Raw genomic sequence first — 55,974 nt, forward strand, 5'->3', positions numbered from 1 at the left:
AAGACGACGGCACCCTCGCCGTCCACGAGCTCGTGCAGACCAAGCAGTACTCGGTCAGCGACCGCTCCGCTGCGAAGTCGCGGATCGAGCGCGCGGTGCAACAGCACCTCGCGATGGGTATGTTCCTGCAAACCGCGCTCGACGCGATGTGACCTCACACACTGACCAACCCCCCTAGACGCTATCTCCCCCTTTCGACCCCCCTTATCGAAAGACCCCCCTTTCGACCCCCCTTATCGAAAGACCCCCCTTTCGACCCCCCTTATCGAAAGACCCCCCTTTCGACCCTATCTTTTCGACTGGCACGGAGTGGCTACTCGACGGTAACTGCCAGCGGCGACGCTGCGCCTCGTTCCGGAGCCGATCACGCGGTCGCGTCGCTATCGACGCGGTATCGAGAAAAGTGACGACGGGCGTCGTTCAGTTGCCTGGTGCCCAGCCGCAGACCGAGCATTCGGTGGCCGCCCCTTCGTGGAGACCACCGCAGTCCGGACACTGCTTCTTGTTGTAGCTCTCCTGCCAGCCGACCGACTCGGTTTCGTGCCCGCGCTGTGAGAGGAACTCGTCTATCATGTCGTCAGTGCTCGGGGCGGTCGCCATACATGCTATGGTATAGCACACCAGCATATAGGTTTACTGGTCGTGTCAATTGACACCGGGCAGCAGTCCCGTGAGGGACTGGCGAGTACTGGCACGTACCTGGCGCTACTCGTGATAGAGCCAGATCCAGGCCGGGATCGCGGCGTGGCGACCGCACGCGTCACGGTACGGTGTTCGCACGCCTCTATGGAGTAATCGCCCCTCTCGCGTCGCCGGGGGGCGTCGCCACTATCAGGAGTAGTACCAAAAAGGAATGGTGGGTGGTGGGTGGTGGGAAGGTGGATAATGGCACCGGTGGGGCGCCATTATAGGAGCGAATGCGAGGGACGGTAATAAGAATTGGGGGTCTGAGTATCAGTGCTGATACCAGGGCCGCTGGTCGAGCGCCTGGCACCCGACCGAGCCGACGCTCGCGATTCCCTGGCGATGCGACTGCCGAGACACCGGACGCCTGTGGCGCGAACGCTGGCGGAGCGACGCCGTCTACGCGTGTTTTTCGGTGTACTGTTCCAGCGCGAGTTCGATCGCTGCCGGACGCTTGCTGACGCGGCCGTCGGCCACGCGCATCAGGCCGCCCGGGTTGTAACCGTCCGCGTAGTCGAAGATGCGGTTCACGGCCGCCCGGGGGACGGAGACCGGCGTGAACTCGTCGACGGTGAAGATGCGCGAGGCGGGGGTGTCGTGCCAGACGGTGGTGGCCGCCCACGACTCGTCGTCGGTGAACGTGGTTCCGATGCGGCCGGTCCCGACGTACGTGTCGTCCTGGTAGAACAGCACGAGGTCGCCGGCGTCCATCTTCTCGAAGTAAGTCTGGTTGCTGTCGCCGTCCTGGACGCCCCAGAACCGGACCTCGTCTCCCTCCGGGAGGGCGTCGGGGTGGTCGGGGTAGTCGGCGAGCGAGACAGCGGACCGGACCGTCCGGTCGAAGTCGTCCGGGTCGCAGGGGACAACGAAGACGTTCGAACTCATACCGGTGGTTCGGACAGTCTCGTGATAAAACACCGGTTTGCGGCCGTCCGTGGGCGGCCAACCACGTGTGGCACGCGGCCGCACGCGACCGGTCACCCAGATCCCGTTCACACTGGCCCCGGATTACACTGGGACCACGACGGCGTCACTCGATCCCCTGATCTTCCTCCAACACCTAGAGGGGCATTAGTGGTCACAGTTATACGCTGCTCCTCGTAATCAGTTGATATGACCGAACAGGGCGTCACCTACGTCGAGAAGGCCTGCGCCTACGTCACCAGGAACGGGTCGGAGTTGCTGGTGTTCGACGGGCCGGAACACGACGGGCTCCAGGTACCGAAGGGGACGATCGAACCGGGCGAGGGCCCGCGCGAAGCGCTGTGTCGCGAAGTCATCGAGGAGAGCGGCCTCGCCACTTTCGAGGGGATACAGCACCTGGTCACCGACGTCTGGAACCGCCGGGCGTTCCCGCCGAAGCGGTACGTCCGCAACTTCTTCCACGTCCCCGTGCTGGGTGCGAAGGACGCGTGGACCCACACCGTCACCGGAGCGGGCGCGGAACGCGGGAATCGCTTCGAGTTCTTCTGGGTCGACCTCCCGACGGACGCCGCGTTCGCGCTGGACCTCGACGACTACCTCCACGCGCTCGACGCCGGTGACGTCGGGGGTCCGGGCGGCGGCGTCACTGCCGACTGAGCGCCCGCTCGGCGTCGTTTCTGCCCGAATGCGGTCTCCGTCTTCCGGCTGTGAGTTGCCTGGACGATGCCAGTGTTTTTTGCCGAAGACGACCGACTTCTCGGTAATGACTCCGGACCGGCCACGCTCCGAGGCGCGCGCGTGGGAGAACTACCTGCTGGTCTTCAGCGTGATGGTCGTGGCGATCTGCCTGGGCCTGCTCCCGTCGACGCCCGGCCCGCGCCACCTCGAAACGCCCGAGGCCATCGTCCCGATGGCCATCGCCGCCGGACTCGGTGTGTTCGCGATCCGGCTCCGCCGCGGGTCGTACGCGCACGACCAGCGCAGGCGGATCGCCCGGCACGGCTGGGTCGGGGCGCTGGTCGCCGCGAGTATCAGCGGCTGGTGGGTCGTCCTCCACCTCCACACCGGGGTGCCGGTTACCGGATTGACCGACCAGATACTCACCGTCGTGAGCGGCGGCCTCGGCGCCGGCGTGCTCGCGGGTCGGTCGGCTATCGCCGGGCAGACACCGGAGACGACCGCGGGCCGGGACCGCGTCCTCGCGGAGACGACGTGGGCCGACCGCTCGGGGCCGACGCCGGTCGTCGACGCGACCATCGCGTTGCTCGCCGAACTGAACGGCGTCGACCGGACCGAACTCGACCCGCTCTACACGCACGTCGACCCGGAACTGCTCACCGACCTGCGCCAGCAGGACGACTCCCAGTGGCGATACCTGTTCCGCACGGATTCCTACGAGATCGGTATCACCAGCTCGGGGACCGTCACCGCGTACGAACCGCTCGGGGACGCGGACGTGTCGACGTCGCTCGCGTCGGGGTGAGGCGGCCGAGATGTTTTTCGACGCCTCCCGTCTTCTGGATCCGGCGACACACAGTCGATCGACGGCTCGATGCCGCGACCTGCCGGTCCCGGTACTCGTCGGGCTCGTGCTTACAGCTGCCCGGTGGTCTCGCCGACGAAGGACGTTCCCGCATCCGCGAGCCACGAGTGGGCCGTCAGAAGTGGCGCTCGCAGACCCGGATGAACTCCTCGACGTCGATGCCCTCGCCGCGGTCGTACGTGACGAAGACGCCTTCGAACCCGTTTTTCACGAAGTGTAGCATCATCGCCTCGTCGAAGCCGTAGACGCTACACTCCAGTTCGCCGGCGTTGAACAGGTCCTGGAGGCGGTCCCGGCCCCAGCCTTCGAGGCGAAGGTCGTCGAAGATGGCGTCACGCTCCTGGTGCGAGTAGACGACGTCGACGTTCTCTCGCATGTACAGCATCTCGTAGTCCGTCTCGTAGTAGACCGCGACCGACCGGAGGGCTCCGTCCGCCGCCGTCAGGAGGTCGTCGACGAGGTCTTGCTCGTCCGGGGAGCTGCTGGTCGTCATGCCTCGGGGCTTTCGACACGACTCACTTAGTATCGCAGCCTAACTGATTACCGTCCGTCCGCCGCCGGCGGTACCCTTAGTGTCGCCGACAGCGTACCAGACGACATGTGCGGACGTACCTCGCTGTTCCTCGAACGGGCGGACCTGGAGGACCGTTTCGCCGCCGAACTCGTCACCGACGGCGGGGTGGACTACCGGCCGCGGTACAACGTCGCCCCCGGGAGCGACCTCGAGGTCGTCACGAACGAGGCACCGGCGACCATCGACCAGTTCCAGTGGGGGCTCGTCCCGTCGTGGGCCGAGGAGCCGACCCGTGGGCTGATCAACGCTCGCTCGGAGACGGCCGCGGAGAAGCGCTCGTTCCGCGAGGCCTGGGAACGCCGGCCGTGTCTCGTGCCCTCGACGGGCTTCTATGAGTGGCAGGACCGCGACGTCGGCGGGAAGCGGCCCTACCGCATCTACCGCGACGGCGACGACCCGGCGTTCGCGATGGCCGGGCTCTGGGAGCGCTGGGAGGGCGCGGACGAGACGCTGGCGACGGTGACGATACTCACGACCGAACCGAACGACGTCGTCGCGCCCATCCACGACCGGATGCCGGTGATCCTGCCGCCGGAGGCCGAGCGAACCTGGCTCGAGGCCGGGCCCGACGAGCGGCGGGGGCTGTGCCGCCCGTATCCGGGCGACGACCTCGCCGCCTACCCGGTCTCCACCGCGGTCAACGACCCGGCCAACGACCACCCGGGCGTCGTCGAGGCGGACCCGTCTGAACAGGCCGGCCTCGGCGACTTCGGCTGACCGCTCGCTCCGACGGCCTCGACCGCCGGTCGCCGGGGAGACGACGTGTTGACGCCGGCCCTCATCAGTTTGGCTCGTTACTTATTCCGCTCCCCCACCGAGTACAACTGCCGGTTGACCATGCGATACCACCGGCACTTCCACCCACCCCCACACGAGTCCAGCCGTCGAGCCCCCCGCTCACGGCTGGCACTTCTCTCTTCACGACGACCGATAGCGTCGTCTCCAGTGGCGTCGGTGTCAGGAATTGCCGTCGGTGCCCGGAATGCCGGCGGTGCCCGGAATTGCCGTCGGTGTCAGGAATGCCGGCGGGGCCCGGAATGCCGGCGGAGCCCGGGCTACTTCGGTGGGAGATGCGCGACGCCGAGCCAGAAATCCTCGATGGCGCGGGCCATCGTCACGAACGCTTCCGACGACGTCGGCTTCTCGAGATAGGCGTTTGCGTTGAGTTCGTACGATCGCGTGACGTCCGCCGCCTCGTCCGAGGCGGTGAGAACGAGCACGGGGATCCGGCGCAACTCGGGCCGACTATCGAGTTCGGCGAGGATCTCGTTTCCGCTCGTTCCCGGAACGTGGAGGTCGAGCAGGATGATGTCGGGACGCGGGGCGTCCGCGTAGCCGTCGCGCTGGTGGAGGAAATCGAGCGCGTCGGCGCCGTCCCCGACGACCGAGACGGTCTCCGTGGCGTCGGTCGCCTCGAAGGACTCGACGAACCGCGAGGCCGCTTCTGGATCGCTTTCGACGAGCAGGACGTCGAACGGACCGCTGTTTCCGCGTGAATTACTTCGTTCCACGATCGCTGTCTCAGTACGTGAGAGAGGCTATCGACCGAGGTAACTCGTTTCCCAATTATGTTAGGTCGGTGTCCGGCGGAGGGCGACTCACTCGCCGGCGAATCCGACGAACACCATATCGTCCGTCTTCAGTTCGTAGTCGACGCCGGCGGACAGCCGGGTGTAGTCGAACGGTTCGGTGACGACGTGGAACCCGTTGGGCGTCTCCCGGCGGAGCAGGACTGTCGTGGAATCGGCGAGCGAGTCGGCGAACGCGTCGGCCGCCGCCGCCGAGACGTCGTCGAGGTCGAAGAGGAAGTTCGTCTCGTCGGCACAGGCGTCCGACTGGAGCACCGACAGGAACTCGCTGTCGACCCGCTTGAACTTCCGGAGGACGTCCGTGTCGCCGTGGAAGCGCATCTCCAGCCAGTCGTCGGTCCGCTCGCGGAGCCGGAAGAGCGCCGACGTGGTGTCCCGCGCGTTGACGGTGAGGTAGAGTCGGTAGCGCTCCTCGAATCGCGAGACCGCGTGGTCGAGTCGCGCGACCGTCTCGGGGAGTTCCTCGGCCTCCGCGACGATTTCACGGATCACCCGCTCCGAACTCGCGGTGAGACCCTCGTTGTCCTTGGCCCGGGCGATGGCCAGCAAGAGGTACACCCGTTCCGGGCCGAACTCGCAGTACTCCTGGAAGTCGTCGATATCGATGGGCATGGCGGGTCGACGAGTAGACGGGATAAAGGACTCACGGGGGCGTGAGAGACGGTTTCACTGACGACCGAGCCACCGCCGTCGGCCCATCTCTCAGCACGTTTCTCACCCCGTCGCCTCCTCGGACTCGAGCGCGCTGGACTGGTCCGGCTCCCGGCCCAGGCGCGTCTTCAGCTCGGATAGCTCCCGGTCGATCCGCTGTTCGGACGACCGGCGGTTCAGTTCGCGGTCGATGTCGTCGCCCTCGGCGAGGACGTCGTCGAGTGCGCCGCTCTCCTCCAGTTCTTCCAGGGCGGCCGCGCGGGCCTCCATCTGCTCGGTCCGCTCGGCGGCGCGTTCGACGGCACGGTTCACGTCGGTCATCCGGCCCCCGACGCCGGAGAACGCCTCCGCGACCCGCGCCGACGCCTGGGCCGCCTCGTGACGGGCTTTCAGCGACTCTTTGTGCGTTCGGAACCCCTCGATCCGACCCCGGAGCGCGATCTGGCGCTCGACCAGCCGGTCCTGGGTCGCCTGCAGGCGCTCGATCTGGTCGCCGAGGTCGGCGATCTGTTCGCTGGCGGCGTGTTTCTTCTCCAGTGCGCGCCTGGCCAGGTCGTCACGGTCCTGCCGGACCGCCTCGCGGACCTGCTCGTCGTGTTTCTCGACGGCGCTCTGCAGGCGCTCGCGATGCATCTCTAGGCGCTTCTTCTGGGTCGTGAGGTCGGCGATGCCGCGGTTGATCCCCTGGAGCTCGTCGCGTAACTGCTCGTAGGAGTAGTCGAGTTCCGCGGCGGGGTCCGCTGCCCGGTTCAGCAGGGCGTTCAGCCACGACTGGACGGTGAAGGAGAGTCGCTGAAAGAGGGTCATCGCGATCCCTTCCGGTCGTCCGCGTCGTCTCGCCGGCTGGGGCGGTGTCGGGGCATGCGCACGCTACGGGCGAGACCCGGTTAATTGTGTTGCTGAAACTGAACGTCTGCGTCGGCGCGGGATCCGACGTCCGGCGGTCCCTCGCGCCGTGGTACACCCCCGCAAGAGTAATACGCGCACAGACCCTCCCGTCAACAGAATGGACGTCCACGTGCAGGGTGGGCCGGCCGAACCCTTTCTCGGTGCCCGCGACGTCTTCGAGACGGAACAGGACCTGGAGCGCCGGGTGACCGTTCGCGTCCGCGAAGACCCCGACGAGCGAACCCGCGTGAGCCACGACGCGGAGAGCCACCTGCTCACCATCTCCCGACAGGCGGCGACGAGCGCGATGGCCCGGGAACTCGCGCTCCACGAGTTCGCGCACATGGCTCGCTACGAGCAGGGCCACCCCTCACACACGCAGTCGACGGAGGAGGCCATCTACCTCGCGCTGGCCGGCCGGAGCGTCGAACGCCGGAAGCTCTCGCACTGTTACCAGATCGCCAACCACATGAAGGACATCTACGCCGACGACGTCTGGCTGGGCGTCGCGCCGGCGGACAAACTGGTCACCTTCCTGGAGTCACAGCTGGCGACCGCTATCGCCGACGTGCCCCACGACCCGCCCGCCGGCCAGCGGCTCACGCCGACGTCGGACCCGGACATCACCGCGGTCAACGCCGCCTTCGCGCTGGCGCTGGTCGAGCGTCACGACCTGGTCGAGGACGACCACCCGATGTACGACCTGGCCCGCGTCGCGGCCGACGACGCGCCCCACGTCGGTCTGTCCACGTTCAAGCGCCACTTCGCCACGCTGGCCCGCGACACCGACGAGAGCACCTACCGCAAGGCGCTCGTCGACGTGACGCGGGAGTACGCGACGGCCCAGCGCGGCGAACAGGCGGCGGACTAGAGGAACAGCGGAACGACAGGCGCCAGTCCCAGGGCGATACCAGCCAGCATCACCGGGTAGTCTGCCCGCTCGAATGCCAACGCGGGCAGTGTCGGGTTCCAGGCGAAACAGCGGGCCTGGAGCGCGACGGCGAGGCGGTCGGCGCGCGCGACGGTCCGGTCGAGTCCCCGGAGGAACAGCCGCCGGGCGCGGTCGTGGAACGGTCGCCGCTGTCCGGCGCGTGCGTGCATCGCAGTTCGGACCGTCCGGAGGTCGTCGACGACCAGGGGGAAAAAGCGGAAGACGAGTCCCACGCCGACGCCCAGTAGTTGCCCCGGCCGGCCGGGAACGACCCGCTGGATGGCTGCGCGCGTGTCTCGCACCGGCGTCGTCCTGACGTAAGCGGCGCTGACGGCGAGCACCGGCGGGACCCGGAGCACCGCGAACAGCGAATCACGTGCGGGACCGACGCGGAACCAGGGCGGGCCCAGCGCGAGGCCGGCAACCACTGGTGCGACGGCGAGTACACCGAGGACGATTCGGTAGTCTCGGGCCACGCGCACGGGCGAGAGCCGGGCGGCGGTCAGGACGACGGCGGTGAGCAGGTACGTCGCGGCGAGCCACGCGACCGAGTCAGCAGCCAGCGCCGCGACGGCGAACCCGGCCTGGAAGCAGAGCTTCGAGCGCGGGTCGAGTCGGTGGGCCGGCGTCGACCCGGGGACGAAGCTCAACATCGCGGGTCACGCACGCCGACGTCGTCGAGGGCGTCCAGCCCATCCGGAGAGTCCACGTCGAACGCGACCGACCCGTCGACCATCCCCACCACGCGGTCGGCCAGTCGGTGCAGGTCACGCAGGTCGTGAGTGACCACGACGACGCTCGTCCTGTCGGCGTGGAGCGCCGCGAGCCGGTCGACGATGGACTCGCGAGCGGCCTGGTCGAGACCGGCCAGCGGTTCGTCGAGGACGAGGTGATCGGGTTCCATCGCGAGCGCGCCGGCGATGGCGACCCGGGCCTGCTCGCCGCCGGACAGCGACGAGATGGTCGCGTCCTCGCGACCGTCGAGGTTGACGGCGTCGAGCGCCGAGTCGACGCGCCGGTCTATCTCGCCACGGTCGAGGCCGAGGTTCTCCGGACCGAAGGCGACGTCTGCACCGACGGTCGCGGCGACGAACTGGTCCCGGGGGTGCTGGAACACCATCCCGACGCTCGTCCGCGCGGCGACGGGGTTCTCGGCCACGTTGCGGCCGTCGACGAGCACTGATCCTTCGTCGGGTTCGAGCAGCGCGTTGCAGTGACGGACGAGCGTGGTCTTGCCGGAACCGTTCGGACCGACCAGGACCAGGAACTCGCCGTCCCCTACCGTCAGGGAGACGCCGTCGACGGCGACGACTCCGCCGTACCGCGACACCAGCCCGCGTATCTCGATCATGTCGGTGTGGTCTCCGCCACGGTCACTCTCGCACGAGATAGCCGCCCCGGACGATACCGACGGCGATGGCGACCTTCATCACGCCGAGGGGGACGTACGGCGCCATGATCGCTGCCGCTCTCGTCAGCGAGAGGCCGAGCACCGACGCCATCCACGGGATACCGACGGCGAAGATGACGAACTGGGCGGCGAGCAGCGCCGCCAGCTGGATCGGGGTCCCTAACTCGTCGACCGGCCTGGGGACGACGCCGCGGTGCGCGATGGCCCCCGCGACCACGGCACCGACGAGGAAACCGACGATGAAGCCACCGGTCCCCTGCCCGACCAGGACGTACCCCAGCCCCGCGTTGCCGTTCGAGAACACCGGTGCGCCGGCGACGCCGACCAGTATGTACAACGCGAGTGCGAGGCCGCCCCAGAGGGGCCCGAGCAACAGGCCCGCGAAGAAAGCCCCGAACGGCTGGAGTGAGAACGGCGGGAGGTTCCCCGGTAGCGGAATCGACACCTGTGCGAGGGCCGCGGTCAGTGCGGCGAGAAGGACGGCCTTCGCGAAGTACTCGACCGTCTCGTCGCCGACGAGGTCGACGGACTCGTGTTCCTGCGACATGGGACTGGCTGGGTCGTAAACCGACAAATAACTGCTGGTTTACGACGGGTGACGAACGGGGGCTCGGCGGCTGGCGAACACGGCTCGTGGCTGGGAACCACGCTTCGAGGGCCGGCAAACCGGATCGAGGGGCGACGACACCGGCTATACGGAGGCGAAGCTGGTCGCTACGGGTGAGGAAAACGAAGATAGAGAGAACGGCAGTTATCGCGCTGCGGCCGCGACGCGTTCCTTCTCTTCTTTCTGGTTGACGGCGTAGGTCTGGACGTCGCCGTCGGCGGCGCCGATGAGCTGCTGGGCGAGCGCATCCTCGGCGTCGGTGTTCGTCTTGAACGAGTCGCCGTAGACGCCCTCGGCGAGGAACTTCAGGCCCTGGTCGACGCGGCGCTGGGGCGCGACGTCGACGGCCTTGGGCACACTGATCCCACCGTACTTCAGGCGGACGGTCTCCTCGCGGGGTGCGCTGTTCTCGACGGCGGTGACGAGCACCTGGACCGGGTTCTCGTCGGTCTGCTCGGCGATGATGTCGAAGGCGTCCTCGACGATGGTGGTCGCGAGCTGCTTCTTGCCCGTGTTCTCGTCGGTCTGCATCAGGCGGTTGATGAGCCGCTCGACGATGGAGATCTCGGACTTCTGGAACTGCTTGTTGGCGTGCCGGCCCATGGTGTGGGCGATAGGCGTAACCGTGATGTAGCGCTCGGTCGAGGGGTCCTGGTAGTCGATGTTGGTGACCTCCCACTCGCCGAACAGCTTGGCGACGGCGGTCTCCTGCTCTTCGTCGGCGCCGGCCTCGTCCTCGGCCGGCTCGGATTCTGATTCGCTCATCTGTTATCGCACCGGCTTCTCCGCGTTCCCGCGGACGAGTTCGAGCATGGCGACGCCGTTGACCTTGTCGACCTTGTAGTTGACGCCGGAGAGGTCCCCCATCGCACGACCCTTCGCCCCGCCGATGCCGGCGATGGTGACTTCGTCGTGTTCGTCGATGAAGGAGATGGCGCCGTCACCGGGACAGAACGCGGTGACCTGCTTGCCGTTCTTGATCAACTGGACCCGGACGCACTTCCGGATCGCGGAGTTGGGCTGTTTCGCTTCGATACCGACCTTCTCGAGCACGATCCCTCGACCCTGGGGGGCGCCCTCGAGCGGGTCCGAGGCCTTGCCCAGACCGCGCTCGCGGCGCGCGTAGTCAGAGTCGGACCACCGGTGGTTCTGGCGGTCCTTCTTGAGTTTGCGTGCGGCATATTTGCCGTTCGCCATAGTAGGCTTCGGTAACCCGCCGAGGTACTTAAGACTCCTCTTTCGACCCCGCCACGGTGCGGTGACACAGCCCACGTCGCGTCCACCATCGCTCGCGGGAGTTTCTTTCCTGATAATCGGGGGCGAGGACTTTTGCTGACCGAATCGAGTCGTAGCCCTACTGAACAGGCTGTCGCAGACTGCCTTCACTTTCACGAATGAGATTACAATCCCATCTCCCGGACGCTATCAGGAAGAGCTACCTGCGGAAGTTCGCCCTCGTCGTACTCGTCGTGCTGGTCGCGGTGTCGAGCCTCGGCGTGTACACCCAGCAGACCGTCTCGGCCGAACTGACCGACCAGCGCGACGTCCAGCTCGAAACGAGTACGGTGCAGCAGGCCGACTCGATCGCATCCTGGACCGCACGCCAGGAGGACACCACCCGGATGCTGTCGAACCACGAAGTGGTGCGAACCGGTAAGGAACCCGCCATCGCAGACGTTCTCGACAGGGAAGTGGAACGGCTCCCGGCCGACATCATCGACATCCACTACATCGACCCCTCGAAGGGAACTATCGAGCGGAGTACTGGTACCTCGATGATGGGTGCGTCCATCGAGAGCACCGGCGCCGAGTGGGCGGGCGGCGAACTGACGTTCGACGGCCCGGACGACGTCGCGACGTCGAGCGCGTACCGCCACTTCGCACTGAACCGTCTGGCCTTCGCGAGCCCGGTCCCCGGCCGTGACACCGCGATCATGCTCGTCGTCGACACGGGCGCGACCGCTGCCGGGTTCCAGAACGCCATCGAGGGTGGGGAGACGCGCGTCCTCGACGGCGACGGAACGGTCACCTTCTCTCGGAACGACAGCCAGGTCCACGAGACGGGGCCCTACGGCGACCACGCCGTGACGACGGACGCCGAGGACGGGAACGCCACCGTCCAGCGGGTCGGTGACTCCCTGGTCGCGGCCGCGGGCGTCCCCGGCACCGACTGGGTCGTCGTCAAGGAGGCGCCGACGTCGTCGGCCTACGCGCTCCGCCAGCAGATCCAGACCGACCTGATCGCGCTCATCGGGGTCGCGATGGGCGGGTTCGTCGTCCTGGGCGTCATCGTCGGTCGCGACCTCACGGGCGCCCTGCCGCGACTCGCGACGCAGGCCCGCTCGCTCGCCGAGGGGGACCTGACGGCGTCGATGGACGAGACCGACCGGATCGACGAGATCGGCGACGTCAACGCCGCCTTCCGGGAGATCCAGCTCTACCTCCAGACGGTCGGCTCCCAGGCGGAGGCGCTGGCCTCCCAGGAGTTCGACGCCCCCGTCCTGGACCAGGACGTCCCCGGCGCGCTGGGTGACTCGCTGGACCGGATGCGCCGGGACCTGGAGGGGTTCGTCGCCGACATCGAGCAGGCCCGCGCCGACTCCGAGGCGGCCCGGAAGGAGGCCGAGCAACTCGCCGCCACACTCGAAACGCAGGCCGAGTCGTTCAGCCGGACGATGGAACGGGCCGCCGACGGCGACCTCACCCAGCGCCTCGATTCGGATCTCGACAACGAGGCCATGGCCGCCATCGCGACGGCGTTCAACGACATGCTCTCCGAACTCCAGCACACGGTCGACCAGATAGACGACTTCGCCGCGGAGGTCGACGCCTCCAGCGAGACCATCTCGGCCAGCGCCGCAGAGGTCGAGGAGGCCAGTTCACAGGTCAGCGACACGGTCCAGGAGATCGCCGCCGACGCCGAGCGCCAGGACCGAAACGTCTCCCAGGCCGCCGGGGAGATGACCGACCTGTCGGCGACCATCGAGGAGGTCGCCTCCTCGGCCACCGAGGTCGCCAACCGGTCCCAGCGGGCCGCCGCCGCCGGCGAAGACGGCAGCGAGGCCGCCACCGCGACCGTCGCGGAGATGAACGCCATCGAGGAGACCGCAGCGGAGACCGCCGAACAGATGGAACGACTCGACGAGGAGATGGCCGACATCGAGGAGGTCGTCGCCTTCATCGACCAGATCGCCGACCAGACGAACATGCTCGCGCTCAACGCATCCATCGAGGCCGCCCGCGCGGGCGAGGCCGGCCAGGGATTCGCCGTCGTCGCCGACGAGATCAAGTCCCTGGCCCAGGAGACCACCGAGGCCACCGACGAGATCGCGGCGATGATCGACGAGGTCCAGGACGCCACGAGCGAGGCCGTCGACGACGTCCGCGAGATGGGCGACCGCGTCGAGTCCGGCGTCGACTCCGTCGAGGAGACCGTCGACACGCTTGAGGAGATCGTCGACCAGGTCGAGGACGCCGACGCCGGCGTCCAGTCCATCGCCGACGCCACGGACGACCAGGCCGCCTCCACCGAGGAGGTCGTCGCCATGGTCGACCAGGTCGGCGACGTCAGCGAACAGACCCTCGCGCGCGCCCAGAACGCCGCCGCCGCGACCGAGCAACAGACTGCCTCCATCACCGAGGTGACCCGGAACATCCGGTCGCTCTCCGGCCGGGCGAGCGACCTGCGCGACCTCGTCGACCAGTTCGAGGTCGAGGGCGAGACCACCGTCGCGTCGGTCGCGGACCCGGAAATCGACGACGACGCGGGACCAGGCCCGGCCGAGGAGGACCAGGCGACCGACGGTCAGGCGGACGAGCGCTCGACGGACGAGGACGCCCTGGTCGACGAGAACGACGCGACCGACGGGACCGACGCGACCCGAGGAGGCGACGAGTTCCCGGAAACCGACGAGGACGAGTGGACGCCCATCGCGGGCGAGGAGGGGCCGCAGTCGGACGACGAGCCGCCTGCAGACGCCGACAGTGACGGCGCCCCGACCGCGCAGGCCGATGCCGCCGTCGACGAGGCCGAACGGGGTGGAGCCGACGCGGGCGACACAGCCCACGCGGACGCCGCCGGGCTCGGTCGAGCGACGGACGGTGCCGACGGCGTCGTGGACGACGTGACTGAGCGAGTTCGGCTGCCCGACCGGGCCGACGTCTCCGAGCGGTTTTCGGGCGCGTCAGACCGGGTGGACGGGCTGAAGCGCCGATTGCGTGGCGCGTCGGACCGCGTGGCCGGGGCGGTCGGCGGACTGACGACCCGGGGGTCCGCCGGCGACGACCCGCTGGACGACGCGCTGGCGACGACGGACGCCGCCCCGGCGACCGAGGACGACGACGTAACCGACGAGGACCCGACCGTTTCTGACTTCGACGACCCCTCGCCCGCCTCGGACGACGACTAGCGTCGCTGCGCCCTCTTTTGCGGTTCGCACTGTCGAGTCGTCACTGGGAGTGCCGTCGAACGCCGAAAAGAGCGACCGCCTACGTTAGCTCGATGCCGTCGACGTCGCAGTGGCGCGCGGCCAGGCGACGCGCGGCGTCGATGTTCTTCCCGCCGGTGCCGATGGCGACGCCGCGGTCCTCACTGGCCACCTCGACGTAGGCGACGGTGTCCTGGTTCCGCGAGATGGTGACGTTGTTCACCGTGGCGGGCGCCAGCGCGTTGGCGACGAACCCCGCGGGGGAGGGGGCGTCCTCGACGAGTTTGACGTCCCGGTCGAGTTCGCGCTCGACGCGCTCGACGTTGCGACCGCCGGGGCCGATGGCGTCGGCCATCTCGCCGGCTTCGACGAGGAAGACGACCAGGTCGTGGTCATCGACGACGACGCAGTCCCGGACGCCGACGCCGGCCTCGTCCTCGAACAGCGCGAGGTGCTGGCGGGCCTCGTCCGAGCGTTCGGCGACCATCAGTCCTGTTTGGCACCCATCCGCAGGTCGACGTCGCCGGTGCCGAGCTTGATCGGCTTGCCGACGATGACGTTCTCCGTGACGCCGTCGAGGGCGTCGATCTCGCCGTGGATCGCGGCGTCGAGCAGGTGGTTGACCGTCACCTCGAAGGCCGCCCGCGCGAGGACGGACTGCTTGTTGCCGGAGATACCGTGACGACCGATGGACTCGATCTCGCCGCGGTTCGTCATGATGTCGGCGACCAGCATCAGGTGGCGGATGTTCACGTCGTCGAGGCCCTGCTCTTCGAGGGTGTGCATCGTCTCGTTGATCAGGGTCTCGCGGGCCGCCTCGATGCCGAGTTCGCTCTTGATCTCGTGGATGTTGTTACACGTCGTCCGCGAGGCGTCGACGCCCTCGATGCCGAGGACGTCGCCGAAGGCCGAACCCTCGGTGTAGAGGACGAACTCCTCGCCGTCGTCGGTCTCCTCCTTGCGGATGACGACGCGATTGATCTCCTCGATCCCCTTGAAGACGATCTCGCGGAGCTCCTCGACCAGCTGGAGCAGGTCGCGGTAGCTGGGTTCCTCGGGGCCGAACTCGATGACCGTCCCCGAGCGCCGCGTCTTCACGCCGAGGTTCGACTCGATGGTCTCGGCGATTTCGTCGGCGACGTCCTCCGTCCGGGAGACCGTCGGCCACCGCTCCATCAGCGTCTCGTCGTTGAGATCGATCTGGACGAGCATGTCGGCGACGTTCGTCGAGATGTCACCCAGCGCGAGGATGCGTGTCGCCTCGATGTTCCAGACGACCTCGTGGGCCTTCTCCCGGTCGGTCGCGTACTCGTCTTCCAGGTGGACTGTCATCATCGGGGTGTCCGGAGTCTTCCGGGCGTCCACCAGCTCGATGAGCCGCGGCAGCCCCTGCGTGACGTCGATCTCGGCGACGCCCGCGTAGTGGAACGTGTTCATCGTCATCTGCGTCCCAGGCTCCCCGATCGACTGGGCCGAGACGGTTCCCACGGGGTCCAGCGGGTCGACCCGGGTGTCGAGGTAGCGGGACTCGACGGCCCTGGCGACGTCGTCGGCCTCGTCGACGGTGAGGCCCCGCTGTTCGACCGTGTCGTACACCTCGTCCTTGAGGCGCCGCGGGAGGTCGGTGTCCTCCACGACGGCCTCGACGTCGTCGGATACGTCTGCTCGTGTCATCAGTCGTCACCCTCCGCCATCCACCAGTCGTCTGCGTGTTCGGACAGGTTCGTCGGCTCGGCGCGTTCGCCGAGGAACTCCTGTTTCTGTTCGGCCGACTGGAACTCCTCGTCGAGGACGCGGTCGGCGATGCCCTCGACGTCGACGCTGTTCTCCTCGTCGGAGGAGACCCGGACCGGCGAGGTGCCGTCCTCGCCGAACTCGAACTGGACGATGGTGTCCGAGGTGTCCCGGACGGTGCCGTCGTACTGGGTCTCCAGTTCGGAGAGCGCGTTGATGAGTCGGCGCTGCAGGTAGCCGGACTTCGACGTCCGGACCGCCGTGTCGACCAGGCCCTCGCGGCCACCCATCGCGTGGAAGAAGAACTCCTTGGGGTCGAGGCCGCTGCGGTAGGAGGCCTCGACGAAGCCGTGGGCGTCCGCGGAGAGGTCGTCCTGCTTGAAGTGGCTCAGCGTGCGGTCCTCGTAGCCGCGGTTGATTCGCTCGCCCCGGACCGCCTGCTGGCCGACGCAGCCGGCCATCTGGGTGAGGTTCAGCAGCGAGCCACGCGCGCCGGACTCGGCCATGACGACGGCCGGGTTGTCGTCCTCGAAGTGGTCCTCCGCGATGTCACCGGCGGAGTCCCTGGCCTTGCCGAGCGTCTGCATAATCTTCATCTCCAGGGTCTCGTCGACGGTGCGGCCCGGGAGCGACTCGAGTTCGCCCCGGTCGTACGTCTCGATGAGTTCCTGGACGCGCTCGTAGGCGTTGTCGATCGCTTCCTGGATGTGCTCTTCTGCCTCCTTCGGGATGGACTCGTCGTCGATCCCGATCGAGAACCCGAAGTGCATGATCGAGCGCATCGCCAGCGAGGCGACCTCGTTGATGAGGATGCGCGCCCGGGTCTTCGAGTACATCTTCGCCGTGGTGTCGACGATCTCGCCGCCGAAGCCGCCGACGGCGCTGTCGTCGATGGTACCAGAGACGAGTTGACCGTCCTCGATGACGACGTCGTCGCCGGCCTCGCTCGTGAACTCCAGGTTCATGTCGTCGGGCAGGAGCTCCGAGAACAGGTCGCGGCCGGTCCAGTAGGGCGTGCCGTCCTCGGTGCCCGAGGGCGCCGGCAGTTCGTCGATCCGGGTCGCCCGGAGCAGGTCCAGCGCCTGGGTCTCGTTGAACTGCGGGTTCTCGTGGGTCAGCAGGTACGTCCCGCTGATGTGGTCCTGGATGGCGCCGATGATGTTCTCACCGAAGCGCGGGCTGAGGATCTGCTCCTGGACGCGCATGAGAACGCGGGCCTCCGCCCGGGCCTCCTCGTTCTGCAGCGCGTGCATGTTCATCTCGTCGCCGTCGAAGTCGGCGTTGTACGGCGGGCAGACGACGGTGTTGAGCCGGAAGGTCTTGTACGGCATCACGACCACTTCGTGGGCCATGATCGACATCCGGTGGAGCGACGGCTGCCGGTTGAAGATGATGATGTCGCCGTCGATGAGGTGGCGGCTGACCTCCCAGCCGGGTTCGACCTTCTCGGCCAGTTCCTCGCAGTTCTTCTCGGTCACCTTCAGCCGGCGGCCGTCGGGCCGCTTGACGTAGTTGGCGCCGGGGTGGGCCTCTGGCCCGTTGGCGACGTAGCGCTGGGCCTCCTCGAGGTTGCGCTCGTTGACGTTCATCGTCTGGGTCATCTCGCTGGCGACCCGGTCCGGTACGCCCACTTCGTTCAGCGAGAGCGTCGGGTCCGGCGAGATGACGGTCCGCGCCGAGAAGTTGACGCGCTTCCCGGACAGGGAGCCACGGAAGCGACCCTCCTTGCCCTTCAGGCGCTGGGAGAGGGTCTTGAGCGGGCGGCCGGAGCGGTGTCGCGCCGGCGGCGTGCCCGAGATCTCGTTGTCCATGAACGTGGTGACGTGGTACTGGAGCAGTTCCCAGAGGTCCTCGATGATCAGCTGTGGGGCACCGGCCTCGCGGTTCTCCATGAACCGCTGGTTGATGCGGATGATGTCGACCAGCTTGTGGGTCAGGTCGTCCTCGGAGCGCTGGCCGTTGTCCAGCGTGATGGAGGGACGGGCGGTGACCGGCGGCACCGGCAGCACCGTCAGGATCATCCACTCGGGCCGGGAGCGCTCGGCGACCATGCCGAGCACCTCGATGTCCTCGTCCGGGATGTCCTCGAACCAGTCCCGGATGTCGCTGGGCATCAGCTTGTTCATGTCCTCCTCGGTCAGGTCGACGTCGAGGACCTTCTCGATGGCCTTGCGGTCCTCCTCGCGGGGACGGAACTCCCCGGAGATGATCTCCTGGACGCGCGAGGCGGCGATGCCGGTCTTGTCGGACAGTTCCTGGGGGGAGACCGGCTGGGAGTCCTCCTCTTCCTCGTCGGCCTCCATGGCGGCGACGATGCGCTGGGAGAACTCCGAGGAGAGCACCTGCTGGACCTCGTAGTACGTCGTCGGCTTCTCGTGTTGAATGTCGTACTGGACCTCGCCGCAGAACGGACAGGTGTCCTTCTTGCGGGCCTGCCGGATGGCGGCCTTGGTGACGTCGTTGAGGTCCTCCTGCAGTTCGCGCGTGCGAGTGAGGCGGTCGCGGAACTCGTCGCGCTCGTGCTCGTCGAGCACCAGGCGCGAGCAGTTCCGACATGTACCCCGGAGCAGGCGGCGGATGAGCTTGTTGAAGCCGACGTGGATGACCGGTGCCGCGAGTTCGATGTGGCCGAAGTGGCCGTTACACGACCCGGAGTGCTTGCCGCAGGTCTTGCACTCCAGTCCCGGGTCGATGACGCCCAGGCGCGGGTCCATCAGCCCCATGTCGATGGGGAAGCCGTCGTCGTCGTACGTGTCGGCCGTGATGACCTTCGTCGCGCTCATCTCCCGGTACTCCTCGGGGTCCATCAGGCCGAAGTTGAGGGACCCGATCGTCTTGGGTGTCTGTTGTGAACTCATCTTAGACTGCGTCCTCCAGTTCGATGCGCGGGGCGATGCCGAGGGCCTTCATCTCGTCGAGCAGGAGCTTGAACGCGTAGGACATCTCCACCTCGTGAACGTCCGTCTCCTCGTCACAGTTCGGACAGTAGATGCGGCGTTGCTCGACGTTCTCGACGGCGGACATGCCACACTGGCCACAGACGTTGATCCACTCGCGGTCGGACTCGTCCAGGAGCCGTTCCTTGAGCGCCATCGCCGCCCCGTGACCGATGAGCACGTCCCGTTCCATCTCGCCCACGCGCAGGCCGCCCTCGCGGGCCCGGCCCTCGGTGGGCTGGCGGGTCAGCACCTGCACCGGCCCGCGCGAGCGGGCGTGCAGCTTGTTCGAGACCATGTGGTAGAGCTTCTGGTAGAAGATGCTCCCCACGAAGATCTCGGCCTCGATCTTCTCGCCGGTGACGCCGGAGTACATGACCTCTTTCCCGGAGGAGTCGAAGCCGTGGTCCACGAGCGCACCGCGCAGTTCCTCCTCGTCCTCGCCGGTGAAGGCCGTGCCGTCGACGCGGCGGCCTTCCAGCGAACCGACCTTGCCGCCCAGCATCTCCAGGACGTGGCCGACCGTCATGCGCGAGGGGAGCGCGTGCGGGTTCAGGACCAGGTCGGGGACGACGCCCTGTTCGGTGAAGGGCATGTCCTCCTGGGGCGCCAGGTGACCGACGACGCCTTTCTGGCCGTGCCGCGATGCGAACTTGTCGCCGAGTTCGGGGATCCGCTCGTCACGGACGCTCACCTTGGAGAGCTTCGAGCCGTCCTCGCCCTCCATCAGCGTGACCGTGTCGACGACCCCGGACTCGCCGGAACGCATCGTCACGGACGTCTCCCGGCGCTTCTGGGGCGAGAGGCCGCCCATGTCGTCGGGCTCTTCGAGGAACCGCGGCGGCGACGTCTTGCCGAGCAGGACGTCGTTCTCGCCGACGCGGGTCTCGGGGTTGACGAGACCGTCCTCGTCGAGGTGGGTGTACGCTTCCTCGCCGCGCGCACCGCGGACCTCGTCGTCGGGCTTCTCGAAGCGGTCCTCCTGGCCGCCGGGGTAGCGCCGTTCCTCGCCCTCGTAGGTCCGGAAGAAGTGCGAGCGGGCGAGCGCGCGCTCGACCGAGCCGCGGTTCATGACGAGCGCGTCCTCGATGTTGAACCCCTCGTAGCTCATGACCGCGACGACGAAGTTCTGTGCCGCCGGGCGGTCGTCGTAGCCGATCTGCTCGGTGGTCTGGGTCTTGACCATCGAGAGCTGCGGGTAGTGCAGGAGGTGCTGGCGCGTGTCCGGGCGAATTCGGTAGTTCGCGGAGGGGAGCCCCAGCGACTGCTTGATCATCCCCGACCCCATCGTGATACGGGGCGAGGCGTTGTGCTCGGGGTAGGGGATCATCCCGGCACCGATGCCGAAGATGAGCTGTGGGTCCACCTCGAGGTGGGTGTGGTCCTCGGTGAGGTCCTCCTCCTCGACGCCGACGAGGATGTCCTCTTCCTCCTCGGCGTCGATGAACTCGACCTTGCCGCGCTCGACCAGTTCCTCGAACTCCAGGTCGCCGTCCTTCAGCGCCGTGACCTCCTCCTCGTCGATGAGGGGCTCGCCGTTCTCGACGACCAGGAGCGGTCGGCGGGCGCGGCCGGCGTCGGCGTTGACGATGACCTCGTCGGTGCGGTCGCGCACGGAGACGTTGACCATCTCCGAGACGTCGCCCCGGCGTCGGGCCTGCCGGATCTGTTCTGCGAGCTGTTCGGGGCTGGGATGGGTCCCAACCAGACTGCCGTTGACGTACACTTTGGCGTCGCGTCCCTGACTCATGATTTAGTCGTCTGCTGGCTGCTGTTCGATGCGGTCGATTCCGGGGATGCCCGAAACGCCCATCTCGGCGAGTTCCTGCTTCAGTTCCTGGTCGTCCTCGATGTTCTGGGAGAGCTCCATCGCCTGTGCGAAGTTCTTCACCAGCCCGCAGTTCGGCCCCTCGGGGGTCTCCGACGGACCGATGCGACCCCACTGGGTCGCGTGCAGGTCACGCGCCTCGAAGTGGGGCTGGCTGCGCGACAGCGGCGAGCGCAGTCGGCGCAGGTGCGAGAGGACGCCCATGTAGTTCGTCCGGTCGACGAGCTGGGAGACGCCTGAGCGCCCGCCGACCCAGTTCCCCGTCGCGATGGGGTGTTCGAGGCGCTCGGTGAGGACGTCGGAGCGAACGACCGTGCTCACGGAGAGCTGCCGGTTTCGCATGTTCGCGCGTTCGAGCTGGTACTTCACGTCCCGGGCCAGCTTGTTCAGTGCCGTCCGGAACAGGTCGCGCATCAGGTCGCCGCTGACCTTGAGGCGCTTGTTGGCGTAGTGGTCCTTGTCGTCGGATTCGCGGCGGTTGAGGGCGAGCTCGAAACACGCCTCGGCCATCCGGCAGAGGTAGAAGGCCTTGTTGATGCGGACGTCCTCCTCGTCGACGCCGTCCTCGTGGAGGTGCGGGAGGAGGTACCGGTCGATGACGTAGTTCGCTCGTTTGAGCTGGTAGTTCTTGCCCTGACCGGAGGCGACGCGCTTCCCGAGGGTCTCGATGGCCTCCTCGGTGGTCTGGACGTCGGCGGCCTCCAGATTCTCCAGCATGAACTTCACGATCTCGGGGTCGTCGCTGACGCGGTGGACGATCTCCTCGTCGGATTCGAGACCGAGCGCGCGGACGAGCGTCACGAAGTTGATCGAACCCGAGACGCTCGGGAACGACACTTCGAGGATGCCGTCGCGGGTCCGCTCACAGAGCACGAGGGCGCGGTAGCCACGGCGCTGGGAGAAGGTCTTGGCGACCTGGACCTCGTCGCCGTACTTGGTGTCGTACTCCGCGAGGATCTTGTTGGGTGCCAGGTCCTCCGAGGTCATCAGGACGCGCTCGGAGCCGTTGACGCAGAAGTAGCCGCCGGGGTCGGCCGGGTCCTCGCCGATGTCGATCAGCTCGTCCTCGGTGAAGCCGGCGATGTTACACTTGTCCGAGCCGACCATGATCGGCATCCGACCGATCTTGGTCTCGGTCTGGTCGACGACGCGTTCCTCTTCCTCCTCGCCGCCCTTGATGATCGCCATCTCCATGAAGACGGGCGCGGAGTACGTGATGTTGCGCAGGCGCGCCTCCTGGGGATAGAGCAGTTCTTCGCTCCCGTCGGCTTCTCGCACGCGCGGGGTGACGACGCGGACGTCGCCGAGTTCGACGTAGACGGGCTCTTGCCCCTCCTTGTCGCCGATGTCCGTGTCGATGGTCTCCTTCTCGTCGACGACCTCCTGCATGCCGCGGTTGAGGAAGGCGTTGAACGAGCGGAAGTGGTGCTCTGCGAGTCGCTCACGGGAGAAGTACTCGCGCGAGATCGCGCGGTGGTCGGCGGTGTCCATCTATTCCACCACCAGTCGATAGACGACTGCCTGGTCGGTCGTCCGCGAGTCCCGGGTCACTCTGACGACGTCGCCCACGCTGGCCTCGTCGGGGGCCGCGGGGTCGAGTCGCTGTAGCTTCGGGAGGTCTGTTTTCTTGATGTCGTACTCCTCGAGCACGTCTTCGATCTCCTCGTCGTCGACGACGGTGTGGTCTGGGACGAGTTCGTGTTGGCTTACATCTACCATGGTTTGTGTGGCCGGTGAGTGGAGAAGGTTGCAGTCACGAGATACTACAGGTCGCTATTGACCACACCCATGTAACGCTTACGAAGTAAGTCTGCCGTGGCTATCCGACCCCGGTGGTCGGCCGAGCGTCTTACCCAGCCATAGGACTATCTCACTCATAGTAGTTTGGGTTACCCGGATTCGTGGAATTTGTGGCTCACGGCGCGTCTCTGGACTGATTTCGGCCGATACCTCCGATCCCACGGGGGTCGCCGGGGTGCCGACTGGACGACAGGAATCCCGATTCGACCGCGCCAGCGGCCACTGTCGATCCGCCAGGACTCCGAACCCGTCTGTGGTTCCGATTCTGCGACCGATCGGCCCACCGGGCGTGTTTTCATTCCCCACGACACCGCCCCACAATGGCGCCGTTTTTGAGAAGCCTTAAGTATAACACCGGGATACCTGTGAGTGAAGCCCGGATGGTGTAGTGGCCCATCATACGACCCTGTCACGGTCGTGACGCGGGTTCAAATCCCGCTCCGGGCGTTTCCTACTGCGAACAATTCCGGCGAGCACCGCGTAGCGTGTGCTCGCCCTCGTGAGCAGTGAAACGACCTCAGAAGGGATTTGAACCCTGCCAGTCGCGCACAGCGAACGGAGTGAGCGAGCACGTCTGGCTCCGGTTCAAATTCCGAAGCGGCGCCGCCGCTTCGACCTTCGCGAACCCTCCGGGTTCGCTCAGTCCCGCTCCGGGCGTCCTTTTGCGACGAACTAATTCGACGAGCACCGCGTAGCGTGTGCTCGACGGCCAGTAGCGTTATTTTGCAGGAGACGACTGGCTACGAAGACGACAGATGGCGGGGAATTCCGACGAGTACGACGTCCCTGAGACGAGCACGGACCTGCTCCCGAAACGACTGTACCTCGCGGAGGTACTGCTGATCCCGTTCTTCTGGTTCGGGCCGCTGCTGGCGCTCGTCCTGGGCGGCGTGATGGCTCTGGACGTGAAGCGTCTCCATCGGCGATACGGCGTCGAGTACGGCGACATCCGGTACGCGTTCTACCTCTGTCCGCTCGCGATCGGGCACGTCGGGTCGCTGGCGTACCGAACGCAGCGCCGCCAGCAGCTACTCGAATCGCGTGGGTTCGAGCCGTCGGTGCTGTCCCGGACGCTGAAGCGTCGCGGGACGAACCAGAACTACGTCCTCGCCGGCTGGTTCTGCCTGCAACTGGCGACGGTGATCGCGCTCGTCGTCGTCCCTGGAGAGATGGCGACCGTCGTCGACGTGTTCGCGGTCGCGACCGTGCTGGCGTTCGCCGTGGACCTGGTCGTCGGGCCGGTACTCGTGTGGTGGGACGTCCGTTCGGTGCGGGAGATCGAGACCGTGTCCTGGGGGTGGACGCGGTACCTCCACGTGCTCGTGAGCGCGTTGCCGTTCGGTATCTTCGTCTATCTCGTCCAGCGACTGGCCCACGTTCAGTGTGCGGTGATCGTCGAGCTGTGGGACGAGGACCCGGCGGAGTTTCGAGTGCCCGCGTCAGAGAAGGGACGGCTGGAGCGGCTCAACGACCGCATTCAGGCTATCTTTGCCTGATAGTGGTGGTCCAGCCCTGGGCCCCCGGCCCCGACTCCCCGTACTGCGGCTCTCGGCACCCCGACGCCGTTATCACTCGATTCGAAGAGTAGTTGGAATTCTAATCTATGGAAAATCGACGGACATCTGTCTAATTCCGGGTGTAATTGGCATGCAACGGACGGCAACCTTTTCAACAGTGAATATGCAATCCTGACGTAATGGGCAACCAGGGGTGGGATACGTCGTACGGTGCCGTGAGGATCACGGCCGCGTACGTACTCCTGAGCGGGGCCTGGATACTCTTCTCTGACTGGGTGATCGGCGTGCTCTTTCAGGACGCAGCGAACCTGCGCATCGGTCAGACGGTGAAGGGGCTGGTGTTCGTCGCGCTGTCGGGACTCCTCATCTTCTGGCTCGTCCGTCGCGAGCAGCGACGGCTCGCCGCGACGAACGAGAGCCTCGAACGGACGGTGGCGCACGCGACAGTGCTCCATCGGCTGTTACGGCACAATCTGCGGAACAGCTGTGACGTGATCCAGAACAACGTCGACCTGCTGCAGTCTGGACGGGGAGACCCCGCGGCGAACCACGAACGCATCCAGCGCCAGGCGGCGAACCTGTCCAACATCGCCGCGAAGTCCCAGCACCTCCGGGACGTGGTGTTCGACGACCGGACCGAATCGATCGAACAGGACCTGACGGCGGTCGTCGAGGAGGCGGTCGCGGCGGCGCGCGAGGAATTTCCAGCGGCCACGTTCGAACTCGAGCCGTCGCCGTCCCAGCGAGTCGTCGCCCACCCGCGGCTCTCCATCGCCGTCGAGGAGTTGCTCGGCAACGCCGTCGTCCACCAGGCGGACCGTGGCCCGAACGTGACGGTGTCGCTGGATCGCGAGGGCGACGAAGCGGTCGTCCGCATCACCGACGACGGGCCGGGGATCCCCGACATCGAACGCGCGGTGCTGGAGGACGGCGTCGAGGACGCGCTGACGCACTCCCGGGGTCTCGGCCTCTGGGTCGTGCGGTTCATCGTCACCGCGAGCGGCGGCTCGCTGTCGGTCCCGTTGACCAACAGCGACGGGACGGTGGTCTCGATCCGGTTGCCAGTCGCCGGAGCGTGACCGCTGGTCGAACACTCCCAGTACCAGTCGAGTACTCGTCGAAGAACGGCACGTGCGGGGAAATCCCCGCGCCCTGTCAGTGGCGTCCGTCCCACCGCGGGAGGCGGACAGGGAGTACGAGTCGGCTCCGCGGTAAAGGCTTTGTGGGTGCCTGTCACACGGGGCTGGGGGGTGCCATCGCGGCGACTCCGGTCTCCGATGGCGAGACGGTGACCGGACAGCGACAGCCTGCCCCCCGAAAACAGTTAACTTCGCCGGCACGCATTCGGTGCTATGGACGACGTGGACGGCGATTCGATGCCGCGGACCATCGTCGAGGCGTTTCTGGAGCGCGAACGCGGGACGCGCGCGCTCCTCGACGAACTGGAGAAGCTCTCCATCGAGGGCCGCCACGACGAGGTCCACGAGCGAGTTCGCAACCTGGCCGAACACGACGAAGCGGTGTTCTACACCGTCGCGTTCAGTCTCTCTGGCTCGAAGCAGTTCTTCGGCGACGTCGAGGCACAGCTCGACGTGACGGCCGCGGACCGACTGCGCGACCTCTCGGAGACGTACGGCTCGTTGACGGACGCCTTCGCCATCGTGCGCACCGAGGTGTCCGAGGACCGCCGGAACCCCGTGACGGACCTGAGCTACACGGTATCCTACCACCGCGGTGTCGAGTCGCCCATCGTCGGCTACCAGCCACGCTCCGGCGAACGGGAGCTGTTCGAGTCCCGCGGGACGCCCTCGGAGGTGCTACACCTCTCGACGGACCTGGTGGAGGCGACGACGGACGCACTCGACGTCGCGCTGGAGGAGGGATACTCGGTCAACACCGAGGAGCTGAGCGCGCTCATCGACCGGCGGGAGGAACTCGAGTCGGCGCTGTCGCGACTCCGCGACGACCTCGACGAACTCCGCCGCAAGCCGCTCGGCGACGAGTGAGCGTGGGGTGAACGCCCCACTTCCGCTCTCGCCGTCGACCTGCCGTCACCGGGTCGCGTCTCGCCCGTCCGCGACTCAACTGGGACGTTTAAGGTGCGTCGGCCGATATCCACGGTAGAGACGCACATGGGGATGGATCGACTGGCCGACCAGGTCGAGAAGGAACGCCGGGACGTGGCGATCTTCCGGGCCGTCATCGAACACGGGCCCATCGACATCGCCAGCCTCGCAGCCGAGACCGACCTCCCGGAGCACAAAGTGCGCCAGTCGGTGCGGATGCTGGAGAACGACGGGGTGGTGGAGCCGAGCCAGCAGGGCACCGTCCCGCCGGCCGACGTCGAGGACCAGGTCGCGGCGATCAACGAGGGGGTCGACCACCTCGTCGACCGCGTCGAGGAACTGCGCTCGGTCTTTTCCGAGGACGTCCAGGACTGATAGTGGTGGTTGTACCTTTGTACTGGCGTTCGACGTGGCCGGTGCCGTCGAACGTCGGTAAGGCCTTACAACCACCACTATGAGACGGCCTGGTCGGTGTGTGATCGTGTATACTGTGTGAGTGGTTCTTCTGAATTGGTGTTGGAAGAAACGAGACCGCCAACACCCAGAAAGCCCTCGGCGGGCTCCGGTCCCGCGGCCCACCTGCGCTCCTCGCTGTGCTCCGGTGCTTGGTGGACCGGGGTTCCCGGAGCCCGCCTCGCCCTTTCAGTCCACCGTCAGAGCAAGTCGTTCGAAAGGCGCGGAGCGCCTTTCGTGATGACGAGAGAGCTTCGGTCTCTCGAACCACTCTGACGAGCCCTCGTTCGCTTCGCTCACGAGGACTCCGAGGCCCGCACCGCAGCCCTGCCCTTCCCCTTCCACGCGAGCGAAGCGAGTGTGGGCTCGAAAGACGAGGTGTGCCGAGTCTTTCGGTGGGTCGGCCGACGAGACGGCCTCCCGGCCGACCGCTGGGCGGGTGCGGAGCAGTCAGGAAGCGTGATTCGGCGCGGACGCGCCGAATCCGGGGAGGGTTGGTGGACTCAATCGCGAGCGCGTTTTATCGCGCGAGCGATGCTGTTCCTGGAGGACTGAAAGGGCGAGGTGCGGTCGACGAAGCACGGCGCAGCAAGTACCGGAGCGAAGTCGTTCGAAAGGCGCGAAGCGCCTTTCGTGATGACGAGAGAGCTTCGCTCTCTCGAACCACGAGGAACGCAGCAAGCCGCGCGAGTCGAGCGTACCGAGGGCTTTCGAGGTGGTTTTGGCCTTAGTCACGTCGGCAATTCGAACCCCACCGATCGCTAACTCCTTGATCTGTACGTTCCGAACCAGAATCGATGGGCGGCGGACGGCACTGGTCGACGACGCGCTCACGGCGGCCGCAAGGGGGCACGGCTTACCAGACCGCTGCGACAGCGGCGCCACCAGCTGTGACCGCGAGGAGCGCCGCCACGAGGGTCCCGACGGCGTTGACGATGGCCCGGCGGGGCCGCCCCGTCTCGGCGAGTCGGACGGTCTCGACCGCGAACGAGGAGAACGTCGTGAACGCGCCGCAGAAGCCGACGCCGACGGCGAGCGACGTCGGACCGACAGGGTCGAGCGACGGCACCGCGACGAGCACGCCGAGGACGAAACTCCCCGCGACGTTCACCGCGAGTGTGTCGACGGTGGTCCGCTCGACGTACGTGCCGACGAGGTAGCGAGCGACAGCGCCCCCGGCGCCGCCCAGCCCCACGAATACGAACGGGCTACGGAAGTACGCACCGAGCACTACCGGGTCGAGGACAGACGGATCGAGCGCGAGCGCGCTCACGACAGCCACCTCGCGACGACCTGTCCGAGCACGACCGCGAGGAAGCCGAGTGCGTAGTTGCCAGCCACGTTGGCGACGGCCAGTCGCGGCGACAGCGAGGCGGTCTCGACGGCGAACGTACTGTAAGTCGTGAAGGAAGCGAGGAAGCCGGTCCCGACGACGAGGCGCGTCTCGGCAGAGAGCGCCGTCGTGAGGCGAGCATCTGATAGCAACGCCCCGAGCGCGAAACTGCCGACGACGTTCACCACGAGCGTGCCGAGGACGACACTCGGCACCGAGATGGTGGGAGACGGAAGCGAGACGGTGACGGCGTGGCGGGCGACGGCACCCAGAACGCCGCCGACGGCGACGAGCGCGACCGGCCGGACCTGCGCTCGGACCTGCGCCTCGTTCATCGTCCCCAGCGATGGGACGCCCCTACTCGGGGGTTTCGATACCCTGTCGGGTGTCACGCTCCGCGCGGGGCGGCCGTCCGCGTGCACCCACAGACCTATCCCGAACTGGAGAGTAGCCCGGGCCGACTGGAGGACGATTTCGTGACGCGACGACCACGTGCCGACGAGGCAGTCAAGAAGGTCGTTCGACAGCACTGGAACGGCCGCGCGGAGACGTTCGACGACGCCAGCCACCACGGCGTCCACACCGCCGACCAGCGGGACCGCTGGCTCGACGTGCTCCGCGAGTGGGCCGGCGAAGACTCACGACGCGCCCTCGACGTGGGCTGTGGCACTGGCGTGATTTCCCTGCTGCTCGCGGAACTCGGCCACGACGTCGCGGGCGTCGACGTCGCCCCCGCCATGCTCGCGCGGGCTCGCCGGAAAGCCCGGGACGCTGGCCACGCCATCGACTTCTTCCGCGGCGACGCAGAGCGCCTCCCGTTCCCGGACGACAGCTTCGAACTGGTCACCGCCCGCCACCTCGTCTGGACGCTCCCCGACCCGGAATCGGCACTTCGGGAGTGGCAACGCGTCGTCGAACCCGGTGGCCGCGTCGTCCTCTTCGAGGGGTACTGGGACCACGAGGAGCCGTGGGACGAGTACGAGGAAATCCACGGCGACCTGCCGCTGTACGACGGCCGGCCGCCCGTGACGCTGCGGGAACTCCTGGGCGACGAAGGACTTCGCGACCTCGCGCACGAACCGCTGCAGGATCCGACGCTCTGGGGACGGGAACCGCACCACGACTATTACGTCGTGGGCGGGACCGTCCCGCGCTGACGACCTCACCAGGCGTCGTCGAGCACGCGCTCGATCTCCTCGGCCGTCGGGTCGAGATCGGCCGGGCCGTTGGCCACGAACGAGTCAGCAAGAATATCCTCGGCGACGGCCGGGAACTCCTCCCGGTCGGGGCCATCGACGTCCCGCAGACGCGTCGGCAGGTCCAGCGCGCCCCGGACGGCCGTGACCCGCTCGACGACCGCCGCGGCCGGGTCGTCGGCGTCGCCCGCGCCCAGCGCGTCGGCGAGCAGATCACGCCGGCCCTCGACCTGCTCGAAGAGGTAGCGAAGAACGTGGGGCGCGACGACGGCGTGGGCGTGGCCTTGCTGGACAGCGTACGTGCGCGTGAGCCCGTGGCCGAAGGCGTGGATCAGCGACAGCGTCCCGTCGCCCGGTCGGGAGATGCCGTACTGGACGAGCAGGAGCCCCTTCAGGACGGGTTTCAGAACATCGGTGTTCACACCCTCCTCGCCGAGGCGGAGCAGTCCCGCCTGCATTAGCCCCAGTCCCCGGGCCGCCGTCGCGTCGGTAATTGGTGTCGCCTTCCCGGCGTACAGCGTCTCGATCCCCTTGTCGAAGCCGTTCATCGCCGACCCCGCGAGGACGTTCCGGGGCGTGGTCGCGACGAGCGCGGGGTCGTAGACGACCGCTCGCGGCATCAGCCGAGGGTCACCGATCCCGCCGCTGACCTGTCGGTCGACGAGCCCCCGCTCCTCGTCCGGCGAGGCCGTCACGCCGGCGACCATCGACAGGTCCGCACCGGCCAGCGTCGTCGGGACGGCGACGATGGGCGCCAGCGACCCGTCGGGGATCGAGACGGTCCCCGTCTCGGCGAGTTCCCGGCCGACGGCCTGTGGCTCGCGGTCGTCGACGGCGAGGACGCTCGTCACCTTGGCGACGTCCAGGCTGCTCCCGCCGCCGAGGCTGACGAGGACGTCGGCGTCCGCCGCTTCCATCGCTTCCATCGCGTCGTAGGCCGTCGAGAGCGTCTTCGCCGGCGTCGTCTCGGCGAAGACCCCGCCCAGTCGGTCGCCCAGTCCGTCTCTCACTGGGTCGATGACAGCGGGCGTGTTCCCAACCGTCGACCCGCAGACGACCAGCGCGCGCTCGACGTCGTGGGCGTCGAGTTCGTCACTCAGGTCGGCGACCGCGTCGACGCCGTACCGCAGGACTGCGGGGTCGTACTCGAACCGAAACGGATCGTCGCCGTCGCGATGGCTCCCGACTGGGGACATTCTTGGCCAGTACTACGCGCCCCAGACTGGTATGTCTACGCGGACGCGCACGCCACCAGGTTACCGCTCGTAACCTGCTGTCGGCGACGCCGCCGAATCGTTAACCCACGTCCCCGCGAACGGTCCCCATGACCTGTCCGTTCCTGGACTACCGCGACTCCGCGGGCGACCGGGCGTTCGACACTGCCCGGGCGTACTGCACCGCCGTAGATAGGTTCGTCCAGCCGATGCGGGCCGACGTCTGCAACGACCGGTACGACCTCGACCACGCGAGCGACTGCGAGATATTCCTCGCCCACGAGGACGAACTCGACGAAGCCGAACTCGAGGAGGCCGAACTCGACGAAGACGAAACCGGCGGCGAGGAACCCACGGAGGGGTCCGACGCGTGACCTACGACGACTTCCTCGCGGGCGACCCGCTGATCGTCACTGCGGCGCTGACCGGCGGCGTCCACGGGAAGGAGGCCAACCCCGACCTCCCCGAGACGCCAGAAGAGATCGGGCGGGCAGCGGCCGCCGCGGAAGACGCGGGCGCCGCCGTCGTCCACCTCCACGCTCGCCGACCGAACGGCGAGCGCTCGTTCGCCACCGAGCGATTCCAGGAGATAGACGACGCCGTCCGCCGGCACGCCGAGGACGTGATCATCCAGCACTCGACTGGTGGGACGGGCGCCCCCGCCGAGGACCGCCACCTCCCCCTCCGGACGGACCCCGCACCCGAGATGGCCTCCCTCGACATGGGGCCGCTCAACCGCTACGACCACCTGACCAGCGAGAACACCCGCGGGATGGTCGACGCGCTCCACGCGGAGATGGTCGAACGGGGGATCAAGCCCGAACTGGAGGTGTTCAACGACGGCCACCTCAACGAGGTCCACGGGCTGCTGGAGCGACGCGAGCTCGCCGACCCGGTGTACGCGACGCTCATCTTCGGCGGCGGCACGCTGACGCCACCCCGGCCCCGGAACCTGCGCAACGCCGTGGACAACCTCCCCGAGGGAGCGCTGTTCAACACCCTCGGTTTCGGGCGCCACCAGCTCCCCTTCGCGACGATGGGCATCCTCTTCGGCGGGCACGTCCGCGTCGGCCTGGAGGACAACGTCTACTACAGGAAGGGGGAACTCGCCGAGAGCAACGCGCAACTCGTCGAGCGCGTCGTCCGGGTGGCCGAGGAACTCGGACGCGACGTCGCCAGCCCCTCACAGGCCCGCGACATTCTGGGACTGTAGGTCACCGGCGACGGGGTCGGGTCAGTCCCGGTCCACGACTATCTCGGGCAGCTGCGATTCGAGCATCTCGCGGTCTCCCTCGTACTGGGGCGGCAACTGGAGCGACGAGCCCAGTTCGTCCAGGTCCTCGTCGACGGTGAATCCCGGTTCCGTCGTCGCCACCTCGAAGAGGATGCCGCCGGGGTCGCGCGCGTACACGGACTCGAAGTAGCGCCGGTCCGTGATCCGTGTCGGTTCGAGTCCGGCGTCGAACAGGCGGTCGCGCCACTCGCTCAGCGGGACGTCGCCCGCGCCGAACGCGACGTGGTGGATGGTGCCGATCCCCTCCTTGCCGTACTCGGATTCGCTGTCGAGGATATCGACGACGGCCGGGTCCGCCTCGCTCTCGCCCGACACCTCGTAACGTACCCGGTCACCCTCCTGGTCGGCCAGGTCGAACCCGAACACCTCCAGCGTCGCCGCGGTGTGGTAGACGCTGGTCGAGCGCAGCGTCACGCTGTCGAGGCCGCGGACGGCGTACTCGGCGGGAATCGCGTCGGTGGCCGGCGGCCGCGACGAGTCGCTCTCCACGAGTTCGACCCGGACGCCGTCGTGGTCGCGGAACCGGACGACGGCGTCGCCGAAGCGTTCTACGGGTTCGTCGACGACCACCTCGAACTCGTCGGAGGCCGCGAGTCGGTCGTACCAGTACTCTGAACTCCCCTCGGGGACGGCCAGCGCCACGGCGCTGGGCTGGGGCTGGCCGACGCGGCCCACCTCGCCCCGCTGGTAGGGGAAGAAGGTGAGTAGCGTCCCTGGGTCGGCGCTCTCCGACCCGTAGTAGAGGTGGTACATGAACTCGTAGTCGAAGTTCACCGTCCGCTTGACGAACCGCAGGCCCAGCACGTCGGTGTAGCAGTCGACGTTCGCCTGGGGGTCGCCCGCGATAGCCGAGACGTGGTGGAGACCAGAGACGGGATCCCTCATCGTTACGGCGACCCCCGTTCCGGCGCTCTCCGTTCTGGTTCCCCTTCGAGGAGACTGGTGAGCCTCTCGCCGGCGGCCGCGAGGTCCGCGTCGCTCACGCCGTGGCCGTCCCCCTCGTCGATGCGTTCGGTGACGTCGCCGCCGAGCCGCTCGAAGACGGTGGCCGTCTCGCGGAGTCGTTTGGCGGGGACGTGCGGGTCCTCTGCGGTCCCGCTGACGAGAACCGGCGTGCCGTCGAGGGACCGCTCGCCCCGATACTGGTCGGTGTCGATATCGGGGCCGACCAGGCCGCCGCTGGCCGCGACGAGGCCGCCGTACCGCGTCGGATCGCGGGCGGCGAACTCGCTGACGAGGCAGGCGCCCTGGGAGACGCCGAACAGCAGTATTCGGTCGGTGGAAATTCCCGCGCCGTTCGCCTCTGCGACGGCGTCGTCGATGGCCTGCAGCCCCGACGACAGCCAGGGCTCGTTCGACTCGACGGGCGCGAGAAACGAGTTCGGGTACCAGCGGTTTCGCTCGGCCTGCGGCGCGAGGAGCGCCAGGCCGTGCCGGTAGAACTCGTCGGCGAGACGAACGACGCTGTCGGCTGTCGCCCCGCGGCCGTGAACGAGCACCGCGGCGGCGTCGGCCGCACGGAGCGGCGCACCGGCCGTCACGAGGGATTGATTCTGGTGCGGCCCGCTCACGCGCGCTCACCTCCCTGGAACCTGGGTGGTGTCTGTGAAATCATGGTTGATGACGTCTCTATGGTCGCCACTGCCTTCAGTCACCGCCTCCGTCGGTGATGCACTCGGGCTCTCCCGCGCGTTCGTCTCCACCGTGCCTGTTCAGCTCCGACGCCCGCGGACTCTCACCGCCGTGGGGCGTCTCGCGCTCGTGGACCGCCAGCGCGTGGACGGACTCCGTCGCGTCGTCGACGACCAGGGCCTCCCCGGGTTCGCTCGGCGTCCGTTCGGCGAAGGTCCCGTCCATGTAGGCGGGGCGAGCCGCCGCCAGCGCCTCCCAGTCGGCCCGGTTCGTCAGGCGGTGGGCGACCAGCAGGTCGGCCTGCGAGTGAGCCACGTCGGGGAGCGCGCTCGGTCGCTGGGTCGCGGCGACGAGGCTGACGCCGGGCTGTCGGCCCCGGGTGAGGAGCTGTCTGAGCGAGGGCGCCGCCACCCCGTCGAACAGGACGTGGGCCTCGTCGACCAGCAACCAGGGGAGAACGTCCAGCGCGCCCGCGACGCGCGCTCTGTAGAGGGACTCGGCGACCGCGGCGACGACGGTGTTCGTCGGTGCGCGGCCCAGCCCTGCGCAGTCGAGGACGGTCGGGCGCTCCGTCAGGTGCCGTGGCGCGAGCGCGTCGCCGCCGAAAACCCGCCACTGGGCGGCCGTGCGGAGGTGGTTCGCGGCCGCGCGGCAGGTCGCAGTCGCCGCGTCCGCGTCGTCGACGTACTCCTGCATTCCGGCGAGCGTCTCCTGCTCCGCCGCGGCCCGCCAGACGAGCGATCCGGGCCCGCTCTTCGGATCCAGTCCCACCAGGCGACACCACTCCCGGGGTGCGAGCGCGTCCGCGGCGACGCGCGGTTCGACGACGCGGGCCGAGACGGGCGGCCGCTCCAGCGTCCGGAACGCACCCATCGGGTCGACCACGACCGGCGCGACGCCGTCGGCGCCCGTCAGCGCCTCCGCGAGCACCCCGAGCGTGTAGGACTTCCCCGACCCGCGCTTGCCGACGACCAGGCCGACGTGGGGCCGGTCGAGGTCCAGTTCGACGCGCGCGCCGTGGCTCCCGTCGCGGGCCCGGTAGTGACCGAGCAACCCGGCCGGTCTGTTTTCCCCGTCCCCGGTTTCCCCGCCGCGTCCGATGACGACCATACCGGGGCTGGCCCCGGCTTCCCACTTGAACCCTCGTCCGGGCCTTTATCAGTCGGGACGGGGCCAGACCGGGCCATGTTCGCAGAACTGTGGCGCGACGACCGCGCCATCGAGGGGCTCCCGATCCGGCTCGTGATCGCACTCGTCGTCGGCGTCGCCAGCCTGAGCGTGATGATGAACACCATCGGCGGGCTGGACGCGATGACCGTCACCGAACTCGACGTCGCGCCCGAGCCGGAGGTGATCGAGGCCGAGGAGACCGAGCTCACCCTGACCGTCGTCGAACCGGACGGCGAGCCGGTCGCAGACGCCACCGTCGTCGTCTCCGGCGGCACGGCCACGCTGGACGGGGTGGTGACCGACAGAACCGGCGACGACGGGTCGGTGGACGTGGACGTCGACCCGTCGCTCGGTCCCAATCAGGACGAGGGGACCGTCGAGATAGCCGTCAAACCGCCCGCGAGTGGCGGGTACACCGATCGCCGGGCCAACACCGACATCCTCGTCGTAGCGGACGACTGATCGGACCGTGGCCCGGATTTCGCCGCCCAGATTCCGGGTAAGGGTTCCCTGCGGATCGTCTGGGCACGGAATAGCCACCAGTGGCCCGCTCCGACCGATTCCGGCCGGCACCGTTCGGGACTGTCGATGGCGGGTATCGACGGATCCGGACGGGCTAAGCTCTCGATAACGGCCGCGACAGCCTCCGTCGAAGTCGGTAAGTAGCCTATAATTAATCGGCCCCCTGCCGGAGTCGCCTGCATGAATCTCGCAGTGATCGGCTTCGGCAACGCGGGCGGCAAGATCGCCGACAGGCTGCTGGCCTTCGAGCGTGAGACCGGACGCTCGCTCAGCGCCTTCGCCATGGCGGTCAACGCGGCTGCCATCGACCTGGAGAAACTGGAGGAGATTCCGGAGGCAAAGCGCCTGCTCATCGGCCAGACCCACGAGCAGGTCAAGGGCCGGGGCGCCGGCGCGGACCCCGAACTCGGCGCCGAGGTCACCCGCCAGGACTTGAACGAGATCGAACGCGCGCTCGATGGCGTCCCCCTCCACGCCGTCGACGGCTTCCTCGTCGTCGCGGGGCTCGGCGGCGGTACAGGCAGCGGCGGCGCGCCTGTCCTGGCCGAGCGCCTCCGCGAGACCTACGAGGAGCCAGTCTACGGCCTCGGCGTGATGCCTGGCTCGGCCGAGGGCGGCCGCGCGTCGCTCAACGCCGCCCGCTCGCTCCAGTCCTTTACCAACGCGACGGACAACCTCATGCTGTTCGACAACGACGCCTGGCGCTCGACCGACGACTCCATCGAGGGCGGCTACCAGCGCACCAACCAGGAACTCGCCCGCCGGTTCGTCACGCTGCTGGCCGCCGGGGAAATCGACGGCTCGCAGGTCTCCGAGAGCGCGATGGACTCCAGCGACATCCGCCGGACGCTGTCGACGGGCGGCGTCAGCACCATCGCCTATAGCGAGGCCACCGTCGAGCGCGAGACGCGCAAGAGCCAGGGGCTGCTCGGCCGGCTCTCGACCAACGGCCACGACGAGCAAGAGAGCGAGAACAGCGACCTCCCGATGAAGATCCACGGCCTCGTCCGCAAGGCCGTCCAGTCGCGACTCACCTGCCCGGCCGACGTCTCCTCGGCCGAGCGCGCCCTGATCGTCATCTCCGGGCCGCCCCGCGAGTTCTCCCAGAAGGGGATCCAGCGCGCCCGCCAGTGGCTCGAACAGGAGACCCAGTCCGTCGAGGTCCTGGCCGGCGACGACCCCCGGCAGGACGCCGACCACCTCTCTGCGTGCGTGCTCCTGTCCAACGTCACCGACGTCCCCCGCGTCGACCAGCTCCAAGAGCAGGCGGTCGGTGCCCAGGACTCCATCGACGACCAGGCGGCGACCCGCGAAGACGAAATCGACGAGCTGATCACCGACGACCAGAACCGCCTCGACCCTGTGTAGGAGATTCTGGTTTTGGGGTGACTGGGCTGAGAGCTGTTTCTACGTGCTTGGCACTTGCCATACCGCAAATAAAGGGTTGCCCTCGGTCCGCTCGCTAGCAGACAAAGCAACTGCCAACACGAAGAAAGCCCTCTGCGTGCTCGGGTCGCGGGGGCCACCCTGCGCTCCTCACTCCGTTGCGGTGCTTAGGGGTCCCGGCTTCCCCGAGCCCGCCTCGCCCTTTCATTCCTCCGAGGACCGCACAGCACCGCAGCCCTGCCCTTCCCCGGGTCGCGAGGGCCTCGCTGTTGCTCGGCCACTCGCTCCCGGCCAGGCGGTGCGGTCAGGAAGCGTGACCCGGAGCGGACGCGACGGGTCCGGGGAGGTTTGGTGGTTCCAATCGCGAGCGCGGGCCGGAGGCCGCGCGAGCTATGCGGATCCCTGGTGGACTGAAAGGGCGAGGTACGGTCGACGAAGTCCGACGAAGTAAGCACCGCAGCGCCAGCGAGGAGCGCAGCGAGTCGCACAAGTCGAGCGGGCCGAGGGCTTTCCTTAATTATCGCTGTCGAGGTCGCAACGAGGAACCAAAGCAGAATTAGAGAGAACTCCTAGTAGCTGTCCCAGTCGATCCACTCCTGCTCCCAGCCGGTGCGAGACTCCGCCGAGCGACGAGCGCGCTCTCTATCCTCCCGGCGGGTTCGGTTGCGCTCGGGCGTGTCGGCCTGTTCGCCCTCCAGGAGCATGGGCTGGAAGGCGACGCCGCCGAGGCGGTCGTCGACGTCGCCAGAGGGCTCCACGGTCACGAGCGACTGCTCGCCGGCGCCAAGCGGCATCACCATACGGCCGTCGTCGGCCAGTTGCCGGACGAGCGCCCGGGGCGGTTCGATGGCGGCCGCCTCCAGCAGGATGCGGTCGAAGGGAGCGTACTCGGGGAGGCCGTCGGCGCCGTCGCGGCGGTCGACGAGGACGCCGCCGTAGCCCGCCTTCGAGAGGTTCGACCGGGCGTCCAGCACGAGGCGGCGGGCGATGTCGATGGCGTGGACGTTGGCCTCGCCGACGAGTTCGGCGACGACGGCGGCCGTGTAGCCGACGCCGACGCCGACGACGAGGACGTCGTCGCCCTCCGTCGGGTCCAGCGCCTCGACCATGCGCGCGGCCGTACTCGGCGAGAGGACGCGCGTCCCGAAGCGTTCGAACGGGCGGTCGGCGTAGGCGCCGCGCTCGTCGTCGACGAACACCTCCCGCGGCACCGTCCGCATGGCCTGGGAGACGTTCGGTGAGTGGACGCAGCCCTTGCTCTCGTGTTCCAGGCTGTCGACCATGTCGTCCCGCACGACCGCGAGGTCCATACGCCGCAGTGAGAGCCCGATGCTATTCAATGAACTGGTCGGGGCGAACCCGTCGCCGTCTTTCGATCACCACCGGTAAAACCGCCGTAGAATGACCGTCGGTGTCGTCGCGATCCGGTCCCTCGTTCGAGCGGTCACGAACGACCATCGTTGCGGAAGATTGACAGCTGGTTGTCCTGCATGCGCGTCTATGCAGATGACGCCGGATCCGCTGCTCGGAAGCCTGTCGGCGAATCTGGTCGGTGCGCTCGGGCTGGCCCTGGTCCTCGTCGTCGGGCCACTCGTCGCCCGGCGGAAAGCCGAACCCACACGCCTCGCAGCGGCGAGCGGCGTCCTCGCGATGGCGGTCGGACTCGCCGTCTGGCTGGCCCCGCGGGTCGCTGCGGGAACGTTCCAGCGGTACGCCTGGTCCGGCCCAGGAATCGTACTCGGCGTCGCCCTCTCCGCCCTCGGCGCGGGCGTGCTCGCGCTCCAGGTCGCCGGACCGGTCTACGGGTTCCTGCGATACGGCTTCGTCCTGCCACTGGGGGCGGCCGTCGCCGCGACCGCGCTGTCGACGTTTCTCTTCTTTCAGGTCGGTGGCGAAATCGGCTCGTTCGTCCTCTACGTCGTTCTCAGTCCGATGGCCGTCGGCTCGATATGCGGGGCTTTCACGCTGGAATTCGTCACGCGGCGACTGAACGGATCGCGGCCGCTGTCCGCCTAGAGCGGCGGGACTGACGGCCCGACGTCTCACCTTCCGGACGGTCTCTCCCGGGCGGAACGTTGACGGGAGCAGCCCGCGAACGCGACGGTATGCAGGGCTTGCCGGACCCGCTCTTCGGGAGCATCCCCGCGAACTGGGGGATCGCCGTCGCGGTGGCGCTCGTCCTCGTTGCCCTCCCACTCCGGTATCGGCGATCCGATACGCCCCTTCGGATCGCTGCGGCGAGCGGCGTCCTCGCCGCCGGCGTCGGACTCGCGCTCTGGGCAGTCCCGCGACTCTGGCTCGGTACGTTCCGGCAGTTCTCGTTCCCCGACCTGCCGGTCGCGATAGCCGTCTACGGGATCGGAACCCTCCTCCTCGCCGTCCAGGTCGCCGGACCGGTGTACGGGTACCTGGAGTACGGGCTCGTCTCGCCGCTGGCGGTGGCGCTCACGTCGACGACGCTGTCGACGTTCCTCCACTTCCAGCTCGGCGGCGAGACGGAGTCGTTCGCCCTCTACGCGGTGTTCGCGCCGTGGGTACTCGGTACGATCGTCGGCCTGGCGCTGCTGGAGTCGGGTGCGCGCCGGTACGTGATTCCCCGCGTCGGCAGCCCCGAATAGCCTCACTGCAACGTCACGAACCTGACCCCGCCGTGGCGCTCCTGCTCCAGTTCGCCGTCGGCGCGCTTGCGCGCACGGACCAGCATCTGGCGCCCCTTCCCGATGGGTGCCAGCAGCAGTCCCTCGGGACGGACCTGCTCGACGACCGCGTCGGGAAACTCCGGCGCTGCGCAGGTCAGGTACGCGCGGTCGTAGGGGGCGTGCTCGGCCCACCCTCCCTTCCCGTCGCCGGCGCGGACCGAGACGCCATCGTACCCCACGTTAGCCAGTCTGTCCCGGGCTTCCTCGGCAAGATTCTCGTGGTACTCGACGCTGTAGACGTTCTCGGCGCCGACGATGTCGGCGGTCACGGCAGCGTGGTAGCCACAGCCCGTCCCGATTTCGAGGACCCGGTCCCCGGGGCGAAGATCCAGCAGGTCGGCCATGATGGCGACCATGTGGGGCGCGCTGATGGTCTGGCCCTCGCCGATGGGGAGCGGGCGGTCGGCGTAGGCGTCGGCGCGCTCGTGGTCGGGGACGAACGCGTGGCGCGGGACGGACGCCATCGCGTCGAGCACGCGCTCGTCGTCGACCGCCTCGCGCCCCGCGAGCCGCTCGACCAGGCGCTGCCGGCGCTCGTCCAGGTCGGTCATGGGTGCCAGTAGCACGGCCGGCGACAAGAGCGCATCGGCGAGTAAGCGACCGAGGGCGGTCGATCTCCTCGACCGCGCCGTTACGCAGTCCGCCGCGTCACCAGGCCGACCACGCGGTCGTGGACTCGTCGCGGACGTAGAGTCGCTTGACGTCCTTGGCCACCACGGAGTCGCCGCCCTGGTCGTAGCGGTCGCGGTCGTAGCCGTGGGCGTCGTCGCGGACGTGGAACCCCTCGACAGTGAACTCGTTGTCGCCGTACTCGGAGCTCCGGCCGACGATGAACTCCTCGTCGCCGGGGATGTGGAGCTTGAAGCTCTCCGTCTCGTCGTGGCGGCCGTCCTTCGGGTGCATCGTCACGTTGACGGAGACGTTGCCGACCGCCCGGGTCCAGATGGTCCGGACGTCCTCGGCGGTGGCCTCGTCGACGCGCTGCTCGCCGTCGAGTTCGAGGCTGGTGATCCGCACCGTCATGATCGCCTCTTCGGTCTCCAGCAGGAACTCCTCGCCCGTGGCCAGTTCCTCCTCGGCGGGGACGTCGACCTGCGTGGAGAAGGACTCGCCCTCCTGGGAGACGACGACCTTGCGCTGAATCTCGCTGGCTTCGGGAAGCTGTGTCTTGTGGACGTGGTCGCACTCGGTACAGCGAACTGTCACCTGCCCGCCCGGCTTGAGCACCTCGTGGACCGTCTCCAGGTCCGGCGAACAGGCCGGACACGGCAGGGCGACGCGTTCGCCCGGTGTAGCGTCTGTCATACGGTGGGCTATTCGGCGCGTGCGTAAATGCGCGTCGTACTCGGTGGCACGATTGCAGTGTGCTATCTCGACCTGTGATCGCCGACGCGTCATCCCGGTCAGTGCTAGGGAACATTGTATCGCGCGAATCGTCGCTCTATGCAGTACCTTTCACAAGCATCGCGCAAGATAGAGAGCGAATAGGTAGCAACTTACGCTCGAAAGCACTGGGCTCTTCAGGCCAACTGTGGGCAGTCTCTTGGTCCAGTAAATATTAGTTGAACTCTTTGAAAATATCCGCATGGTCGACTCGCCCTCTATCTCTCGACGCCAAGTACTTGCGGCCGTGGGTGGTTCCGCAATCGGGGTCGGTGGCTATGTTGCGGGTGTTCGCTCTGCCTCTAGCGTTCCCGACTGGCTTGCTGGCCGCGACTGTGCTCCATCCCCACTCGCCACGAGTCTAACGGATTGGCCATTCGACCGACACGACCGGGCAAATACAGGCCGTGCTCCAGCTCGCGCTGGCCCGGACTGGCCACTCGGCCAGACATGGGAACGGGAATGGCCTGTCAGTGATATACACGGGCTGAGGCCACTCGTCGTCGCTGACGGCGTCGTGGTCGCATTCGTGGTGGCTCCCCCACAGAGCATCCTTCTCGGAATCTCGAACGACGACGGTCGAGTGATATGGCGTCGCACAGTTGAGGACGCCGAGTACGGGCAGGTCTTCGCTGCGAGTGGAATGGCGTTCGTTGAGGGAGAGGTCCCGAATTCGTCCGTCCGGTTCGCTGTTCGTTCGCTCGGTGATGGTGCGATGATATGGACTGACTCCTTCTCCTCACATGTCCCGCAAACGCTTGCTGACGGCCGGTTACTCACCGTCGACCGTTCCCCGGATCGGGCACGTGACGACGATCACTTCGCTATCACTGGGCTCGACGCTCGTACTGGTGTCGAATGCTGGCGCGCCGTCCATGGAGGTTGGCCCCGTGATATCGCGGTTGCCGACGGCCGAGTTATCGTTCCGACACGCGACCACGGCGTCCTCGCACTCGACCCCGCCTCGGGTGACCGACAGTGGCGCTCGGATGTCGGTGGAGGCACGGCCGCCCTCGTCGACGATTTGATCATTTCGAATCGATTCCCGGGCGAGCTCAGGGCGTTGTCGCTCGCAGATGGGTCGCTCAAATGGAGTGTCCAGAGCGAACACTTCCTTGAAGGAGGAGAAGGCGACGACGGGACACGGTATGCTCGCCCTGGATTCGAAGTTGGCGCCGTTACGTCGGAGGCAGTCATCTATCTCCTGGAGGTGTACAGCGACTATCCCCGGCGGTTGCAGGCCCGCGATCTCGAAACCGGCGAATTACTGTGGGATGTCGGACCAGAACCTACTCCAGTCGAGTTCCACGGCTACTCTCGGCCGGTCGTGGTTGGTGACGATGTCTTGGCGATCAGGTACGCCCGGCGCGAAGGGAGTGAGGATCCACCGGACGCACTCCTGCGGCTCAACGTCGCCAGCGGGGCGGAGCGGGACCGGATTTCCTTCCCGGCTGACGAGCGCGTCTATCCCCCAGTAGCTGCTGACAACACCCTGTTCGTTCCGACTGAGGAGCGATTGGTCGCCTACACGTGACTCTGAGGATTGATCACGTATCGTTTTCGTTGAGTGATCTGGCAGAGCTTCGCACTATTTTCCGCTCCGATCGTTCACATTGGCGGTCACAACTAGCGCCGTGTATCCTGATGCGACTCAACACTTCATTGTTGTTTGGTAAACCGACTAGTGACCAGTACACACTAGCCACCGAACGATCGTATCGAGACCAAAGCTATGGGGCCGATAGAATTTCAACAGAGCTGGGAAGTTCGCTTCCTTCTCCGTCCCCATGCTCACGTTTCACTCCCACTCCGCTCACTCCCGCCGCGGAAGATCGATCTCTTCCCCGTCTGCAAACACTGTCGGCTCCGTCAGGATGCCGTCGAGGTGGATGGGCGCGTCGGTGTCGCCGCCGATGGCGTGGTCGTCGCCGATGGCGATGTGGACGGTACCGCCGGCTTTCTCGTCCAGCAGGACCGACCCGACCAGTTCCTCGACGGCGACGTTAGTGCCGATGCCGAGTTCGGCGAGGTTGTACGCGGCGTCGCCGACCTCCTCCGCGGCGTCCTCGATCTCCTCGCGAACCCGGTCGTCCGAGATATCAGTGACGTAGCCGTCCTCGACGTCGAAGCGGAGTTCCCTGCCCTCCAGTGCGCCGTAGGGCATCATCGTCCCGTCGACGACGAACGTCCCGTTGGCGTTGTCGGGCGAGAGGAACACCTCGCCGGCGGGGAGGTTGGACATCGACCCGGCCTCATGGACGATGCCGGTGTCGAGGCGCCACTCGCGGGCGCCCGGTTCGAAGGTGATGTCGGTGCCCTGCGGAGACGTCACCCGGATCTCGTCGGCGTCCTCGACCTGTGCGAGGACGTCCCGGCAGTGCCCGGCAATGGCCTCGTAGTCGGCGTCCAGGCCCATCAGGAAGACGGCGTCCGTGATTCCGGGCAGCGTCGCGACGCGGGCCCCGGCGTCCGTCGCGTCGCTCCGGGCGCGCGTGTGGGTCACGCTCTTCGTCGTCGGCGCCAGCACCACGTCGGCGCTGGCCATCGCGGCGGCGACGGGTTCGGGCGGTTCCTCGCCGTGCTGGTCGCCCGGGGGGTAGCGAAGCAGGATGGCGTCGTCGGTTATGTCGCTGGCGACGGCGTACAGCGCCTCGCCGATGGCCTGGCGCTTGTCGTCGGTGACGACGGCGCAGGACTCACCGGGCTGGAGGTCCATGCATTGCTCGACGGCGGTCTCTGCGGGCTTCCGGAGCGAGGAGTTCATGCCGACGACTGGGTCCGGCGGGGGATTAGGTCTTGCGTCCGCGGGGCGCGAGGCCGACCCGCGGCGCCGTACTCACCGCCCGCCGTCGCGCGGTGACGGGGTTGATTGCGATATACTCCGAAGCGAGTTAAATTGTTGCATCGGAGACGACAAGAAATATACCCGCTGGCCGAGAATCACGGGACATGCTCCGCGTGGGCATCAATGGATTCGGTACTATCGGGAAGCGCGTCGCCGACGCCGTCCGGGCCCAGCCGGACATGCGGGTCGCCGGCGTCGCCAAGCGGTCCCCGAACTACGAAGCCGAGGTCGCCCTGGACCGCGGCTACGCACTATACAGCGCCGCCGACGACGGCGCCACGCCGTTCGAGGACGCGGGCCTGCCCGTCGAGGGCGGCGTCCACGACCTCGTCGTCGAGAGCGACATCGTCGTCGACGCGACGCCCTCCGGCGTCGGCGCCCAGAACAAGGGCATCTACGAGGCCCACGACACACCCGCCATCTTCCAGGGCGGCGAGGACGCCGACGTCGCCGAGGTGAGTTTCAACGCCCGCGCGAACTACGACGACGCTATCGGCGCGGACTTCGTGCGCGTCGTCTCCTGTAACACCACGGGTCTCTCCCGCCTGCTCGCGCCCCTGAAAGAGAACTACGGCGTCGAGAACGTCCGCGTCACCCTGGTCCGCCGCGGCGGCGACCCCTCCGACACCGGTCGCGGCCCGATCAACGACACGCTGCCGGACCCGATCGCGATCCCCTCCCACCACGGCCCGGACGTCCAGACGGTGTTCCCCGACGTCCGCATCACGACGATGGGGCTGAAGGTTCCCTCGACGCTGATGCACACGCACTCGCTCAACGTCACCCTCGAGTCAGAGCCCGACGTCGACGAGGTGCGCGACCTCTTTGCCGACGAGTCGCGCCTCTTCCTCCTCCCCGAGCGCCTCGGCATCGACGGCGCCGGGAAACTCAAGGAGTACACCAGCGACGCCGGCCGCCCGCGCGGCGACGTCTGGGAGAACTGCATCTGGGACGAGTCGCTGACGATGGACGGCGCCGACCTCTACCTCTTCCAGGCCATCCACCAGGAGGCCGACGTCGTGCCCGAGAACGTCGACGCCGTCCGGGCCATCGCCGACGCCGCGACCAAGGAGGAGAGCGTCGAGCGGACGAACGAAGCCCTCGGCGTGGGCTCCGGCCTCACCGACCACGCCGTCGACCACGCCGACCCCATCTCCGACGCCGCCAGCGACGACTGACGGCGCTCTCGCTGTTTCTCCGTTTTTCGTCTTTCTCCACGACCTACGCCAGTTCTTCGAACTCGACCTCGCCCGTCTCGGTGTCCAGCACCGCGACCGAGAACGGTTCGGGCGCCCCCTCGAATGCGATGCCGCCGGGATTGATCTGGACGGTGCCCTCGAACACCTCGTGAGTCCGCTCGTGGGTGTGGCCGTGGAGGACGTAGTCGTAGTTCGCCGAGGCGACCAGCGCCTCGACGATGGCCTCGCTCGTGCCGTGATAGACGCCGAGATCGGTGCCGTCGAGTGTCAGTTCGGCCATCTCGCCGTGATAGGTGCCGAACTCGTTGATGGTCGCGGCCAGCGCCCACTCCCCGTCGTTGTTGCCGCGGACGGCGTGGAACGCGAACTCCGAATCGAACGGCGCGGCCGAGAACGGCGCGACGATATCCCCGCAGTGGATCACCGTCTCGACGCCGCGTTCCTCGAACGTTTCGACCGCCGCCTCGACCAGGGCCAGGTTGTCGTGTGTGTCCGCGACGATGCCGACGAGCATGCGCGTCGTTCGGCCGGCCGGGGCAAGAAGGCTGGCGTCGCTGGCGAATGGGAACGAGTCACACGTCACCGAATGATATTTACCGGGGTCGTCGGTACGACGAAAAGACATGTCGTCGTCGGAAATCGTCGGGGATGGGGCGACCGAACGGGGAAATCCCCTCTGGTGGCTGTTCCGCCGCCACGGGCGGTCGCGCTGGCGGCAGTTCGCCGTCGGGATGACGCTGTCCGCCCTCGGGCGTTTCCCACAGCAGGCGCCGGCGTTCCTGATCGGGATGGCGATAAACGCCATTCTCGCCGGGACGGAGGAGTTCCGCCTGCCGTTCGTCCCCGGCGAGTGGCTCCAGGCGATGACCCAGTGGGAGCAGCTACTCCTCACCGGCGGTCTGCTCGTGGCGGCCTACGGCCTGGAGACGCTGTTCGACTTCCTCGCGCGCCACCAGATGGGCCGGTTCGGCACGTACTTCCAGCACGACGTCCGCATGGACGTCTTCGACACCGTCCAGCGGCTGGAACTGGGCTTTTTCGACGACCGCGACACCGGCGACGTGATGAGCGTGCTCAACGACGACGTGGACGAGCTGAACGCGTTCGTCTACGGCACGGTCAGCCGGGGCGCGGCGATGGTGTCGCTGGCCGTCGCGGCGTTCGTCTACATGCTGTGGCTCCAGTGGCAACTCGCGGTCGTCCTGCTCGTCGTGCCGGCGGTCCTGTTCGCGCTGAGCTACTGGTTCTCGGCCCACATCGAGCCCAAGCACGAGGCCATCCGCGAGCGCGTCGGTGAACTCAACGGCCGGCTGAACAACAACGTCGAGGGCGTCTCCGTCATCAAGGCCTTCGGCACCGAACGCGCCGAGCGCGAGCGGGTCGCGGACGCCTCGCGGAACCACCTCGACGCCCAGTGGGACGCCCACCGGTCACAGGCCGCGGTCGACCCGGTGATGCGCGTCGTCTCCGACACCGCCCGCGTGCTCACGCTCGTTATCGGCGGGTACTGGGTAATCTCCGGGCAGCCCCCGCTCTTTTTCACCGGCGAACTGGCCGCCGGGACGCTCGTCTCCTTCCTCATGTACGCCGGCGCGCTCGTCACGCCGATGCAAGGGATCACGGACGTCATCGACTCCTACCAGAACAGCAAGTCGGCGGCGACGCGGCTCCGCGAGGCCGTCGAGAACGACGCCGTCGCCGAACGCGAGGGCGCCCACGACCTGGCCGACCCCGACGGCGCGGTCAGCTACGAGGGCGTCACCTTCCGCTACCCCGGCCGCGACGAGCCGACCATCGACGACGTGAGCTTCGCCGTCGACCCGGGCGAGACCGTCGGCGTCGTCGGCCCGACGGGGGCCGGCAAGTCGACGTTGCTCTCCTTCCTGTTGCGCTTCTACGACCCCGACGATGGAACGATTCGCGTCGACGACCACGACGTGCGGGACCTCACCGTCGAGAGCCTCCGGGAGTCGGTCGGGTACGTCTCCCAGGACCCGTTCCTGTTCGACGGCAGCGTGCGGGAGAACGTCGCCTACGCCGAGTCGGGGCGCTCCCACGAAACTGTCGTCGAGGCCGCGAAACTCGCGGGCGCCCACGAGTTCGTCGCCGACCTGCCGGAGGGGTACGACACCGAGGTGGGCGAACGCGGCGTCAAACTCTCGGGGGGCCAGCGCCAGCGCATCGCCATCGCGCGGGCCATCGTCCGCGATCCGGCCTTCCTGATCTTCGACGAGGCGACCAGCCACGTCGACAACGAGACGGAGGTGCTGATCCAGCGGACGCTCGATAGCCTGGCTGCCGACCGGACGACGTTCCTCGTCGCCCACCGGCTCTCGACGGTGCGCGACGCCGACCGGATCCTCGTGCTGGACGACGGGCGGCTGGTCGAATCCGGGACGCACGACGACCTGCTCGCCGACGACGGCCTCTACGCCGACCTCTGGCGCGTCCAGGTCGGCGACGTCGCGGCGCTGCCCGACTCGTTCCTCGAACGCGTGCGCCGGGAGGAGGACGTGGCATGAGCGACGAGTCCGGGGAAGCAGGCGAGAGGGACGAAGCCGACGACACCGACGGGCCCGACGACACCGACGAAGCGGACGAGACCACGGAGTCGAGCTACCGGGCCGACACGGACTGGCCGGTGCTCGCACTCATGCGCGACCACGGGCGCCCGTACCTCCACCTCGCGGTGGCCGGTCTGCTGATCCGGCTGGTGTGGATCGTCCCCGGCCAGGCCAGCACGGCTATCCTTGGATACGCCTACGACACGCTGTTCAGCAACGAGCGGACGTTCGCGCCGCCGCTCGTTCCGCAGGCCTGGATACAGGAACCGATCGACCAGCTGTGGCTCGTCGCCGGTGCCATGCTCGGACTGACCGTCCTCGGGAAGATCTTCCAGGTGCTCCGGACGCTCTCCTGGGGCGCGTTCGCGTTCAATCTCCAGCACGACGTGCGAACCGGGACCTACGACACCGTCCAGCGCCTGGAGATGGGCTTCTTCGACGACCACCAGACGGGCGAGGTGATGTCCATCCTCAACAACGACGTCAACGAGATGGAGGCGTTCTTCACGGAGACTATCGACGACGCGATGACCGCCGCCTCCTTCCTCCTCGGCGTCGGCTTCTTCATGGCCCTGCTGAACTGGCAGTTCACGCTCGTGGCGCTGGCGGTCGTACCCGTCATCGTCGCGGCCAACTACTGGTTCTCGGGCCGGATCGGCGCCGCGTACGGGGCGATCCGCGAGACGACCGGCAAGCTGAACGCCCAGCTCCAGAACAGCGTCAGCGGGATCTCCGTCGTCAAGGCCTACACCGCGGAACCCTTCGAGTACGACCGCGTCGAGGCGGCCTCGGAGCGGGTCGTCGACGCCGGCCTCGAGCTGGTCGACATCAGAGCGCGACACTACCCCTCGATGCGCGCGCTCACGGGCGTCGGCGTCGTCCTGACCTTCGGCGTCGGTGCCTACTGGGTCGTCGACGGCCCACCGGGCCCGTTCACGCTCACGCTGACGGCCGGGACCCTGCTCACGTTCCTCCTCTACACCCAGCGCATCTCCTGGCCGATGATAGAGGTCGCCGGTGTCATCGACAGCTACCAGAGCGCGACGGCATCGGCCGACCGGATCCTCGGCGTCCAGCGGGCGGCGGAGTCGGTCACCGAGCGACCGGACGCGACCGAACTCGACGCGGTCGACGGCGGCGTCAGCTACGACGACGTCACGTTCGCCTACCCCGAGAGCGACCAGAGCGAGTCCGACGAGCGAGAGAGCCCACCGGTCCTCACAGACGTCTCCTTCGACGTCGACCCGGGCGAGACGGTCGGTATCGTCGGGCCGACCGGCGCGGGGAAGTCGACGCTGCTCAAACTACTCATGCGGTTCTACGACGTGGACGAGGGGAGCGTCAGCGTCGATGGCCACGACGTGCGGGACCTGACCGTCGACAGCGTCCGGGACGCCGTCGGTTACATCAGCCAGGACCCGTTCCTCTTCTCCGGGACGGTCCGGGCGAACGTCACGTACGGCACCCCGCAGACCGACGAAGCGGCGGTCTGGACTGCCCTGGAGCGAGCGGAGGCCGACGCCTTCGTCGCGGACCTGCCCGACGGCCTCGACACGACCATCGGCGAGCGCGGCGTGAAGCTCTCCGGCGGCCAGCGCCAGCGCCTCTGTCTCGCCCGGACGATGCTCCACGACCCTGGCATTCTGGTACTCGACGAGGCCACGAGCCACGTCGACAACGAGACGGAGGCGCTCATCCAGCGCAGCATCGCCTCGCTCGTCGCCGAGCGCACCACCATCGTCGTGGCCCACCGGCTCTCGACGGTCCGCGACGCCGACCGCATCGTCGTGATGGACGACGGCGAAGTCGCAGAAGTCGGAACCCACGACGAGTTGCTCGACGCCGACGGCCTCTACGCGTCGCTCTGGCACGTCCAGGTCGGTGACGTCCAGTCCCTCCCCGCCGAGTTCGTCGACCGGGTCGAGCGGCGCGCGGACGCCATCACTACTGACTGAGCGGTGCCGCGACCGTTGGATGGGCTATCGTCGCGAGCGTTCCTCACCCGCCCAGCGGCCCCACGAGTCAAGGCAGTCAGCCCCGAACAGTCCCCATGAACGTGCTCCTGACCGGTGGTGCCGGCACCGTCGGCACCGCCATCACCGATCACCTCGCCGACCGCGAGGAGTACCAGCTGACGAGCGTCGACCCGGAGCCCCACCCCGACCCGAACGTCGAGTCGGTCGAGGCCGACGTCGGCGATTACGACGCGATCCGGCCCCACTTCGAGGACCAGGACGCCGTCGTCCACCTGGCCCACGCGCCCATCGAGGGGGGCGGCCCGTCGGACCGCTCGATCCACGCCTTCGACGGGCACCTCGCCAACCTGGAGATTCACGCCAACGCCTACGAGGCGGCCGTCGACGCCGGCGTCGACACGTTCGTCTACGCCTCCTCGAACCACGCCGTGGGCATGTACGAGGTCGAACACGCCCCCGACGTCTACTATCCGGACTACGGCCTCACCGTGGACCACACCGTCCAGCCCCGGCCGGACTCGATGTACGGCGTCGAGAAGGTGTACGCCGAGGGACTGGGTCGGCTGGCCGCCGAGGCCCACGACATGCAGGTGTACGCCCTGCGGATCTGTGCGGTCCGCGACCCCGAGTACGACCACCCCTACGGTGACGCCGAGGCCGGCGTCGACCGCGGCGAGTTCGAGCGCGACAGCGACGCCTACGCGACCCAGGTCGCCCGGATGAAGGGGATGTGGCAGTCCCGCCGCGACCACGCCCAGATGGTCGAGCGCTGTTTCACCGACGACTCCGTCGAATTCGACGTGTTCTACGGCGTCAGCGACAACGACCGTCGCTGGTTCGACGTCGACCACGCCAGGGAGGTGCTGGGGTACGAGCCGGAAGATAACGGTGAACAGTGGGATACGCCGCCAGAATAACATCGACGTCTGGTCGGAGTTGGACGCCACCGTCCCGGGACCGACGAAATAAGGTGGAAGCGACGAGAGACGGCACACAGTGAACGCCAACGACCGCGCGATTACGGCGCTCGTCATGCTCGCCCACGCGGCGGTCCACACCTACGAGATGGCCGTCCCGCTGTTCGTCGTCGTCTGGCTCACCGAGTTCGACGTCATCTCGCTCGGCATCGCCCAGTTCGAGGTGACGACGGCGACGCTGGGCGTCGTCGTGACGCTCGGCTACGGCCTGTTCGGCCTGGGCGCGCTGCCGGGCGGCATCCTCGTCGACCGCATCGGGTCCCGGCGGCTCATCAGCGCCTGCCTGCTCGGGATGGGGCTGTCCTACGTCCTGCTCGGCCTGGCGCCGAGCATGCTCGTCGTCGCGCTCGCCCTGGTCCTCTGGGGTGTGGCGGCCAGCGTCTACCACCCTGCGGGCCTCTCGCTGATCAGCAAGGGCGTCGAGGAACGGGGGACCGGGCTTGCCTACCACGGCATCGCCGGCAACCTCGGCATCGGCCTCGGGCCGCTCCTGACCGCCGTCCTGCTTCTGTTCGTGGAGTGGCGGACGGTGGCGCTGATCCTGGGGGTGCCCGCGCTGCTCGCGGCGGTGTACGCCGCCCGGGCGAACTTCGACGAGACGGCCGCCGTCGAAGACGTCGCGGAGGGAGCGGCGGCCGACGGCGGCAGTTCGAAGGCCGACGCCGGCGTCGACTCGCTGGGTGAGTTCGTCACCGAGTCGCGACGGCTCCTGGCCGGCGGGTTCCTCCTCGTGTTCGTCGTCGTGATGTGCTCGGGGCTGTACTACCGCGGCATCCTCACCTTCCTGCCGGAGCTGCTCCGCGGGCTGCCCGGGTTCGAACCGATCCCAGTCACCGAACTGCTGCCGGCGAGCGTCGGATCCGCGCTGGGCGTCGAAGCGGGCGACGCCCAGACCATCTCACCGCAGGACTACTTCTACGCCGGCCTGCTGCTCGTCGGCGTCGTCGGCCAGTACGCCGGCGGGAAGCTGACCGACCGGTTCCCCGTCGAGTACGGCATCGCCGGCGCCTTCGCCGTCCTCGCGGTCCTGGCGCTGGCGTTCGTCCCGGTCGCCGGGATGGGCATCGGCCCGCTGATGGCGCTCGGTGCCGTCCTGGGTATCTTCCTCTTCGTCGTCCAGCCGCTGTACCAGGCGACCGTCGCCGAGTACACGCCCGCCGGCACGCGCGGGCTCTCCTACGGCTTCACGTACCTCGGCGTGTTCGGCGTCGGCGCGCTGGGGGGGACCATCGCCGGCGCCATCCTCGCGTTCGCGGGCGTGGCGGAGCTATTCCTGACGCTGGCGGTTATCGCCACCGCGGCGTCCGGCGTGGGACTGTACCTGGGTCGGGCGGCGGGGAGGTAACCGCCACACGACCGAAATCGTCTACTCCCGCGCCAGCACCTCGATACCGACCAGTTCCTGCCCGGTCAGCGCGCTGATGTACGCGCCGCCGGCGATGGAGACGTGAGAGAACTCCTCTTCCGTCATCCCGTACATACGAATAGCCCGGGAGGTGTCGCCGCCGCCGACGACGGAGAAACAGTCCGTCGCGGCGATGGCTTCGAGCGCGCCGACGGTCCCAACGGAGAAGCGCTCGTCCTCGAACAGGCCCAGCGCGCCCTTGACGAAGACGGCCTCGGACTCGCGGATGATCGGCGAGTAGGTCATCACGGTCTCCGAGCCGACGTCGAGGAACCCCTGGGTCTTCTCCTCGATCTCGTCGACGGCTATCTCGGCCCGGTTTTCGTCGTCATCTTCGTAGGCGAGGTCCACGGCCAGCGAGATCTGGTCGCGGTGCTCGGCGAGCATCGACTCGATCTTTGCCTGGTTTGCCTCCCACTGCTCGTCGAACAGGTCCATGTCACCGACGTCGTGGCCGACGGGGTAGCCGTCCGCGCGGAGGAACAGTTCGCCGGCGATGCCGCCCAGCAGGAAGTCGTCGACTTTCTCGTCGAGCGCGCTCATCACGTCGATGACGTCGGTGGCCTTGGTGCCGCCGACGACCATCGTGACGTTGCCGTCGAACTCCTTCTCGGCGATGGCGGTGTTGGCCTCGTACTCCGTCTCCATGACGCGACCGGCGTAGGCGGGCAGCACGAGCGGGAACCCCACGAGGGAGGCGTGCGAGCGGTGGGCCGCCGAGTACGCGTCGTTGACGTAGGCGTCGAACTCCGCACTCAGGGTCTGGACGAACTCCGTCTCGGCCTTGACTTCGGGGTCCTCCTCGGGGAGTTCCTCGTCGCACATTCGGGTGTTTTCGAGCAGGAGGACCTCCCCCGAATCGACGTCGTCGATGGCCGCGATGGCGTCGTCGCCGAACGTGTCCGCGACGAAGCCGACGTCCTGGTCGATGTGGTCGGCGAGGATGTCGGCGTGTTGCTCCAGCGAGACGAAGGTGTCCCGGCCGGGTCGGCCCTGGTGGGCCATGAGCACGGTCTGGAACTCGCGGTCGGCGAGTTCCGCGACTGTCTCGGCGTGGCGGTCGAACCGGCGGTTGTCCTGGACTTCGCCGTCCTCCACGGGGCTGTTGAGGTCGAGGCGGACGAGGACGCGCTGGCCGTCGTCGAGGTCGTCGAGCGTCTTGAACGAGGGCATCTGTTGTCAGTTCGAACGGTCGCGCGTCGGCGAGAAAAAACCGGCTGATCGGGACGGTGCGTCGTCGGGGCGTCGTCGGGGCGTGCGCGCCCCGCCACGCTGGCTCACCGCTCCGACCCGCCCGCCGTCCCGGAGTACCAGCCGTGATAACTGCGGGGCAGCGTTTATGCGAAATCGTCTGAGAGTCCGAGTATGGCACCGGAAGTACACACAGAAGGGGAGAAGTACACGATAGAATGGGACGACGACATCGGCACACTGATCCACACGTGGACCGCGTTCGCCTCGGGGGAGGCGTTCCGCGAGGGGTGCAACGACCTGCTCGCGGCCGTCGAGGAGCGAAACGCCACGAAGATGATAGTCGACACGAGCAACGTGAAGGCCCACGACGAGGCGGACAAGCAGTGGCTCCAGACGGAGTGGACGCCGAAGACCGTCGAGGCTGGCGTCCAGGCCACGGCGATGGTCCGGTCGGACAGCGTCATCTCCGAGATGGAGATGAAGGAGATGAGCGAGAACATGCCAGACGACGCAGACGGCGGTCCCGAGGCGTTGATCACCGACGACATGGCCGAAGCGCGCGACTGGATGGCGGACCAGTAACGCCGCGACCCTTTTCTGCCGTGCTTGCGGGCACTTGCGTGGCCGAACCTTCTTGTCCCCCGACGGCGATCGCCGTCCATGGCAAGCGCGGCGCTCTCGGAACCGCAGGTCCTGGCCCACGCGAAGGCTCGCCTGTTTCCCGACCCCGGCGAGGACGAGGCCTACGCCGTCGTCGACACCCAGTTCGCGATGGACGAGTGGCTCGCCGACCAGCGGGTCCCCGAGGCCGTCCGCGACCGTCTTGCGCCGTTCAACCACGTCCGCGTCGGCTCGGGCTACCCGGACCTCGTCGGCGTCCGCAAACTCGAAGACGACCTCCTGGCCGTCGACCGCGTGGGGGACCAGCCGCCGCTCGTCGCTATCGAGGCGAAGGGATATCGCGGAAACGACGCCGTCGACGTCGAGCGCGGCGTCGTCCAGGCCTACGACCGGCTGAACGAGGCCAACGCCGCCTACGTCGCCGCGCCGAAGGCGGCCATCTCCCAGTCCGCTCGCACCCTCGCCCGCGAACTGAACGTCGGTGTGCTGGGGGTCGAGGACGGTGGGGAGGTCGTCCCCGTCGAAGTCCCGCGCGTCGTCGGCAACCACACCTCCGACGACGCGACGGCCATCCGGTTCCAGGCCACGGCCCAGGGCGTCGCCGACAAATCGTTCGGGCTGAACCACCCGAAGAACTACCTCGCCTACCCGCTGGCGGTGTACCACCCCGGGGCGACGGACGCGATTCTCGGCGAGCGCGTCGTCAACGCAGTCGACGGCGCCCGAACGGGCGCGGCGTTCCTCGGCCTCATCGAGGAGAAACCCCACCGCGTCGACCTGACGCCCCTCGGCGAGGAAGTCGTCCGGTTCGCGCTGGACCGGTACGGCTCCGTCGACGCGGCGCTGGCCGAGTTCGAGAACTGGCAGCGCTCGCGGAAGCGGTTCTGTGACATTGCTCCGGAGTGGGGCCTGCTGACGAGACGGGTCCTCTGGGAGTACCCAGCGACCAAACTGATCGTTGAGGAACTCCAGACGATGCACGAGGACGGCGAGCCAGAACCCTCGCTCGTCGAGTTCGTGACCCGGCTGCACCGCCTGCATCCCACCTTCACCGTCGAACTCTTTCTTCGGGGGACCGACGACGTCCGCTCCCGGGTGCTCGACGCCGACGGAGACCTACAGGTCGACGAACTCCGGGATGGGAACGTGTATCACTCCCCGACGGTGTTCCAGCTGAAGGCGATGCTCTACCACGCCGGCGTCCTGACCGAGCGCGGCTCGGAGCCGAACAGACTGGATCCTGAAACCGATACGTGGGCGCTCCGCGAACCGCTGGATTACTCTTTCTGATAAAGTTTTTACACAAGTCAGGCGCGCGCTGTCGCGGCCTTCGTGCCGCGACAAACCTGCGCGAGGGACGAGTGAGGGAGCGTGCGACCGAACGAGTCGGTTGGGGAGGGTGTGGCTGTGCGGTCCGGGCGGGGATGAAAGGGGCCGGTCGCTGGAGGAAGACCGGTGAAGTAAGCACCGCAGGCGAAGCCGAGGAGCGCAGCGAACCGCTCGACTCCAGCAACCGGGGGCTTTCTACTTCTTGTCGGGAGAAACAACTCGAAAGCCCCGAGTCGTTCGACGGCTGCGACTCGCTGCGGTCCTCACTTCGTTGCGGTCCTTGCGTCGTCTCGCTCGTCGAACGTCTCGCCCCTTTCAGTCCCGCCCAGCACGAAAACCACAGCCACACGCCTCCCCAGCCGATTGCGGTGCTCGCTCCGCTGCGCTCCTCATCCCTCGCACACTTTCGTCGCGGCACGAAGGCCGCGACAGCGCGCGCCACCTGCTGTTACTCAGGTCGAAAAGCCATCGCGAAACGGAGCGAATCAGGAAACAGGAGAGCCAGCGAACCCTAGTACTCGTGGACGTGCTGGGCGACGTCGAGCATGCGGTTCGAGAAGCCGTACTCGTTGTCGTACCAGGTGAGCACCTTCGTCATGTCGCCGACGACGTTCGTGTTCTGGAGGTCGACGAGCGTCGAGTAGGGCTGCTGGAGGACGTCGGAGGAGACGATCTCGTCGTTCGTCACGCCGAGGACGCCTTCCAGCTCACCCGCCGCCGCGGCCTCGAAGGCGGCGTTGACGTCGCCCGCCGTCACGTTCGCTTCGAGATTGACGGTGAACTCCGTGATGGAGCCGTTGGGGACGGGGACGCGCATGGCCATGCCGTCGAGTTTCCCCTCCAGTTCGGGGAGGACTTCGGTGGCGGCCTGGGCGGCGCCGGTGGTGGTGGGGATGATGTTCTCGGCGGCGGCGCGGCGGCGGCGGGGCTTGCTGTTGGGGCCGTCGACGAGGTTCTGGGTGCCGGTGTAGGCGTGGACCGTCGTCAGCTGGCCTTCCTCGATGCCGAACTCCTCGTGGAGCACCTTGGCGACGGGGGTGATGGAGTTCGTCGTACAGGAGGCGTTGGAGACGACGTCCTCGCCCTCGTACTCGTCCTGATTGACGCCGTAGACGAGCTGTTTGACGGGTTTGTCGCCCTTCGGCGGGGCGGAGATGACGACCTTGTCCGCGCCGGCTTCGAGGTGCTGGCTGGCGTCCTCGTGCGACCGGAAGATACCCGTGGCCTCGAAGGCGACGTCGACGTCGAGTTCGCCCCAGGGGAGCTTGCTGGGGTCAGTCTCGTGGAAGACGCCCGCCTCGAAGTCGGTGCCATCGACGGTCAGGGTGCCGTCCTCGAGCGAGGCGCCGTCACACCGGCCCAGCACGGTGTCGTACTTCGCGAGGTACTCGAACTCCTCGTCCTCCATCACGTCGTTGATCCCGACGATCTCGACGGCGTCGCTCTCCATGGACGCCCGGAAGACGTTCCGA

At 67.7% G+C, this 55,974-nt stretch carries 54 protein-coding genes and 1 tRNA gene (1 of these 55 only partly in view); 25 read left to right on the forward strand and 30 right to left on the reverse strand.

The features are described 5' to 3' along the window. Positions 1-420: 420 nt before the first annotated feature. Together BM337_RS07530 and BM337_RS07535 are read right to left on the reverse strand one after the other, a co-directional pair. Positions 421-600 (reverse strand): HVO_0416 family zinc finger protein, encoded by a 180-nt coding sequence (locus tag BM337_RS07530; protein ID WP_089815626.1) that lies wholly within the window; start codon positions 598-600, stop codon positions 421-423. 483 nt (positions 601-1,083) lie between these two features. Beyond that, a complete protein-coding gene (locus tag BM337_RS07535; protein WP_089815628.1) occupies positions 1,084-1,569 on the reverse strand; it encodes a hypothetical protein in 486 nt (161 codons plus the stop codon). 228 nt (positions 1,570-1,797) lie between these two features. Between BM337_RS07535 and BM337_RS07540 the strand changes: the two genes are divergently transcribed. Both BM337_RS07540 and BM337_RS07545 read left to right on the forward strand, forming a co-directional pair. Next, a complete protein-coding gene (locus BM337_RS07540) occupies positions 1,798-2,265 on the forward strand; it encodes an NUDIX hydrolase (RefSeq protein WP_089815630.1) in 468 nt (155 codons plus the stop codon). Between the two features lie 106 nt (positions 2,266-2,371). After that, a complete protein-coding gene (locus BM337_RS07545; protein WP_089815632.1) occupies positions 2,372-3,091 on the forward strand; it encodes a HalOD1 output domain-containing protein in 720 nt (239 codons plus the stop codon). Between the two features lie 175 nt (positions 3,092-3,266). Here the strand turns inward: BM337_RS07545 and BM337_RS07550 are convergent, their stop codons facing one another. Further along, complete coding sequence (locus BM337_RS07550; RefSeq protein WP_089815634.1) at positions 3,267-3,644, reverse strand: DUF7522 family protein; 378 nt, start codon at positions 3,642-3,644, stop codon at positions 3,267-3,269. A 105-nt stretch (positions 3,645-3,749) separates the two neighbouring features. Here BM337_RS07550 and BM337_RS07555 point away from each other — a divergent pair, with 105 nt between their 5' ends. Beyond that, on the forward strand, positions 3,750-4,442 hold the full coding sequence (locus tag BM337_RS07555) for an SOS response-associated peptidase (RefSeq protein WP_089815636.1): 693 nt from the start codon (positions 3,750-3,752) through the stop codon (positions 4,440-4,442). A 338-nt stretch (positions 4,443-4,780) separates the two neighbouring features. On the opposite strand, the gene BM337_RS07560 is transcribed toward BM337_RS07555, so the two are convergent. The 3 genes from BM337_RS07560 to BM337_RS07570 all read right to left on the reverse strand — a co-directional run bounded on the left by BM337_RS07560 (position 4,781) and on the right by BM337_RS07570 (position 6,772). Next, positions 4,781-5,236, reverse strand: coding sequence for a response regulator (locus tag BM337_RS07560; RefSeq protein ID WP_089815638.1), 456 nt, complete (start codon positions 5,234-5,236; stop codon positions 4,781-4,783). A gap of 87 nt (positions 5,237-5,323) precedes the next feature. After that, complete coding sequence (locus tag BM337_RS07565; RefSeq protein ID WP_089815640.1) at positions 5,324-5,926, reverse strand: hypothetical protein; 603 nt, start codon at positions 5,924-5,926, stop codon at positions 5,324-5,326. 102 nt (positions 5,927-6,028) lie between these two features. Next, positions 6,029-6,772: a PspA/IM30 family protein gene (locus tag BM337_RS07570; protein WP_089815642.1), complete on the reverse strand. Its 744-nt coding sequence runs from the start codon at positions 6,770-6,772 to the stop codon at positions 6,029-6,031. Positions 6,773-6,971: 199 nt separating this feature from the next. On the opposite strand from BM337_RS07570, the gene BM337_RS07575 reads away from it, so the two are divergent. Beyond that, positions 6,972-7,724, forward strand: coding sequence for a DUF5781 family protein (locus BM337_RS07575; protein ID WP_089815643.1), 753 nt, complete (start codon positions 6,972-6,974; stop codon positions 7,722-7,724). Here BM337_RS07575 and BM337_RS07580 read toward each other — a convergent pair. From BM337_RS07580 to BM337_RS07600, 5 genes are all read right to left on the reverse strand, one after another. Further along, complete coding sequence (locus BM337_RS07580) at positions 7,721-8,437, reverse strand: energy-coupling factor transporter transmembrane component T family protein (RefSeq protein WP_089815645.1); 717 nt, start codon at positions 8,435-8,437, stop codon at positions 7,721-7,723. The two genes, BM337_RS07575 and BM337_RS07580, sit on opposite strands and share 4 nt — an antisense overlap. Next, the gene (locus BM337_RS07585; RefSeq protein WP_089815647.1) at positions 8,431-9,135 is read right to left on the reverse strand and encodes an energy-coupling factor ABC transporter ATP-binding protein; all 705 of its coding nucleotides are present in this window, start codon (positions 9,133-9,135) and stop codon (positions 8,431-8,433) included. The genes BM337_RS07580 and BM337_RS07585 overlap by 7 nt, the downstream gene beginning before the upstream one ends. 22 nt (positions 9,136-9,157) lie before the next feature. Continuing rightward, positions 9,158-9,742 carry a biotin transporter BioY gene (locus BM337_RS07590; protein WP_089815649.1) on the reverse strand — a complete coding sequence of 195 codons (585 nt, stop codon included), beginning with the start codon at positions 9,740-9,742 and terminating at the stop codon, positions 9,158-9,160. 204 nt (positions 9,743-9,946) lie between these two features. After that, positions 9,947-10,567, reverse strand: coding sequence for a 30S ribosomal protein S7 (locus BM337_RS07595; RefSeq protein ID WP_089815651.1), 621 nt, complete (start codon positions 10,565-10,567; stop codon positions 9,947-9,949). A 3-nt stretch (positions 10,568-10,570) separates the two neighbouring features. After that, positions 10,571-10,999 carry a 30S ribosomal protein S12 gene (locus BM337_RS07600; protein WP_089815653.1) on the reverse strand — a complete coding sequence of 143 codons (429 nt, stop codon included), beginning with the start codon at positions 10,997-10,999 and terminating at the stop codon, positions 10,571-10,573. Between the two features lie 197 nt (positions 11,000-11,196). On the opposite strand from BM337_RS07600, the gene BM337_RS07605 reads away from it, so the two are divergent. Then, a complete protein-coding gene (locus BM337_RS07605; RefSeq protein ID WP_218155532.1) occupies positions 11,197-14,211 on the forward strand; it encodes a methyl-accepting chemotaxis protein in 3,015 nt (1,004 codons plus the stop codon). 79 nt (positions 14,212-14,290) lie between these two features. Here BM337_RS07605 and BM337_RS07610 read toward each other — a convergent pair whose 3' ends face one another. Genes BM337_RS07610 through BM337_RS07635 form a run of 6 tightly spaced genes read right to left on the reverse strand, consistent with a single transcriptional unit; the run spans position 14,291 to position 22,446 of the window. Further along, entirely contained in the window at positions 14,291-14,716 is a 426-nt protein-coding gene (locus BM337_RS07610; RefSeq protein WP_089815656.1) for a NusA-like transcription termination signal-binding factor, read from the reverse strand. Next, positions 14,716-15,903: a DNA-directed RNA polymerase subunit A'' gene (rpoA2, locus tag BM337_RS07615; protein ID WP_089815658.1), complete on the reverse strand. Its 1,188-nt coding sequence runs from the start codon at positions 15,901-15,903 to the stop codon at positions 14,716-14,718. The genes BM337_RS07610 and rpoA2 overlap by 1 nt, the downstream gene beginning before the upstream one ends. Then, complete coding sequence (locus BM337_RS07620) at positions 15,903-18,821, reverse strand: DNA-directed RNA polymerase subunit A' (RefSeq protein ID WP_089815660.1); 2,919 nt, start codon at positions 18,819-18,821, stop codon at positions 15,903-15,905. Before BM337_RS07620 ends, rpoA2 begins: the two co-directional genes overlap by 1 nt. 1 nt (position 18,822) lies before the next feature. After that, entirely contained in the window at positions 18,823-20,649 is a 1,827-nt protein-coding gene (gene rpoB, locus BM337_RS07625; protein ID WP_089815662.1) for a DNA-directed RNA polymerase subunit B, read from the reverse strand. Positions 20,650-20,652: 3 nt separating this feature from the next. Then, entirely contained in the window at positions 20,653-22,218 is a 1,566-nt protein-coding gene (locus BM337_RS07630) for a DNA-directed RNA polymerase subunit B'' (RefSeq protein WP_089815664.1), read from the reverse strand. Then, positions 22,219-22,446 carry a DNA-directed RNA polymerase subunit H gene (locus BM337_RS07635; RefSeq protein WP_089815666.1) on the reverse strand — a complete coding sequence of 76 codons (228 nt, stop codon included), beginning with the start codon at positions 22,444-22,446 and terminating at the stop codon, positions 22,219-22,221. Positions 22,447-22,901: 455 nt separating this feature from the next. On the opposite strand from BM337_RS07635, the gene BM337_RS07640 reads away from it, so the two are divergent. The 5 genes from BM337_RS07640 (at position 22,902) to BM337_RS07660 (ending at position 26,485) form a co-directional block, all read left to right on the forward strand. After that, a tRNA-Asp gene (locus tag BM337_RS07640) sits at positions 22,902-22,974 on the forward strand. A gap of 308 nt (positions 22,975-23,282) precedes the next feature. After that, positions 23,283-24,023, forward strand: a complete 741-nt coding sequence (locus BM337_RS07645; RefSeq protein ID WP_089815668.1) for a hypothetical protein — start codon at positions 23,283-23,285, stop codon at positions 24,021-24,023. 200 nt (positions 24,024-24,223) lie between these two features. After that, positions 24,224-25,123: a sensor histidine kinase gene (locus BM337_RS07650; protein WP_089815670.1), complete on the forward strand. Its 900-nt coding sequence runs from the start codon at positions 24,224-24,226 to the stop codon at positions 25,121-25,123. A gap of 273 nt (positions 25,124-25,396) precedes the next feature. Next, positions 25,397-26,050 carry a hypothetical protein gene (locus BM337_RS07655; RefSeq protein ID WP_089815672.1) on the forward strand — a complete coding sequence of 218 codons (654 nt, stop codon included), beginning with the start codon at positions 25,397-25,399 and terminating at the stop codon, positions 26,048-26,050. Positions 26,051-26,143: 93 nt separating this feature from the next. After that, positions 26,144-26,485 (forward strand): winged helix-turn-helix transcriptional regulator, encoded by a 342-nt coding sequence (locus BM337_RS07660; RefSeq protein WP_342713959.1) that lies wholly within the window; start codon positions 26,144-26,146, stop codon positions 26,483-26,485. Positions 26,486-27,419: 934 nt separating this feature from the next. Here the strand turns inward: BM337_RS07660 and crcB are convergent. Together crcB and BM337_RS07670 are read right to left on the reverse strand one after the other, a co-directional pair. Beyond that, positions 27,420-27,794, reverse strand: a complete 375-nt coding sequence (gene crcB, locus BM337_RS07665; protein ID WP_089817136.1) for a fluoride efflux transporter CrcB — start codon at positions 27,792-27,794, stop codon at positions 27,420-27,422. A gap of 38 nt (positions 27,795-27,832) precedes the next feature. Beyond that, positions 27,833-28,231: a fluoride efflux transporter FluC gene (locus BM337_RS07670; RefSeq protein WP_089815676.1), complete on the reverse strand. Its 399-nt coding sequence runs from the start codon at positions 28,229-28,231 to the stop codon at positions 27,833-27,835. A 141-nt stretch (positions 28,232-28,372) separates the two neighbouring features. Here BM337_RS07670 and BM337_RS07675 point away from each other — a divergent pair, with 141 nt between their 5' ends. Next, positions 28,373-29,053, forward strand: a complete 681-nt coding sequence (locus tag BM337_RS07675) for a class I SAM-dependent methyltransferase (RefSeq protein WP_089817137.1) — start codon at positions 28,373-28,375, stop codon at positions 29,051-29,053. A 5-nt stretch (positions 29,054-29,058) separates the two neighbouring features. Here BM337_RS07675 and BM337_RS07680 read toward each other — a convergent pair whose 3' ends face one another. Further along, a complete protein-coding gene (locus BM337_RS07680) occupies positions 29,059-30,288 on the reverse strand; it encodes an iron-containing alcohol dehydrogenase family protein (protein WP_089815678.1) in 1,230 nt (409 codons plus the stop codon). Between the two features lie 128 nt (positions 30,289-30,416). Here BM337_RS07680 and BM337_RS07685 point away from each other — a divergent pair, with 128 nt between their 5' ends. Together BM337_RS07685 and BM337_RS07690 are read left to right on the forward strand one after the other, a co-directional pair. Further along, entirely contained in the window at positions 30,417-30,680 is a 264-nt protein-coding gene (locus BM337_RS07685; RefSeq protein WP_089815680.1) for a hypothetical protein, read from the forward strand. Beyond that, entirely contained in the window at positions 30,677-31,519 is an 843-nt protein-coding gene (locus BM337_RS07690; RefSeq protein WP_089815681.1) for a beta-keto acid cleavage family enzyme, read from the forward strand. Before BM337_RS07685 ends, BM337_RS07690 begins: the two co-directional genes overlap by 4 nt. Positions 31,520-31,540: 21 nt before the next feature. Here BM337_RS07690 and BM337_RS07695 read toward each other — a convergent pair whose 3' ends face one another. From BM337_RS07695 to BM337_RS07705, 3 genes are all read right to left on the reverse strand, one after another. Continuing rightward, positions 31,541-32,485 carry a VOC family protein gene (locus BM337_RS07695; RefSeq protein WP_089815683.1) on the reverse strand — a complete coding sequence of 315 codons (945 nt, stop codon included), beginning with the start codon at positions 32,483-32,485 and terminating at the stop codon, positions 31,541-31,543. Between the two features lie 2 nt (positions 32,486-32,487). Continuing rightward, the gene (locus BM337_RS07700) at positions 32,488-33,171 is read right to left on the reverse strand and encodes an alpha/beta hydrolase (protein ID WP_089815685.1); all 684 of its coding nucleotides are present in this window, start codon (positions 33,169-33,171) and stop codon (positions 32,488-32,490) included. A gap of 76 nt (positions 33,172-33,247) precedes the next feature. Further along, positions 33,248-34,342 carry an ATP-binding protein gene (locus BM337_RS07705; RefSeq protein WP_143117657.1) on the reverse strand — a complete coding sequence of 365 codons (1,095 nt, stop codon included), beginning with the start codon at positions 34,340-34,342 and terminating at the stop codon, positions 33,248-33,250. A 75-nt stretch (positions 34,343-34,417) separates the two neighbouring features. Here BM337_RS07705 and BM337_RS07710 point away from each other — a divergent pair, with 75 nt between their 5' ends. Further along, entirely contained in the window at positions 34,418-34,864 is a 447-nt protein-coding gene (locus BM337_RS07710) for a DUF7382 domain-containing protein (RefSeq protein WP_089815687.1), read from the forward strand. A gap of 240 nt (positions 34,865-35,104) precedes the next feature. Beyond that, a complete protein-coding gene (locus BM337_RS07715) occupies positions 35,105-36,292 on the forward strand; it encodes a tubulin/FtsZ family protein (RefSeq protein ID WP_089815689.1) in 1,188 nt (395 codons plus the stop codon). Positions 36,293-36,879: 587 nt separating this feature from the next. On the opposite strand, the gene BM337_RS07720 is transcribed toward BM337_RS07715, so the two are convergent. Further along, positions 36,880-37,620 carry a protein-L-isoaspartate O-methyltransferase family protein gene (locus tag BM337_RS07720; RefSeq protein ID WP_089815692.1) on the reverse strand — a complete coding sequence of 247 codons (741 nt, stop codon included), beginning with the start codon at positions 37,618-37,620 and terminating at the stop codon, positions 36,880-36,882. Between the two features lie 190 nt (positions 37,621-37,810). Between BM337_RS07720 and BM337_RS07725 the strand changes: the two genes are divergently transcribed. Continuing rightward, positions 37,811-38,326, forward strand: a complete 516-nt coding sequence (locus BM337_RS07725; protein WP_089815694.1) for a hypothetical protein — start codon at positions 37,811-37,813, stop codon at positions 38,324-38,326. Between the two features lie 89 nt (positions 38,327-38,415). After that, the gene (locus BM337_RS07730; RefSeq protein ID WP_089815696.1) at positions 38,416-38,928 is read left to right on the forward strand and encodes a hypothetical protein; all 513 of its coding nucleotides are present in this window, start codon (positions 38,416-38,418) and stop codon (positions 38,926-38,928) included. A 2-nt stretch (positions 38,929-38,930) separates the two neighbouring features. On the opposite strand, the gene BM337_RS07735 is transcribed toward BM337_RS07730, so the two are convergent. Both BM337_RS07735 and BM337_RS07740 read right to left on the reverse strand, forming a co-directional pair. Continuing rightward, positions 38,931-39,560 carry a protein-L-isoaspartate(D-aspartate) O-methyltransferase gene (locus BM337_RS07735; RefSeq protein ID WP_089815698.1) on the reverse strand — a complete coding sequence of 210 codons (630 nt, stop codon included), beginning with the start codon at positions 39,558-39,560 and terminating at the stop codon, positions 38,931-38,933. Between the two features lie 97 nt (positions 39,561-39,657). After that, on the reverse strand, positions 39,658-40,314 hold the full coding sequence (locus BM337_RS07740; protein WP_089815700.1) for an HVO_0476 family zinc finger protein: 657 nt from the start codon (positions 40,312-40,314) through the stop codon (positions 39,658-39,660). Between the two features lie 595 nt (positions 40,315-40,909). Here BM337_RS07740 and BM337_RS07745 point away from each other — a divergent pair. Next, positions 40,910-41,926, forward strand: a complete 1,017-nt coding sequence (locus tag BM337_RS07745; RefSeq protein ID WP_177227338.1) for an outer membrane protein assembly factor BamB family protein — start codon at positions 40,910-40,912, stop codon at positions 41,924-41,926. 279 nt (positions 41,927-42,205) lie between these two features. On the opposite strand, the gene BM337_RS07750 is transcribed toward BM337_RS07745, so the two are convergent. Continuing rightward, the gene (locus BM337_RS07750) at positions 42,206-43,156 is read right to left on the reverse strand and encodes an aminopeptidase (RefSeq protein WP_089815704.1); all 951 of its coding nucleotides are present in this window, start codon (positions 43,154-43,156) and stop codon (positions 42,206-42,208) included. A 185-nt stretch (positions 43,157-43,341) separates the two neighbouring features. On the opposite strand from BM337_RS07750, the gene BM337_RS07755 reads away from it, so the two are divergent. Then, on the forward strand, positions 43,342-44,415 hold the full coding sequence (locus BM337_RS07755) for a type II glyceraldehyde-3-phosphate dehydrogenase (RefSeq protein WP_089815706.1): 1,074 nt from the start codon (positions 43,342-43,344) through the stop codon (positions 44,413-44,415). A gap of 43 nt (positions 44,416-44,458) precedes the next feature. Here the strand turns inward: BM337_RS07755 and BM337_RS07760 are convergent, their stop codons facing one another. Beyond that, positions 44,459-44,950: a metallophosphoesterase gene (locus tag BM337_RS07760; RefSeq protein WP_089815708.1), complete on the reverse strand. Its 492-nt coding sequence runs from the start codon at positions 44,948-44,950 to the stop codon at positions 44,459-44,461. Between the two features lie 109 nt (positions 44,951-45,059). On the opposite strand from BM337_RS07760, the gene BM337_RS07765 reads away from it, so the two are divergent. The 4 genes from BM337_RS07765 (at position 45,060) to BM337_RS07780 (ending at position 51,298) form a co-directional block, all read left to right on the forward strand. After that, a complete protein-coding gene (locus BM337_RS07765; RefSeq protein ID WP_089815710.1) occupies positions 45,060-46,958 on the forward strand; it encodes an ABC transporter ATP-binding protein in 1,899 nt (632 codons plus the stop codon). Then, positions 46,955-48,955 (forward strand): ABC transporter ATP-binding protein, encoded by a 2,001-nt coding sequence (locus tag BM337_RS07770; RefSeq protein ID WP_089815712.1) that lies wholly within the window; start codon positions 46,955-46,957, stop codon positions 48,953-48,955. The genes BM337_RS07765 and BM337_RS07770 overlap by 4 nt, the downstream gene beginning before the upstream one ends. Before the next feature lie 95 nt (positions 48,956-49,050). Then, complete coding sequence (locus BM337_RS07775; protein WP_089815714.1) at positions 49,051-49,893, forward strand: NAD-dependent epimerase/dehydratase family protein; 843 nt, start codon at positions 49,051-49,053, stop codon at positions 49,891-49,893. Positions 49,894-50,008: 115 nt separating this feature from the next. Beyond that, a complete protein-coding gene (locus BM337_RS07780; RefSeq protein ID WP_089817138.1) occupies positions 50,009-51,298 on the forward strand; it encodes an MFS transporter in 1,290 nt (429 codons plus the stop codon). A 21-nt stretch (positions 51,299-51,319) separates the two neighbouring features. On the opposite strand, the gene BM337_RS07785 is transcribed toward BM337_RS07780, so the two are convergent. Further along, a complete protein-coding gene (locus BM337_RS07785; RefSeq protein WP_089815716.1) occupies positions 51,320-52,531 on the reverse strand; it encodes a phosphoglycerate kinase in 1,212 nt (403 codons plus the stop codon). 192 nt (positions 52,532-52,723) lie between these two features. Between BM337_RS07785 and BM337_RS07790 the strand changes: the two genes are divergently transcribed. Together BM337_RS07790 and BM337_RS07795 are read left to right on the forward strand one after the other, a co-directional pair. Further along, complete coding sequence (locus tag BM337_RS07790; protein ID WP_089815718.1) at positions 52,724-53,134, forward strand: hypothetical protein; 411 nt, start codon at positions 52,724-52,726, stop codon at positions 53,132-53,134. 78 nt (positions 53,135-53,212) lie between these two features. Then, positions 53,213-54,463 carry a hypothetical protein gene (locus BM337_RS07795; RefSeq protein ID WP_089815720.1) on the forward strand — a complete coding sequence of 417 codons (1,251 nt, stop codon included), beginning with the start codon at positions 53,213-53,215 and terminating at the stop codon, positions 54,461-54,463. Between the two features lie 550 nt (positions 54,464-55,013). Here BM337_RS07795 and gap read toward each other — a convergent pair. Beyond that, on the reverse strand, positions 55,014-55,974 hold the 3' portion of the coding sequence (gap, locus tag BM337_RS07800; RefSeq protein ID WP_089815722.1) for a type I glyceraldehyde-3-phosphate dehydrogenase. 50 nt of this gene lie beyond the right edge of the window; 961 of the gene's 1,011 nt are visible here — the last part of the coding sequence; its start codon lies off the right edge, out of view — the gene reads right to left on this strand; it ends in the stop codon at positions 55,014-55,016.

The organism is Halomicrobium zhouii, from assembly GCF_900114435.1.
Taxonomy (GTDB): Archaea; Halobacteriota; Halobacteria; order Halobacteriales; family Haloarculaceae; genus Halomicrobium; species Halomicrobium zhouii.

Bases quoted from the DNA above. Each gene is read 5' to 3' on its own strand.
- BM337_RS07530 (WP_089815626.1), bottom strand. From the start codon at position 600: ATGGCGACCGCCCCGAGCACTGACGACATGATAGACGAGTTCCTCTCA.
- BM337_RS07535 (WP_089815628.1), bottom strand. From the start codon at position 1,569: ATGAGTTCGAACGTCTTCGTTGTCCCCTGCGACCCGGACGACTTCGAC.
- BM337_RS07540 (WP_089815630.1), top strand. From the start codon at position 1,798: ATGACCGAACAGGGCGTCACCTACGTCGAGAAGGCCTGCGCCTACGTC.
- BM337_RS07545 (WP_089815632.1), top strand. From the start codon at position 2,372: ATGACTCCGGACCGGCCACGCTCCGAGGCGCGCGCGTGGGAGAACTAC.
- BM337_RS07550 (WP_089815634.1), bottom strand. From the start codon at position 3,644: ATGACGACCAGCAGCTCCCCGGACGAGCAAGACCTCGTCGACGACCTC.
- BM337_RS07555 (WP_089815636.1), top strand. From the start codon at position 3,750: ATGTGCGGACGTACCTCGCTGTTCCTCGAACGGGCGGACCTGGAGGAC.
- BM337_RS07565 (WP_089815640.1), bottom strand. From the start codon at position 5,926: ATGCCCATCGATATCGACGACTTCCAGGAGTACTGCGAGTTCGGCCCG.
- BM337_RS07570 (WP_089815642.1), bottom strand. From the start codon at position 6,772: ATGACCCTCTTTCAGCGACTCTCCTTCACCGTCCAGTCGTGGCTGAAC.
- BM337_RS07575 (WP_089815643.1), top strand. From the start codon at position 6,972: ATGGACGTCCACGTGCAGGGTGGGCCGGCCGAACCCTTTCTCGGTGCC.
- BM337_RS07580 (WP_089815645.1), bottom strand. From the start codon at position 8,437: ATGTTGAGCTTCGTCCCCGGGTCGACGCCGGCCCACCGACTCGACCCG.
- BM337_RS07585 (WP_089815647.1), bottom strand. From the start codon at position 9,135: ATGATCGAGATACGCGGGCTGGTGTCGCGGTACGGCGGAGTCGTCGCC.
- BM337_RS07590 (WP_089815649.1), bottom strand. From the start codon at position 9,742: ATGTCGCAGGAACACGAGTCCGTCGACCTCGTCGGCGACGAGACGGTC.
- BM337_RS07595 (WP_089815651.1), bottom strand. From the start codon at position 10,567: ATGAGCGAATCAGAATCCGAGCCGGCCGAGGACGAGGCCGGCGCCGAC.
- BM337_RS07600 (WP_089815653.1), bottom strand. From the start codon at position 10,999: ATGGCGAACGGCAAATATGCCGCACGCAAACTCAAGAAGGACCGCCAG.
- BM337_RS07605 (WP_218155532.1), top strand. From the start codon at position 11,197: ATGAGATTACAATCCCATCTCCCGGACGCTATCAGGAAGAGCTACCTG.
- BM337_RS07610 (WP_089815656.1), bottom strand. From the start codon at position 14,716: ATGGTCGCCGAACGCTCGGACGAGGCCCGCCAGCACCTCGCGCTGTTC.
- rpoA2 (WP_089815658.1), bottom strand. From the start codon at position 15,903: ATGACACGAGCAGACGTATCCGACGACGTCGAGGCCGTCGTGGAGGAC.
- BM337_RS07620 (WP_089815660.1), bottom strand. From the start codon at position 18,821: ATGAGTTCACAACAGACACCCAAGACGATCGGGTCCCTCAACTTCGGC.
- rpoB (WP_089815662.1), bottom strand. From the start codon at position 20,649: ATGAGTCAGGGACGCGACGCCAAAGTGTACGTCAACGGCAGTCTGGTT.
- BM337_RS07630 (WP_089815664.1), bottom strand. From the start codon at position 22,218: ATGGACACCGCCGACCACCGCGCGATCTCGCGCGAGTACTTCTCCCGT.
- BM337_RS07635 (WP_089815666.1), bottom strand. From the start codon at position 22,446: ATGGTAGATGTAAGCCAACACGAACTCGTCCCAGACCACACCGTCGTC.
- BM337_RS07645 (WP_089815668.1), top strand. From the start codon at position 23,283: ATGGCGGGGAATTCCGACGAGTACGACGTCCCTGAGACGAGCACGGAC.
- BM337_RS07650 (WP_089815670.1), top strand. From the start codon at position 24,224: ATGGGCAACCAGGGGTGGGATACGTCGTACGGTGCCGTGAGGATCACG.
- BM337_RS07655 (WP_089815672.1), top strand. From the start codon at position 25,397: ATGGACGACGTGGACGGCGATTCGATGCCGCGGACCATCGTCGAGGCG.
- BM337_RS07670 (WP_089815676.1), bottom strand. From the start codon at position 28,231: ATGAACGAGGCGCAGGTCCGAGCGCAGGTCCGGCCGGTCGCGCTCGTC.
- BM337_RS07680 (WP_089815678.1), bottom strand. From the start codon at position 30,288: ATGTCCCCAGTCGGGAGCCATCGCGACGGCGACGATCCGTTTCGGTTC.
- BM337_RS07685 (WP_089815680.1), top strand. From the start codon at position 30,417: ATGACCTGTCCGTTCCTGGACTACCGCGACTCCGCGGGCGACCGGGCG.
- BM337_RS07695 (WP_089815683.1), bottom strand. From the start codon at position 32,485: ATGAGGGATCCCGTCTCTGGTCTCCACCACGTCTCGGCTATCGCGGGC.
- BM337_RS07705 (WP_143117657.1), bottom strand. From the start codon at position 34,342: ATGGTCGTCATCGGACGCGGCGGGGAAACCGGGGACGGGGAAAACAGA.
- BM337_RS07710 (WP_089815687.1), top strand. From the start codon at position 34,418: ATGTTCGCAGAACTGTGGCGCGACGACCGCGCCATCGAGGGGCTCCCG.
- BM337_RS07715 (WP_089815689.1), top strand. From the start codon at position 35,105: ATGAATCTCGCAGTGATCGGCTTCGGCAACGCGGGCGGCAAGATCGCC.
- BM337_RS07720 (WP_089815692.1), bottom strand. From the start codon at position 37,620: ATGGACCTCGCGGTCGTGCGGGACGACATGGTCGACAGCCTGGAACAC.
- BM337_RS07725 (WP_089815694.1), top strand. From the start codon at position 37,811: ATGCAGATGACGCCGGATCCGCTGCTCGGAAGCCTGTCGGCGAATCTG.
- BM337_RS07730 (WP_089815696.1), top strand. From the start codon at position 38,416: ATGCAGGGCTTGCCGGACCCGCTCTTCGGGAGCATCCCCGCGAACTGG.
- BM337_RS07735 (WP_089815698.1), bottom strand. From the start codon at position 39,560: ATGACCGACCTGGACGAGCGCCGGCAGCGCCTGGTCGAGCGGCTCGCG.
- BM337_RS07740 (WP_089815700.1), bottom strand. From the start codon at position 40,314: ATGACAGACGCTACACCGGGCGAACGCGTCGCCCTGCCGTGTCCGGCC.
- BM337_RS07750 (WP_089815704.1), bottom strand. From the start codon at position 43,156: ATGAACTCCTCGCTCCGGAAGCCCGCAGAGACCGCCGTCGAGCAATGC.
- BM337_RS07755 (WP_089815706.1), top strand. From the start codon at position 43,342: ATGCTCCGCGTGGGCATCAATGGATTCGGTACTATCGGGAAGCGCGTC.
- BM337_RS07760 (WP_089815708.1), bottom strand. From the start codon at position 44,950: ATGCTCGTCGGCATCGTCGCGGACACACACGACAACCTGGCCCTGGTC.
- BM337_RS07765 (WP_089815710.1), top strand. From the start codon at position 45,060: ATGTCGTCGTCGGAAATCGTCGGGGATGGGGCGACCGAACGGGGAAAT.
- BM337_RS07770 (WP_089815712.1), top strand. From the start codon at position 46,955: ATGAGCGACGAGTCCGGGGAAGCAGGCGAGAGGGACGAAGCCGACGAC.
- BM337_RS07775 (WP_089815714.1), top strand. From the start codon at position 49,051: ATGAACGTGCTCCTGACCGGTGGTGCCGGCACCGTCGGCACCGCCATC.
- BM337_RS07780 (WP_089817138.1), top strand. From the start codon at position 50,009: ATGCTCGCCCACGCGGCGGTCCACACCTACGAGATGGCCGTCCCGCTG.
- BM337_RS07785 (WP_089815716.1), bottom strand. From the start codon at position 52,531: ATGCCCTCGTTCAAGACGCTCGACGACCTCGACGACGGCCAGCGCGTC.
- BM337_RS07790 (WP_089815718.1), top strand. From the start codon at position 52,724: ATGGCACCGGAAGTACACACAGAAGGGGAGAAGTACACGATAGAATGG.
- BM337_RS07795 (WP_089815720.1), top strand. From the start codon at position 53,213: ATGGCAAGCGCGGCGCTCTCGGAACCGCAGGTCCTGGCCCACGCGAAG.